The sequence below is a fragment of the Streptomyces aureocirculatus genome, assembly GCF_000720475.1.
In the GTDB taxonomy this organism is placed as follows: domain Bacteria; phylum Actinomycetota; class Actinomycetes; order Streptomycetales; family Streptomycetaceae; genus Streptomyces; species Streptomyces aureocirculatus.
In genome coordinates, this window is sequence record NZ_JOAP01000013.1 from 1 (window position 1) to 56,050 (window position 56,050).

Consider the following 56,050-nt stretch of genomic DNA (forward strand, 5'->3'; position numbering starts at 1 on the left):
GTCGCCGGTGGAGGAGGTCCTTGCGGGGATCTTCGCGAGGGTGCTTGATGTGCCGCGGGTGGGGGTGGACGACTCCTTCTTCGATCTGGGCGGTAACTCGCTGTCGGCGATGCGCGTGGTCGCAGCCGTACGGGAGTCCTTCGTCGACTCGGAGATCGGCGTACGCGCACTCCTCGAAACACCCACCGTCCGCGGTCTCAGCCGACAGCTCTACAACTGGACCGAAGCGGACGAACTGCCCGAGGTCGTACGTCTGCGACAGGGCACCGGCGACCCGCTCTTCTGTGTCCACCCCGGCGGCGGCGTCAGTTGGGCGTACCGCGCACTGGGGAGCGTACTGAAACGCCCGATCATCGGCATCCAGCAGACCGTCGACGACGGCGAACGGCCCCGCACCGTACGCGAGATGGCCGAGCACTACGCCGACCTCGTACAGGAGGAGCAGCCCGAGGGGCCCTACGACCTGCTCGGGTGGTCCTTCGGCGGCGTCGTCGCGCAGCAGCTTGCGATCACCTTGGAGCGCAGGGGAGCCCGGGTGCGACGACTGGTGCTCCTCGACGCCGCCCACGTCCTTGAGTCCGGCGCCGCCCGCCCCGCGGACGAGGAGTTCGACGAGGTCGATGTGCTGCGGTACTTCGTCTCCAAGAACGTCGAGCTGCCCGCCCCGCCCGAACTGACCTCCCGCGAGCAGATGGTGGAGTGGATCGAGAGCCGGACCACCCTCGCAGCCGCGCTCCCGCCCGCCTGGATGATCAGCCACGTCGTGCACAACCTCGGCTACAACTCGGAACTCTGGCACGGCCACACACCGGACGTCTTCAACGGCGCGGCCATCGTGTTCAAGGCAGCCGATGAGCAGACCGACCCGGGCTACTCGCGCGACTGGTCACCCCTCGTCGCCGGTGAGATCGCGGAGTACACCGTCGACTGCGCACACAACGACATCTTGAGCCCCGACGTACTGGACGTCTATGGCGACCAGCTCACAGCAGAACTGGAAGGACCCGTCGATGAGTAAAGCCGGTGAGTTTCCCTACGAGGGCGGGATCCACCCCAAGGGGTACACGTCCCGACCGTGGACGATCAGGCAACTGGCGGGCCTCGGCGACGGCCTCGACACCAACAAACGGTTCCACTACCTCCTCGACCGCGGTGAGACCGGCCTCTCCCTGGCGTTCGACCTGCCGACGCAGCTCGGCCTCGACCCCGACGACCCGACCGCCGTGGGCGAGGTCGGCCGCGCCGGCGTGTCGGTGGCCACGGTCGACGACCTGGCGGCGGTGTTCGACGGAATTCCGCTGGATCAGGTGTCGGTCTCCTTCACCATCAACGCGACCGCGCCGATGATCCTCGCCCTGTGGATCGTGGTGGCGGAGGAGTCGGGCGTCGATCCCGCGCTGCTGCGCGGCACCCTGCAGAACGAGATGCTGAAGGAGCACGCGGCCCGCAAGGCGTTCGTCTTCGACCTGGACGACAGCTTCCGCTTCTCCCTGGACGTCATCGAGTACTGCGTACGCCATCTGCCCAAGGTCAACCCCGTCTCCATCTCCGGCGGGCACGCCCGCGAAGCCGGTGCGACCCGGTCCCTCGAAGTGGCACTCGGCATCGCCGACGCCGAGCAGTACCTCCACGGCATGCTGGCACGCGGCTTCACCGTCGACGCGGTCGCACCACGGCTGAGCTTCATCTTCGGCACCCACATGGAACTGCTCGCCGAGGCCGCGAAGTTCCGGGTGCTGCGGCGCATGTACGCGACCCGCATGGTGGACCTCTTCGGCGCCACCGACGTGAAGTCGACCCGCATGCGCATCCAGGTCAACACCTTCGGCTCGGCACTGGCCGCCGACGAACCGCTCAACAACATCGCGCGCACCACCGTCCAGGCCATGGCCGCCGTTCTGGGCGGAGTGCAGTCGCTGCACGTCTGCGGTTTCGACGAGGCGGCCCAGACCCCCGGACAACTGTCCGCGCGCATTGCCCTGCGGGTCCAGCAGATCCTCCTGAAGGAAACCGATCTGGCCCGCCACATCGACCCCCTCGGCGGATCCGACGCGATATCCCGCATCGCCGACGAGATCGAGGCGGAAGCGGCGGGCTGGCTCGACGACATCGCTGCCCGTGGCGGGCTGCTGAGCTGTCTGCGCAGCGGCTGGCTCGAGTCGCGCATCGACGAGATGGCCTACACCGGCGTCGGACCCTCCGTCGGCGTCGACGACGCCGAGGAGTCCGAGGAAGAGGCCTGGCTCACCGAACGGCAACTGCGCTCCGGTGTCGTACCGGGGCGGCGCAGGCCCTTCCAGCGGGGGACCTGTGATGCCGAACTGCGCGCCCTGACCGACGACGTCATCTCCGGGCGCAACGTCATGGAATCCATGATCGCGGCCGCCCGGGCCCGCGCCAGCATCGGCCAGATGCAGCGCGCGGTCGCCGACGGCCTGGCCGCCGCGGCCCCCCAGCGCACGCCGTGACCCCGAAACCCCGAATCCCTGAATTCCCGAAACCCCGAAACCCGAGTGAAGAGCGAGCAGAGATGAATCAGAAGCTGTCCGACACCATCACCGCCATCTGGGAGCGCGCCACCGGCGTGGACGGCCTCACTCCCGAGGACAACTTCTTCGACCTCGGCGGAGACTCCCTGGTGGCGGCGAAGATCCTCGCACTGGTCGATCGGGAGTACGGCCTCGAAGCCGAGATGAACCTGCTGTTCGACAATCCCACGATCGAAGAGTTCGTCGAAGCCGTCGACGAGGAGCTGGCCGCCGTGCCGCAACGGGGGGCCGGTGCATGACCGCACAGGAATATCTCTCGCTGTGGGGCGGCCCGGCGGAGCCGGACTGTTTCCTCACCAGCTTCCTGCGGCACGTCGACGACGATCCGGAGCGCGTCGCGGTCGTCGACGCGGGCCGCGACTACACCTACCGGGACCTCGCGGCCTGGGCGGGGGCCTTGTCCGCCGACCTGCGCGCCGCCGGTGTGACCTCCGGGGACCGCGTCGCGGTGACCCTGCCCCGCGGCGCGGGCGCGGTGGCCGCGCTGCTCGGCGTGATGCTCGGCGGCGCCACGTACGTACCGCTCGACCCCGAATACCCCACCGAGCGACTTCAGTTCATGATCGACGACTGTGTGCCGCAGGCCCTCATCGCCGCTGAGCACACCGGTGTGCGGTACGACGGCCCGATGGTGCGCGTCGGCGAGGCACCCCAGGCGATCGAGTCCGCGACCGCGACCGCGACCGAGTCCGCGACCGAGTCCGCGTCCGTGGGCGTCCGCCCGGTCCCGTGCGACCCCGACCTGCCCGTCTACGTCATCTACACCTCCGGATCGACCGGCTGGCCCAAGGGTGTGGCCCTGTCCCACCGCTGCGTGGACGCGATGGTCGACTGGCAGGTGTCCCACTCGCCGCGGCCGGACCTGCGCACCGCCCAGTTCGCCCCGTTGAACTTCGACGTGTCGTTCCAGGAGATCCTCGGCACGCTGTGCGGGGGCGGCACGCTGTCGATCATGCCGGAGGAGTTGCGCCGCGAGCCGGGGCGGCTGTTGCGCTGGCTGGCCGAGAACCGGATCGAGCGGCTGTTCGTCCCGTTCGTCGCCCTGCAGATGCTGGCTGTGACGGCACGGCCGGAAGTCCTGGAGAGGCTGCGTCTGGTCGAGGTGAACACGGCGGGGGAGCAGATCGTCTGCTCGGAGGACATCCGGTCGATGTTCGCCGGGCTGCCCGGCTGCCGACTGGTCAACCACTACGGTCAGAGCGAGTCCGCCATGGTCAGCTCGCACGTCCTGCCCGCCGACCCGCAGTCCTGGCCGCACCTCCCGCCGATCGGTGTCCCCCTGCCCGGATGCGAGGTGCTCGTCGACCCGGAGGACCCGGACACCCCGCACATCGGTGAACTCCTCGTCGCGGGACACCCGTTGTCGGACGGCTACCTGGGGCGGCCCGAACTCACCTCCCAGCGGTACGTCACCGTCGCGCCCACACCGGCCGGGCACACCCGCGCCTTCCGCACCGGCGACCTGGTCGAACTCACCCCGGACGGCGTGCGCTTCCTGTCCCGCCTCGACGACCAGATCAAGATCCGCGGAATCCGTGTGGACCTCCTCGAAGTCGACGCGCAACTCCTCGCGGACCCGGGGGTCGCCGCCGCCGCGACGGCCATGGTGACGAGCAGGTCAGGGCACGCCAGCCTGCGCGCGGCGGTCGTACGCCGCGCGGGCCGCACCGAACCGGCCGAGGCCGCCACGCTCGGCCGACTGCGCGAGGTGCTGCCCACGGTGTCGGTCCCGCTCTCGGTGACCGAGCTGACCGAGCTGCCGAGAACACCCAGCGGGAAGATCGACCGTGAGGCCGTCGTGGAGCTGATATCCGACGACCTGGTCCGGCGCCGACGCCGCCGCAAGGACGGCCGCGCATGACGACGATCCTGCACGAGCGGCTCGCGGACGCGGGCCAGTACGCACTGTGGGCGGAAGCGCAGATCGATCCGGCCATCAGCGGCGGCGGATACTTCGTGGTCACCCTCCACGGGGCCGTCGAGGAGCGGCAGGTGGAAGCGGCGGCACGGGCCGTCCTGCACCGCCATGAGCCGCTGCGGTCGGTGCTCCGTCTCGTCGACGGCCAACTGCGCCAGTGCGTCCTCACGGCCCAGGACGCCTGTTCCTTCGACAGTGCCGAACTCCCCTGCGAGCAGGGCACCGAGAGGGAGGCCGTCCGCGCCTGGCGGGCACAGCCCGAGCAACGCCGCCACTGGGACCTGTCCACCGAGGCACCGATCCGCTTCCACCTCCTCACCCATGGCGCCGACCGCTGCTCGGTCGTGTTCGCCGCGCACCACGCGGGCTTCGACGGGCGCAGCAAGTTCGTGGTGGCCCGGGACTTCTCGCAGTACCTACGGGACATCCGGCAGGGCCGGTCGGTGGACCCGACGCCGCTGGCCGCGCCCGAAACCCCCACCGCTCCCGCCGAGGTGACCGAGGAGGCGATCGCCTTCTGGCGTGCCGCCGTCGACAGGGCCGAGCCGGTGGCCCTGCCCGAGGGAGGGCGCCTCGGGCAGCGTACGGTCACCTCCTCGCCGACCGTCGACCTGGACCCGGCCGCGGTCGCCACCCTGCGGGAGACGGCACGGTCGATGAAGGTGAGTACCTTCACCATGCTCCTGGCGGCACTGACCCGTCAGCTCGCCGTCTACGACAACAGCACCGCGCTCCTCGCCCTGGCATCCGACGTGAGCGACGAGCACACGGGTCAGGTCGCGGGCCTCCAGATCAACGTGGTCCCCGTGGCCTTCGCCATCACCCCGCAGGCGTCGGCCGAGCAGTCGGTGGCCACCGCACGCGGAGCCCTTGCCCACCTGGCGCGCTACCGCAGGGTGCCGTTCGTCGACCTGGTCGCAGGCGTGCGGGGCAAACCGCTGGCCCGGCTCAGCACGGAACTCGGCCTCTCCTTCCCCCGGGCCCCGGCAGGTCTCGACCTCCAGATCCCAGGCCTGCGCGCCGACTGGGACTTCTTCACACCCAACACGTCCGCGACCCTGGCAAGGACGCTCCAGATCCGGGCGGACTGGCCACACTGCCGGGTACGCCTCGACTATCGCAAGGACCTCATGGGGGCGCCGGAGGCGGAGCAGCTCCTGACCGACTTCCGTACCGCCGTCTCGGACTTCGCGGCGAACCGTACGACGTCCTCGGTCACCACGGCGGTGGCGGACCGGCCCGCCGCCACCGCCCCGGGCGGCGACCCCTACCTGTGTGCGGGAGTCGCCGCCGGGACGGTGCGGGACGAGGACCCGCCGAACCCGCCCCGCCTGCTCCCCGCGGACGGCTGCGCGTTCACGGCGCACGGCCCCTCGGGGCGCCCCCTGCCGCATGCCGTCGCGGGGGAGCTGCGGGTACGTCTCCCCGACGGGCGCGTCGTACGGACCGGGGACCGCGGCCATGTCTCCGCGGACGGCACCGTGCGGCTCCTGGGGCCGAACGACGGCCGGTGGCTGCGCACCCGCGGCCTCATCGACGCCGCGACCGTCACCCGCGTCGCCCGGACCCACCCATGGGTCGACGAAGCGGAGGTGCGCCTGGAGCAGGCCCGCACGCGGAGCGCGGTCCTCGTCGTGACCGGCGCAGACCCCGGCGCCCCGAGCGTGCGTGAGCTCCGCGCCCACCTGCGGCAGTGGCTGCACGGCGGTGACCTCCCCGGACGCATCAGGGTCACCCGCCGGGACCCCGGCACGGACGGCACCGAAGCAGCAAACACCACAGCGATCAGCACCACAGCGTTCAACACCCAAGAAGTCAGCACCAAGGAGGACGACCATGGATGAGCTTTCGGCAGCCGTGACGGCGGGGGCCTCCGCCGATGTACTCGAACGCACTCCGGTGCCCCGCGAGTACACCGCGGCCTACCTGCGCGCCGAAGACATCGGCATCTTCGCGGGCATGGACGACAAGGACGTACGGAAGTCCATCCACATCGGAAGTGTCCCGATGCCAGAGCTCGCGCCGGACGAGGTCCTGGTGGCCGTCATGGCCGCGGCGATGAACTACAACACGATCTGGTCGGCCACTTTCGAGCCGCTGCCCACCTTCAGCTTCCTGCGTCACTACGGCAAGCAGGGCGGCTGGGCGGCACGGCACGACCAGCCGTACCACGTGCTCGGCTCGGACGCCGCGGGTGTGATCGTGCGGATCGGTGACGGCGTACGGAACTGGAAGGTCGGCGACCATGTGACCGTGGCGACGGCGCACGTCGACGACCAGGACCCGCTCACCCACCACGACGGCATGATGGGCGCCGAGCAGCGCGCGTGGGGGTTCGAGACCAACTTCGGCGGCCTCGCCGACTACGCGGTCGTCCGGGCGAGCCAACTGCTCCCCAAGGCCGCCCACCTCAGTTGGGAGGAAGCGGCCAGCAACCCCCTGTGCGCGGGGACGGCCTACCGGATGCTCGTCAGCGAGCGCGGCGCCAACATGCGCCAGGGCGACGTGGTGCTCGTCTGGGGCGCCGCGGGCGGACTCGGCGGCTACGCCGTGCAGCTCGTGCGCAACGGCGGTGGCATCCCGATCGGCATCGTCAGCTCGGACAAGAAGGCCGAGATCGCCCGCAGCCTCGGCTGCGAACTGGTGATCGACCGGCGTGAGATCGGTGAGATCTCGGCCGACCCGGACGTCACCGTGGCGACGGGCAAGCGCCTCGGCAAGATCATTCGGCGTGAGGTCGGCGAGGACCCGAACATCGTGTTCGAGCACGTCGGCCGCGACACCTTCGGCATCTCGGTGTTCGTGGCCAGGCGCGGCGGCACCGTGGTGACCTGCGGATCGAGCACGGGATACGAGCACTCCTTCGACAACCGCTATCTGTGGATGCGCCTGAAGAAGATCATCGGCAGTCACGGGGCGAACCTGTACGAGCAGTGGCAGGTGAACCGCCTCATCCAGCGCGGACGCGTGCTGCCGATGCTGTCCGAGGTGTATCCGTTCCTGGAGACGCCCGAGGCCGCACGCATGATCCAGTTGAACGAACACCTCGGCAAGGTCGGGGTGCTCTGCCTCGCGCCGGAAGCGGGTCTCGGCGTGACCGATCCCGCGCTGCGCGCGCAGATCGGCGAGGACCGGATCACACCGCTGATGACGGCATGACGACGCAGGACCCGATGCTGACGCGGACACAGGACAGGCCGGGGGACCGATGAACCGTATCCGAGTGGTGGTCGCCAAACCGGGCCTCGACGGCCACGACCGCGGTGCGAAAGTGGTGGCGCGGGCGCTGCGCGACGCCGGTATGGAGGTCATCTACACCGGACTGCGGCAGACGCCCGAGCAGATCGTCAGCACCACGCTCCAGGAAGGCGCCGACGCCGTCGGCCTTTCCCTGCTGTCGGGCGCCCACATGGAACTGGTGCCCCGCGTACTGAAACTGCTCGCCGACAACGACGAGGCGGACGTGCCGGTCTTCTGCGGCGGCATCATCCCGCCGGGGGACGCACGACAGCTCGTCGAGATGGGTGTGCGCAGGGTCTTCACGTCCCGCGACTCGCTCCAGGAGATCGTCGACTGGGCGCGCGCCCACCTGCGCTCACTCGACGCGATGGACTGACCCGTCCCCGTCCCCGTCCCCGTCCCCGCCGCCGTCCCTGTCCCTGTCCCCGTCCGCGCCCGCACCCTCGTCGGCCGCGTCCCCCGCAGTCCTCGCGGGGGCCGCGGCCGCACGCGTGTTGACGTACGTGGTCAACTGCCGCACCTGCCGTTCCAGGTTCTTGATGCGGTCCAGGATGTCCTCGGGAAGATTCGGCATCAGGGGCCCTCCATGCCTTCGAGGAAGAGTTCCGCCGTTTCGGCGCGGCCCCGCTCGGGGGCGGTGACCTTGACTCCGATGACGCGGTACGACGCGTCGAGGCCCTCGCTGAACCACACGTCGTGGATGCGCAGCCGCACGGTCGTCCCGAGGAGCGAGGGCGTGGTGTCCGCGTCGAGGCGGACACGGACGGCTGGGATCACGACCGGGCCGCCGAGCGCGGCCAATTCGGTACGGGCCAGCGCGTCGAGTGTGGCCTTGTCGGTGACGTTGCTGTGGTCGGACGTGGTGTCCAGACGCGGGAAACCGGCTCCGATGAGGGCCTGCGCCACGTGCTCGTCCGAGATGACGGGGCGCTGAGCGCCTTCGGGCGTGCCCCCGCGGGCGCGCGCGGTGGTGCCGCCGCGGGTGGCGTCCCGGGGGAAGGAGTACGTGAGGATGTCCCCCGGCAGGTCCAGGACCGTGGTGCCCTCGCCGACGTCGATGCGCGGGACGCCGAACAGCAGCCGCTGCGCGCGCCGACCGGTCGCCGGGTCGCGGTACACGCTCACCAGGTACTCGAATCCCGGCTCCATCGCCGCCAGTTGTGCGATCGCCTCCTCCACCGGCGTCTCGTCGCCGTCCAGGTACGTCACCGTGCGCCGGGTGCCCGGGGGTGCGGGCGCGAAGCCGACACCGATGTCGCCGCCGGGCATCTCCTGGATGTGCTCCCACAGGCCGCGCACGATGGTGAGGTCGTCGGTGTCGGTGTACGTGAGGTTCCGCCGGATGTGGCGGCGGCCCGCGTACGAGTCGAAGGTGGCGGCCTGGAGCGCGACGGTGACCATGCCCTGCTCGTCCATGGCCGGGGTGAGCGTCCACACGATGCCGCCCCAGCACACCTGGTCGCCGCGTTCGAGGTAGACGGCGGTACGGCCCTCCACCAAATCCCTGACCCGCCGCGCCATCCGCCGGTTGGGCACCGGCAGGGTGGCGCTGAGGGAGCCCGGCTTGCCGATGTAGTCGTCGAACTCCAGGCCTTGCAGGGGCAGGACGTCGATGGGGGTGCCCGTGCACAGGTCGGCGAAGTACGCGAGGTAGGGGCTGTCCACGACTCAGGCGACCGGGTCGATACGGATGAAGCGGCTGTCGAACCAGGTCTTGGGCGACCCGGCCTTGTGGGCGGCGGTGGCGATGTACACGACGCCCGGGGTGAGGGGGCCCACGGGGAAGTTGTTGAACACCGAGGCCGAACCCGCGCCGGTGTAGACGGCGGCGACATCGTCGGAAGCGGTGACGACGAGTGCGCCGCCCGCCTTCGGCCGGACGTTCACGGAGAAGAAACCGCCCCCGCCCTCGCCCGCGATGCGCGCCCCGACCGCGATGTGCACCCATGTCGACGACGGTGCGGTGAACTCGGCGGTGAGCGGTCCGGCGTCGGTGAGGGTCTCGGTGTACGCCGTGGACGCGGTGTGCCCAAGGGCCGAGCTGCGTTTGAGCATGGCGTCGGGGATGTACTGCTGCCACCGGTTGCCGTCCCAGCGCTGTAGGCGACCGCCCGCGTCCCGGTACTGCCCGACGTACGTGCCCTGGGCGCCGTGCCCGCCCCCCGCGGGCAGGATGCCGCCGAGCGCGGCGGTGTAGCGGCGCCGGTCGGCGACGGCCGTCGCCCAGGTGATGCCCCGCGTGGCGGAGGCGCCCGCCGGTACCGACACCTCGTACAGGAGCTCGGCGCTCTTCGGCAGCGGGGGCGGCACCGGCGCGCTCGCGGGGGTGCCCTGGACGATCTCCAGGACGGCCTCGTAGCGCCCCGATGCGTCGTAGTCGGCGTCGTACACCCGCACCACGAGCGCGTCGATGCGCGGCAGCGTCGCGTGGCCGTCGGCGAAGGGGAGCTGGGTGTCGGCGTCCACGGTGACCGGGTAGCCGCCCTGCGCCGCCGCGGAGCCGCCGGGCACCCACAGCCGGCCGGGGGAGAGGCGGGCCTGCATGCTGGTGGCCGCGCTGCCGGTGAGCTGGAGCCCGCCCACGGCACAGCCGCCGCGGGCGGTCAGCGGGCCCGAGGAGGCCATCCCCAGGCTCATGGCGAGCCGGGTGTCCTCCCGGGTCTGTCCGGTGGGCTGATGCCATGCGGAACGTGTCGTCATGGAACTCTCCAGGATTGCCGGTCGGCGAGGTCGCCGGTCGATGGATGGGGCGCCGCCCCGCGCGCCCGATGCGAGCCGTGCTCCGTACGGCGGCCGTGCTCCGTACGGGGACTGTGCTCCGTACGCGGGCCGCGCCCGCGGCGTGGCTTCACCACTCGGCCGAGCGCCAGGCGACGGTGGCCGACGCGAGCTCCACGTCGCCGGACGCGGCCCGGAAGGACAGCCGGGACGCGCCCGGGGCCAGGGTGAACAGTTCCTCGGGGACGCTGCCGACGACCGCGGTGTGACGGCGTGAGGACGTTTCGTTGAACAGCACGGAGCCTTCGGCCGTGTCGACCTCCAGCACATCCCCGAGCGACAGGGACAGGTCGTACTCCAGCCAGGTGCCGCTGTCGTGGTTCGCCAGGCGCGGGCCCACACACGGCCCGGTGAAGGTGATCAGCGGGTGGGCGGGCGCGCTGCCCGAGTTGTCCACCGTCACCTCGCCGACGGACCCAGGGGCGCCCCAGCTCAACGGCCACGTCAACGGCCAGGTCAGGCCGGGCTCCCGGCGCGGAAGACCCATCGTGACCCGGCGCGCCACGCTCTCGTAGCGCCGCGGGTCCATGGCCTTCCACTGGATCGTCACCTTGGCCAGTCGCCCTGCGAGGAACTGCCGGTCCGTGGGCACCACGCGCTGGGTGACCCGCGCCCGCACAGCGAGCGTCTCACCGTGCAGGCGCACCGCGAGCCACTCCTCCTCGTCCCGTATCCCGGTGGCGGCTCGCAGCGTGCGCAGGGCGTCGAGGGCCGCCTCGGAGCCGCCGTCCGGGTCGGGGGCGAGCCACAGTTGCGCGGTGACGGTGCGGGGCTGTGCCCACTGGGTGCCCGGCCAGCCGCCGTGCCCCGCGGGGCGGTTGGCGTCGGACGACTCCAGGCCCGGCAGCTCCTCCCAGCCGGTGAGGCCCTCGGCCGCGACCCAGTAGGCGGTGCCGGGCCCGGTCAGGAGCTCCGCCCACTGCACCTGCCCGTCCCTGTCGATCAGCGCGCCGGGCCCGGCGGCGGCGATCTCCGCCGCGCCGGGCGCGCCGGATCCGTAGCGCGTCCTTGCGTTCATCCGCTCACCACCCCACCCCTGGCCTTCATCGGGGCCTCAGCCCCTGGCCTTCATCAGGAACATCAGGTCCTCCGCGGTCTGCCGGGCGCTGCCGCCGCGCGCCTCGTAGTAGTTCTCGATCACCACACCGCCGCGCTGCCGCGGCCCCGGCGCACGCACCGGCCCCACACCCGGCCGTGGCCCCCGCGCGAGCAGCGCCTCCAGCCTGTTCAGCGGCAACACGGCCTCGGCCTGCCCCGCCTCGCCGAGCAGGGCGAGCGTGCCACCGGCGCGCGGCAGCACGATGCCGCCACGGGCCAGGGTGGGGATCGTCGGGAGATTGACGCCGAAGGACTTGCCGCCGAAGGGCGGCGGCACCCATCCCGGGATGGACACCTTCACCTTGTTGAGCGCCCGGATCGCCGAGTTGACCAGGCCGATCACCGCGTTGATGGGCCCCTTGACGGCACCGAGGACGCTGTTGAAGACGCCTTTGGTGAAGTTCGCCAGACCGTTCCAGGCCCGGTGCAGGCCGTCGCGTACGGCACGGAACGCGGCCGGGACGCGCTCACGGAGGAAGTTCAGCGCCGGTCTGATCACCGCGAGGACCGCGCGGATCACGGTCGTGATGATGGTCTTGTAGATCGTGAAGTACGTCTTCACGACGGTCCAGATCACCCGCAGGACGACCTGGAAGGCGACCTTGATGCCGTTCCAGGTCGCCTGCACGACCTGCCGGGCCGCCCGCATCGTCGTGCCGATCACCTGCCCGATGATCCGGAACGCCGTCCGCACGATGCGCTGCACGGTCTTGGACTGCATCGCCATGTCGACGAGCTTGGTGATCAGCGGGAGCAGCAGCGCCATGATCGCGCCGAAGACGTTCGCCTTCATGGCGGTGTTCAGGCCGCGCTGCGCGGTGGTGACGCCCTGGAGGCCCGTCTTCATCCGCCCCATGAGACCGCCGCCGCGCGTGGCCGACTTCCCGGCGCCGTCCATGGCCCTGTCGGCCTGCCGCGCACTGCGGGCGGCGGCGTCCGCCTGCGTCTTGACCCCGCGGAAGGAACTCGCCGTGCGGTCGAGACCCCCCTTGATCCGGCTGACGGCCCGATCCGCCTGCTGCACGGTCGCACGCAGCTTGCCGACGCCGGACTCGGCCTGCCCCGCACCCGTCCGCAGACCACGGAATCCGGAGGCGGAGCGATTGAGGGCTTGTACGAGTGACATGGGTTGCCTCCTGCGGAGCTGAGGGGCCCGTCAGCCGAGGGAGCGGACAAGGCTGTTGATGCGCGCCTCGAGCCGGTTGATGTGGGCGGCCGTTTCGGTGAAGGTCCCCGTATTGGCCAGGGTGGCCCGCTGGGGCGGTGGGGTACCGGCGGCTCTGGCCCTCAGGGCATCCAGGCGGCGGTGCGCTCTTCCGGCTTCGCCACGTGCCGCGTTGGCGGCATCGAAGGCACGCCCGAGGGCCCTTCGGGTGTCCGCGATGGACGCCTTGAGATCTTCGGGCCGCAAGCCGGCCGCTTGGTCCCGCTGCTCCTGCAGCCCCTTCTGCAGGTGTTCGAGCAGGTTGAAGTCGAAGCTGGCAAGCTTGACGCTGCCGGTCACCGCCGCGAACTCCGCCTTCATCGCGGTGACTTCGGTCACCGACGCGACCGCGTCGACCTTCGCCAGGCCGCGCTCCAGCTTCCAGGTGAACGCCTGGTGCTCCGACTCCAATTTCTTCAGTCGGTCGTCCACACCTGCCATATGGTTCTCCGTTGTTCGGTTGGAGGGACTGTCAGCCGTACCGCGGGTGGTCAGCCGAAGAAGCGAGCCAGCTCGGCGGGCCCGGGAGCGTCGGCCGCGTCCGGATCGTCAGGCATGGCGTCGTCCACGCCAGGCCGGGGCACCGGCTGCGGCGCCTCCGACGCCGCCTCGTCCTCGTCGCGGTTGACGGACGTGAACATCCAGTTGGCGACGGCCAGATGGTCGACCACGGCGGCGAGCAGGTGATCGGTCAGCGACCACTGCGCCGCCTCCCCTTCGTGCGCGAACCGGAACGCGCTGTCCCGCGGCAAGTGCCGGACGAGCACGGCAAGCCGTCGCGACGACAGCTCGCCGCGGTACCAGTCGAGCAGATCCACGCCGTAGTGGCGCAGCAGATCCGCCTCCAGCGCCTCGGCGTGCTCCTCCACGAGCGCGCCGAGGCTCAGCCTTCCCCCACGCTCAGGCCGGTCTCCTCCCCGTACGCGTTGAGGATGGCGGCCACGTCCTGCACGCTCAGGTCGTGGTCGCCGAGCCGCTTGTACTGCTCGTCGCCCAGCAGCAGTGCGAGCAGGCCGTCCAGGTCGTCGTCGGCCAGGGACGAGAGGGCCTGGGCGGCGCGACGCGGGATCTCCGTGGGCAGCGAGAACGTCTCGCCGTCCACCTCGAACTCCCATTTCTGGCCCAGCGTTTCGAGCCGCTGGGCGCGGGCGGCGTTGACGTTGAAGGCGGGCATACGGCTCCTCGGTCCGGGGTGGCGGTGGCGGGCGGACCGCCGCGGCTACTTCGCGAATGCGGGGTCGTTCATGATCCAGGTGGCGAGGGGAGCGGCGTTGTCGACCGCGAGGGCCGTGAAGGTGATCCCGAGCTTGACCGAGGCGGCGCGGGTGAGCTGGAGCTCCTCGGTCTCGGTGACCTGGCCGCGGGCGATGGTGAAGCGGTACTTGATGACGTTGCCGTCGGAGAACTCCACGCCGAGCATCCGCTCGTCCTGCTTGGGCTCGGCGGCCACCTTGTACGTGTAGAGCTTGGCGCCCTCGGCGGTCTCGGTGACACCGTCACCGCCGAAGAAGAACGGCAGGGTGTCCTCGTTGAGCTGGAGCAGCGCGAACTTCACGGTGAGGTCGCGGTCGGAGTACACGAAGCGGGCCGGGCTCACGGACTGCCAGGTGTCCACCGGGTCGATCTTGTCCTTCTTGTTGAAGCGGATGCCGTCGGTGGTGGTGTAGCCCAGGTCCCGCCAGCCGGCCGCCCAGTTGGCGGTCACATCGGCGGGGGGCGTGGTGCCGAGCGGGGCGGTGAGGATGCGTCCCGTACCGGCGACACGGATCTCGTTCGGGTTCATTCCGGGCATGCTGACTCCTTCGGGCGGGTGCGCGGGAACGTCAGGCCGGTCGGATCGAGAGCCGGGTGGTGGACAGATAGCGGCTGGCGGCCTGCCGGTTGTAGTCGGGCAGCCAGCGCGGCCCGTCGGCCTCGACGGCGTCGGTGACGTAGGCGCTGCCGTACGTGGTGCCGCGCACGGTGAGCAGCGCCGTACGGGTCGCGGTGGCCACCGCGTGGGCCGTGGGCTTGTCGGGGCCGTAGACCTCCAGGTCGATCAGGGGCTGGTCCAGGTGCTGGTCGTCGACCCACGCCCCGCCCGCCCGGGACACCAGGACGGCCTTCTGGGTGCCGTCGAAACCCGGGGGCGTGCGGTTGTCGACGATGACTCCGGCCAGCTCGGGACGGCTCTTGAGATGGTCGACGACGAGGCGTTCGACGTCCGGGAACACGATGGGCGGATCACTCACGCGCGACTCCTTGCGTGGTCCGGGACACTCATTGTGACCCTCGGGTGAAGTGGGTGCAATGTGCCTGCAAGGCAACGCGGGGACTGTGTACGGGAACGTGATGCTCCGTCAATTGGTGCGTTATGCGCGGCAATTGGGGAGCCGAGGCCTCCGGGTGCGTGGGTCGCCTCCAGGCATCGGGTCGCCGCAGATGGCCCGGCGGTCGGTCGCCGCCCTGGCCTGTCTGCTGGTCATCGCGCTGACGGTCGCGGGTCTCAGGGCTGCGGCGACGGCCTCGTACGCGGCCTCGTGCACGGCCTCGTGCGCGAGTCCGCGCAACACAGGCTCGCGCAACACAGGCTCGCGCCGGTAGCGGGACGGCTCGGGCGGCGGCGTTGCCCCTGGCCGTTGCCGCTGGTCTCTCGCTCACGGCGTGCAACGACGGTGACGACAAGGCGGGGACGTCTCCGCGGCCGAATCCAGCGCGTCTTCCACAGGGGGCGGTTCGGGCTCGGGCGGTTCGGGTCAGGGCAGCGGGAAGGACTCTGCCGAGAAGGACTCCGCGGGGAAGGACTCTGCCGACGAAGGCTCCGGCGGGCAGGGCACGGTCGCAGGGACCGGCTCCAACGAGGACGGCAAGAGCAAGTGCCGCACCGACGAACTGGACGTCACCGCGTCGGACAGCACCATCGACGGCGACCGCGAAGGCACCGTCGCGGTCACGTTCAAGAACGGCGGCGGCTGGGACAGCGCCCTGTCCGGGTTCGCGGGCGTCGACCTGAAGACCAGCGAGGGGGATCTGTCCGCCCAGCGCAGTGGTCAGGGGGCCGACCCGATGACCGCCTGCCCGTCACGGACGGCGTTGGGTCCCCCGTGAAGGTGGGCCCGATCGGGAGCGCCGGCCAGGGCGGCAGTTGCCGTCCGCATTCAGGTGGAGCTTGCAGGTAAGCCCCCCGCGCGAGCGGCCGAGGGCTTCGCCTGGAGCACAGCCCCCGCCGGGAACGGGCGAGGGCGCATTCTTTCGGCGCGCCCCGGCGGCGTGCTGATGGGCACGGAGCGAGGCGGAGTCGATGTTGGGTTTCCAGTCGATGTCACCTGTGGCGGCGGTGACGGCCTGGACGTGTCGGAGCAGCTTCTTCCAGATGCCGTCGGCCGACCACAGCATGGCGGAAAGGAGTTGCACCGGCAGAGGAGGGGCTATTAGCCTCACGCTGGCGCGACAGACGCGTGATCTCGGGATGAGGAGGTTGATGAATATGGCTGCTGTTGGCCGTCATCAGCATGCCCTCATCCGGCCCGTGCGATAACAGAGCGCGGCCGGTCGTTGCAACGACCAGGAGAGACACATGTCTTCTTCCTCTTCTTCACCCGTCCACGCCGATGTCGTCACCAAGCGCCTCGTCCTGCGGCCCTGGACCAAAACCGAGGCCACCGCGGTCCTCGACGACACCCGGCCCCCGCACTGGGCGGACGACTTTCCCGCCGAAGGCGATCGTGTGATCGCGGGCCTCTTCGAGCAGTACCCCGACTGGCTCGGCCCCTACGGCCACCGTCTGGTCATCGAGCGCGACAGCGGCCTGGTGGTGGGCTCCATCGGCCTGTTCTGGCCGCCCAGCGAGGGCGTCCTTGAGATCGGCTACGGCATCGTGGCCTCCCGACGTGGCCGAGGATACGCCCCCGAGGCCACCCAGGCCCTCGCCGCCTTCGCCCTCGCCTTGCCAGATGTCCACACCGTGTCCGCCGACGTGGAACTGTCGAACCCGGCCTCAGTCCGAGTACTGGAGAAGGCAGGCTTCCAGCGTTGGGCGACCGGGGAGAACGTAGCCAAGTTCAGGATCTCGAACCCGGACCACGATCGGCGCTGATCCTCGGGGTCCTGGAAGCGACACCCTCCAGGACCCCACCCCGGTCGCTGAATGTACGTCGCCGTCAGCCCTTGCTCCGCGACGAAGCTGTGAAGGCAGAGGTCGCGAAGGACGCCGAGTTCGGCACCGTGGCGATCGTAGTGAACGGCGCCGGGCGGACATCGTCTGTGGGCCGCGAGTCGGCACGGAACACGCCCTTCGCATCGGCCCGCAGTGTCATGTACGAGGCGATGGGCTCCCGGACTTGTCGCTCAAGGCTCGCACTGCGGCAGGGCAGTCGGTTCTGCGGCGCCGCTTGTGGTACGCGACGGTCAGGACGGCCAGAAGCGGTCCCCAAAGGAGCAGTGGTGCGTAGCAGATGTAGAACCAGGCGGATTCCCAGCCACCTGCCTCGCCGGGGAAGTCGTCGGACAGGTCGTCGCCGCGGATCGTGGTGCCCTGGATTTCGTTGACGATGGCTAGGACGGTGAACATGAGGGTGAGGATCGTGGCTCCGAGGGCGGCTGGGACGACGGCAACTTTTGTCGGGACCCGCCGCCCGCGCAGGCGCGGGATCCAGCGCGGGAAGACCTCGCCCCAGCGGGCGATCAGGCCGATCGTGGCGAAGGCGAGAAGTTCGGAGACCGCTGAAAGCGAGGGGATGTACATCCGCTCGCCGAGGCTGATCCTGTCGTCGAAAGCCGCCGGGAGCCGCCACACGCTCGACGGCAGGACTGCAAGGGGCACCGCATATGCGGTGAGTTGAAGGCGTCGGGACACGCCTGGGGCCGGCTCGTGAGCGGCACCCCAGGCGGCGCGGAGCCGACCGGTGGGGGTGGTGATGCGATCGTTGGCACGTATCAGCGAGGGCACGTGGGATCCTCGGTTCCGGCAGACTGGAGGCTGGTCCGTTCAGTTCTTGACGATCGCAGTCCTGGGAGCGCGCGGGATCGCTCTGCGGACGGAACTCCGCTACACCGCGCGGCTGATGGCGGGTCCGGCCATGGAGTGACGGCGGGTTGATCGATGCTGATGGCCGTCTCTCTGCGGCGAGTTGACGTTCGCCAGGGCATGGGTTCGTCGTCGTGGAACGTGTCGGACGGACTCCGGGAGCGGATCGCGCCGCTGCTGCCTAGCAAGGAGCGGCGGTTTCCGCCCCCGGTCGCCGGGCGCTGTCGGTTCGGCAGGGACCGTACGTCGAGCGGCGCGAGCTCCTCCTCAATGTCCTGATGCCGCTCGGCCTGCCCCTCCCGCCCCCAGCGGGGGTGAAGCAGCGCGCTGGCCAGGCCGCGCTCGAACAGTCAGCGTCTGAGCAGGCAGAAGGGCGGAGCGGAGCGCCGAGGTGCTGTCCGCGTTCTACCTCGGCGGGGGTGAGAGGCGAACCCGGCCATGTCCCCATTCTAATACCGGTATAGTTAGACCGGTATAGTTATTGGACGCATGTGAGAGGTCCCCATGATTGAGATCCTGAACTCCGCGCGGCTCGAGCGGGCGAGGGGCACCGGTGCCCTGGTCGGAGACATCCTGCACACGCTGAAGCAGCGCAGCACGGTCGGGACGAACCTGCTGGACATCGACCAGTGGGCCAAGGAGATGATCACCGCGGCGGGAGCGCAGTCCTGCTATGTCGACTACGCGCCTTCCTTCGGGCGCGGCCCGTTCGGTCACTACATCTGCACGGCCGTCAACGACGGCGTGCTCCACGGGCGGCCCCACAACTACACCTTGGCCGACGGGGACCTGCTGACCCTCGACCTGGCCGTCGCCAGGGGCGGGGTGGCCGCGGACGCCGCGATCAGCTTCCTGGTGGGCAAGGCCAGGCCCGCGGAGAGCGTCGCGATGATCGAGACGACCGAACGGGCGCTCGCCGCCGGCATCGCCGCCGCAAGGCCGGGGGCGCGGATCGGCGACCTCTCCCACGCCATCGGGACGGTCCTCAGCGAGGCGGGCTACCCGATCAACACCGAGTTCGGAGGCCATGGCATCGGCTCGACCATGCACCAGGACCCCCACGTCGCGAACACCGGACGGCCCGGCCGCGGATACAAACTGCGCCCGGGACTGCTGCTCGCCCTGGAGCCCTGGGTCATGGCCGACACCGCCACGCTCGTCACCGACGCCGACGGGTGGACGCTGCGCAGCGCGACGGGCTGCCGGACCGCACACAGCGAGCACACCATCGCCATCACCGACGACGGAGCCGAAATCCTCACCCTGCCCCCGCAGGCACGGCCGTAGCGCGTAACCGCGAGAAGCTGCGGCCTCGCGGTACGACTAGCTCTCCGTCCGCGCGGCCTCGCGGTACGACAAGCTCTCCGTGGCGTGGCCGCCCGGCGGAGGCTCAGGCACGTAGCCCAGGGCCTCGGCCCAGAAAGTCACCATTCTCTGCGGATCGGGGCAGTCGATCGTCAGTTGCAGTGTCGTCCCCATGCTTGGAGCATCCCAGGCAGGTCTGACAGCCGCTCCACTTCCGCAACAGGCTGCAACCGGCGTACACGTACGTGCGCGGTGGAACACCCCCTCGGCATGGCCGTCACGCGCACCCCAGCCGTGCGCCCCGCGCTGCCCCCGGCCGAGGCGGCCCGTAGTGCGTATGCACCAGGACGCGCGAGCGGCTGGTCCCGGCGCACCAGGGGAAGACGGCGGCGGGGAACGATGCCCGGCGGGGCGCCGGAAGGAAGGGTTGGAGACGCGCGGATCTCGCGTGTTCCCCTTGCCCTGACGGTGTCTGGAGTGATCTACAGGTGGCGACATTTCTTTACCGGATCGGACGGTGGGCCTTCCGGCGGCGTCGGCTCGTGGGCGGTCTGTGGCTGGGAGGGTTTGTCCTTGCCATCGCCGCAGCGGCCATCGCGCCGGCCGGGGAGGAAGAGGACATCTCCATGCCCGGCACCGAATCGCAGAAGGCGTTCGACCTGCTGGACGAGCGCTTCCCCGAGAGTAACTCCCAGGGGGCCGAGGCCCGTTTGGTGTTCCGGGCCCCGGACGGGCAGCGGGTGACGGCCAGGGAGAACAAGGCGGCCGTCGAGGACACGCTCGGTTCGCTGGACGGAGGCGATCAGGTCTCCTCGACGACCGACCCCTATGAGACCGGCGCCGTCAGCAAGGACGGCACCATCGCCTACTCCACGATCACCTACACCGCGGACGCCGTCGACCTGGACGAGTCGACGAAGAGCGCACTGGAGCGCGCCGCGAGCCAGGCCCGGGACGCGGGGCTGACCGTGGAGATCGGCGGCTCGGCCCTGGACGCGGAGGAGTCTCCGGGCGGCACCACGGAGATCATCGGCGTGGCGGTCGCGGCGGTGGTCCTTGTCGTCGCCCTCGGATCACTGGTCGCGGCCGGATTGTCACTGCTGACCGCCTTCGTGGGCGTGGCCATCGCCTTCGGCCTGGTCTCCGCGCTCGCCGTGCCGCTGGGCCTGACGTCCACCGTCGCCATCCTGGCGCTGATGCTGGGCCTCGCGGTAGGCATCGACTACGCACTCTTCATCACCTCCCGCTACCGCGACGAGCGCGCCCGGGGCAGCGACCCGGAAGAGGCCGCGGGCCGGGCGGTGGGCACGGCCGGATCCGCCGTCGTCTTCGCCGGCGCGACCGTCTTCATCGCCCTGGTCGGCCTGGGAGTCGTCGGAATCCCCGAACTCACCAAGATGGGCATGGGCGGCGCGGGCGCCGTGGCCCTGGCCGTACTCGTCGCACTGACCCTGACCCCGGCACTGTTCGGCTTCTTCGGCCAGAAGGTACTGTCCCGCGCCGTCCGCAAGAGCGCCCCTCCTGGCGGCGAACGCCCGCGCCCGGCGCCCACCGAGGCCGGCCGCGGTGGGCTCGGCACCCGCTGGGCACGGTTCGTGCTGCGCCGCCCGGTGGCCGTGCTGCTGACCGCCGGACTCGGTCTCGGCGCCGTCGCCCTACCGGCACTGAGCCTCGAACTCGGGCTGCCGGGAGACGAGTCCAAGTCGGTGGAGACCACCCAGCGCCGCGCCTACGACCTGCTGTCGGAAGGCTTCGGTCCCGGCTTCAACGGCCCGCTCACCGTGGTCGTGGACACATCGAAGTCCGCCGACGCCACCCGGGCCACCACGGATCTCGTAGTCAAGACCGTACGAGGAGTGGACGGGGTCGCGTCGGTCGGTGATCCGGTGCTCAGCAGGACCAAGGACACGGCCGTCCTCACCGCCGTACCGAAGACCGCGCCGAACAGCGGCGAGACCAAGGACTTGGTGCAGGCGATCCGGGGCGCGGTCTCCGACGTCGAGGCCGACACGGGCGCCGGGGTCTTCGTGACCGGCACCACCGCGATGAACATCGACATCTCCGAAGCCATGTCCGACGCCCTCATCCCCTATCTGACCGTGGTCATCGGCCTCGCGGTGCTCCTGCTGACGGTGGTGTTCCGCTCGATCCTGGTCCCGGTCAAGGCCGCGCTCGGCTTCCTGCTGTCGGTGGGTGCCGCCTTCGGTGTCCTCGTCGCCGTCTTCCAGTGGGGCTGGGCGGCAGACCTGATCGGCATCGAACAGACCGGCCCCGTCATGTCCCTGATGCCGATTCTCGTCATCGGCATCGTGTTCGGGCTCGCCATGGATTACGAGGTCTTCCTCCTCACCCGGATGCGGGAGGCCTACGTCCATGGCGCGTCCCCCGGCGAGGCGATCGTGAGCGGTTTCCGGCACAGCGGGCGCGTGGTGGCCGCGGCGGCGATCATCATGATCAGCGTGTTCGCCGGATTCATCGGCATGAGCAACCCGACCATCCAGATGATGGGCGTCGGTCTGGCCGCCGCCGTCGCCTTCGACGCCTTCGTGGTGCGGATGGCGATCGTGCCCGCCGTCCTGGCACTGCTCGGCCACCGGGCCTGGTGGCTGCCCCGTATCCTGACCCGTGTGCTGCCGAACGTGGACATCGAGGGCGAGAAGCTGAGCCGGTACGTCCCGGCCCCCGCGACAGCGGCGGACGCGGCGGCGCCCCGGCATCCCGTCGGCCGCCACGGGCATCGGTACTGAGCCGGCCGTGACGAACAGGAGCGGCGGTGGCGGCCCGCGACCACGCGGCAGGTGGTGGCGGGAGGGTGTGATCACGGCGACGGCGTTCGCGCTCTGTCTGCTCGGCGGTGTGCTCCAGGACGACAACAGACCGCTGTCACCACCGTCCGCCGCCGCCTACTTCATCGCCGTGGTGTCCTGTGCCGTGCTGCCGCTGCGGCACCGGGCGCCGCTGGTCGCCATGGCCGTCACCGCCACGAGCGGCGTACTCGTGCTGCCCCTGGGCCTCCTGCTGAGCCCGATCATCGTGGCCCCCGCCGTGATCACCGCCTACTCTTACTCGCTCACCGCGCGCACCGAACGGCGCGCGGTGATCGCGGTGTCGCTCACCTCCGCGGCGCTGCTCGTCGCCTCCACCCCTTTGTTCGGGGACCTGTCGTGGAAGGACGCGAGCAGGGTGGGAGCGGTGGCGGTGTTCCCGCTGGTGGCCGGCGTACTCGGGCACTCGGTGCACAACCGGCGGGCCTACCTGGCGGCCGTGGAGGAGCGCGCCCAGCGGGCCGAGAAGAGCCGGGACAGCGAGGCGCGCCGGAGAGTGGCCGAGGAACGGGTGCGCATCGCCCGGGAACTGCACGATCTCGTGGCCCATCAGATCACCCTCGCCAACGCGCAGGCCACAGTCGCGGCCCACCTCTTCGACACCCGCCCCGAACAGACCCGCAAGAGCCTGCGGGAGCTCGTGGAGACCACCGGCAACGCGCTGGACGAACTGCGGGCCACGGTCGGCCTGTTGCGTCAGACCGGGGACGCCCCCGCGCCCGCCGAACCGGCGCCCGGCCTCTCCCGGCTTCCCACGCTCCTCGAATCCTTCCGCCGCGCGGGTCTGGAAGTGTCGGTGCACCAGGAAGGCGCGGCCAGGCCGCTGCCACCGGGACTGGACCTCACCGCCTACCGCATCATCCAGGAGGCCCTGACCAACGTGACCAAGCACGCAGGAACCGGTAGCGCCCGGGTGCGCCTCGCCTGGAACCGCGACCGGGTGACCATCACCGTCGCCGACGACGGGAGGAGTACCCGTACGGCGTCGGCCACAGCCACGGGAACGGGCGCGGTCACGGGAGCGCATGTGTCCACGGGACCACGCGCGTCCACGGAACCTCATGCGTCCACCCTGCCCGACCGTCCGCCCGGTTACGGACTGATCGGGATGCGGGAGCGTGCCAGCGCGGTCGGTGGACACCTCTCCGCGGGCAGGCGCCCGGAGGGCGGCTTCCTCGTCTCCACCGAGCTGCCTCTCCCGCCCGCCAAGGACACGACGCGGGGGACTGACGGAGCGACAGGTGACGGAGTGACAGGTGCCGGACGAGCGGCCGACGAAGAGGCAGGGGATACGCCGTGACGCTCCGAGTGCTGCTCGCCGACGACCAGGCCCTGCTGCGCGGCGCCTTCCGGATGCTGCTCGATTCCGCCGACGACATCACCGTGGTCGGCGAGGCCGCCGACGGCAGGGAGGCGGTGCGACTCACCCGGCAACTGCGCCCGGACGTGGTGATCATGGACATTCGCATGCCCGAGGTGGACGGTCTCACCGCCACGTCGGAGATCTGCGCGGACCCGGATCTGCGGGGTACCCGCATCCTGATCCTCACCACGTACGAGACCGACGAGTACGTGGCTCAGGCGCTGCGCGCGGGAGCCGGTGGCTTCATCGGCAAGGGCATCGGGGCCGAGGACCTGCTGGCCGCCGTGCGGACGATCGCCGACGGCGACACGCTTCTGTCCCCCGCCGCGACCCGCTCCTTGGTCGCCCGCTTCCTTTCCACGCCGGACGACCCCCCGCCGCACCGCGCCGAACAACTCGCCGTGCTCACCCCGCGCGAACGCGAGATGGTGGCTCTCGTGGCGACCGGCCTGTCCAACCAGGAGATCGCCGAGCGGATGTTCCTCAGTCCCTTCACCGTACGCGCCCACGTGCAGCGCGCCATGACGAAGCTGGAGGCCCGCGACCGGGCGCAACTCGTCGTCATCGCCTACCGGACGGGCCTGGCCCACGCGGGCCCCGACGGCGGCGGCGCCGACCGCCTTTCGTAGTCCCCGGCCGCCCCGGGTGTTCACAGGGCCGGGGCGAACGCGGGCAGTACAAGGGCCGAGTGAGCCGGTCGGGCCGGCGCGGAGGGCATGGTGACGAGGCCGCGCAGCCTGGTGTTGCGCTGGTCCAGGGCCCGCACCGTGGTGGGGAAGAGCGTGGCCGCACCGTTGTCGACCAGAGCCTGGTTCATGGCGACGAACTCGCGAAGGCCGCGTTCGTAGGCGGCGAACGCCGCGGTGTGATCCCGGTGCGTGGACAGGGAGTTGGCGAGCATGTAGGCACCGGCCAGGGCAAGGCTCGAACCCTGTCCGGTGAGGAACGAGGGTGCGTACGCGGCGTCACCGACGAGCGCGACGCGCCCCCTCGACCAGCGGGGCATGCGGATCTGACCGGCCGTGTCGAAGAACAGGTCGTCCGCGCCGCGCATGGCGTCGACCATGCCGGGGACCTCCCAGCCCGCGCCCGCGAAGGCCGCGGTGACCAGGTCCCGCTGGGCGCCGGGGTTCCGGAGGGCGTCCAACGGCGGTTCCGGGCGGTGGAAGTTCAGGAAGGCGTGCAACTCGTCGTCGTCCCCGACGGCGTAGAGGGCCGCGGCTCTCCCCGGGGTGTTCCACAGCATGAGCTCGTGGGAGAGCCCGAAGGTGTTCGGCATGGTGAAGATGGCGAAGCAGTAGCCGAGGTAGCGGTGGAACTGTCCTTCGGGGCCGAACAGGGACTCCCGGGTGTATGAGTGCATTCCGTCGGCGCCGACCACCAGGTCGAACGTACGCTGCCGCCCACTGCGGAAAGTGACGTCGACCCCACGCGCGCGCTGATCGAGGGTGTCGATGGAGTCGCCGAACAGGAATTCCACGTCGTCGCGGATCTTGGCGTGGAGGACCGCGGCCAGATCCCCACGACGCACCTCCAGGTCCTGCCCCGCGACACCGCCGTCGACAACGCGCGGGTCGAGCGAGGCGACCGTGCTGCCGTCGGCGTCGAGGAACGTGCAGCGACGCGAGTCGATGTGCGCGTCCCGCAGTTGCGGCAGTATGCCCATCCGCCGGACCACTTCCGTCGCGGTGCCGCGGATGTCGATCGGGTAACCACCGGCGCGCAGTGCGCCCGCCTTCTCGACCACGGTGACCGCGAAGCCGGACCGGCGCAGCCAGTACGCCAGCGCGGGGCCGGAGATGCTCGCCCCGGAGATCAGCACTGTGCGCTTCGCGCCAGTACGCACGTTCGTCGTCGGACCGTTGGGTGTGGTCATGCCTGGGCTCCTTTGTTCTTCGTGATACGGACAATGAGCAGGGACAGCGCGGCGACGGTGCCGGCGACGGCGAAAGCGGTGGCGAAGGCCGATTCGGTCGGCAGGCCCGTCGTCGAGTCGGCCCCGGCGTCGAGGATCGCGCCGCCGATCTGGACGCCCAGGGCGACTCCGATCACCCGTGTCACCACCAGCAGGCTGGTGGCGATACCGATGTCCCTGGAGTCGACGGCGGTCGCGGTGCGGGTGAGCAACGCCGTGGAGGCGACACCCGCGGCGATCGCCGTCAGCACCTTGGCGACCGTGAGCTGCCACGCCGCGGCGTGCAGGGACGCCAGGGCGATCATCGTGACCGCCGTGACGACGGCGCCCACGGTGAGCACGGCACGCAGACCGGCACGCCGCGCCACGACCCCGCCCACCGAATCGCTCACCGCCCCCGCGATGGCGCCGGGCAGCAGGAACAGGCCGATGTCGGTGGTGCTGAGCCCGAAGCCGTACCCGTCGGCAGACAGCGCGAACAACTGCGGGAGCAGAAAGGACACCATCCCGAAGCTGGTGGTGATGACCAAGGTGAGTACGCACGCGTGCCACATCGCAGGCTTTGCCAGCATGCGCAGATCGACCATGGGCGCGGCCGCCCTGCGCTCGACGGCGACCCATCCGGTCGCGAGGGCGGCCACGACCAGCGCGACGGCACCGGCCCCGAGAGGCGAAAGTCCCGCGCCCGTCACCCGTACGAGCCCGAGCATGAACACGAGCAACGTGGCGCTCAGCAGAACCACGCCGGGCCAGTCGATCCCGTGGTCCGAATGAACCGGCGGATCGTGCGGCATCAGCCGCGCCACGACCAACGTCGTCGCGATGATCACGAGCGTCGGCAGAACGAACATCCAGTGCCAGGACAGCCCCTCCGCGAGCGGTCCGGCAATCAGCGTCCCCACCATGCCGCCGCCCGTGAACAGCGCCATGACCAAGCCGATCGCCACCCGTGATGCCCGTGCGGGCAGGTGTTTGCGTACCAGGATGAAGGAGAGGGGCAGCGCGCCCACCATGACGCCCTGCAATACCTGACCCAGCAACAGCACCGGCAGGTTCGGCGCCACACCGGCCAGCAGACCACCGGCCGCGACCACCGCCATCAGCAGGACGAGGACCCGCTTTCCGCCGTAGCGGTCGCCGAGTTTGCCCGCGACGGGTGCGACGACCGCGCCGGTGACGAGTAACGTGTTGCCTATCAACGCTCCTTCGGCGGGACTGACACCCAACTCACGTTGCAGTTGGGGGAGCGCGGGCTCCACCACTGACTGCAGGGTGCCGAGGGCGAGTGCCAGGATGCCGAGGGCACCGATCGACAGCCTCCCGATGCGGGCAGGGGAAACCACAGCCATGGACATGGACGTCCTTTTCCTCGTCGGGGATTCGCGCGCCCCCCACACTTCCCTCCGGCGCGCCGCCGGGCATCGTTCCCCGCCGCCGTCCTGCTCTGGTGCGCCCGGACCAGCCACTCATCCGTCCTGGTGCCCGCGCACTACCCCTGATGCGGGGTTGCCCGGTGACCAAGGTGAGCGCCGGACATACTTGACGCGTGTCCGGGCCTGCGTCCTGTCCGCCGCCCGGACCGCGAACCGAGAACCCACTGCCGACGCCGAGGATGAGGACCACGCCATGAGTGAGAAGGCCCGGAAGCTGTTCAAGGCACTGGACCTCGACGAGAACGGGACGCTGAGCCGCGTGGAGGTGATCGTCGCGCTGCGGACGAAGGGGCCGTCCCTCGCCGCGTCCGGGGACCTGCCGTTCTGGGGCCTCGGGGACGCCGACGCCTCCTCTGCGCTGTTCGACGCCGCCGACCAGAACGGGGACGCGGTCCTGACGGTCGAGGAGTTCGAGGCGGTCGTGGACCGCCGCTTCGGCTGGCGCTGACCATGAGACGGCTACGGGTGTGCTGACCCGGGCCGGCTCTCAGGCGGTCTCGGCCCCGGTCAGGCGAGCAGTGTGGCGGCCGCCGCCAGGAGGTCCTGGTTCCGCCCTGTGACATCCCGCCGGGTCAAGTGGTGCAGCTCGTCCGCCTGTACGCCGAGGTCCTCCAGGGGAACGTCGACGTTGCCGCGTGCCCGGGTGGCCCGCCGCAGCGCGACGCGGAACCCGGCGCCGCGCGGCAGTTCGTCGAGCAGCTCCGGCAGCCACACGCGCAGCAGCTCGTGCGTCCACACGTTGGCGCCGCCGGCGCCGGTGCGCCGGGCGGTGCCGAGGACGGGCCCGAGGCCGTTGTCCTGGAAACCGGCGGCGAAGATGTCGGCGGCCGAGTAGGACAGGGCGTCGGTGATGAGGACCTTCGGCCCCGGGTATCGCGGCAGCCCGGCGGTGACGGCCTCGGGGTCGGTGAGGGGAAAGGCCTGCGAGTACACCTCGCCGGTCTCCACGGCGGCTCGGATCGAGTTCGTCCACACGCGGAAGGCGGGGTTCGAGCGCGCGAGGGCGAGCGCGGCGCGCGTCGTGGGCAGGGAGAAGCTCACCGGGGCGACGGGGTGCGCGCTCAGGACTTGCAGGGCGGACTCGGCGGCCGGGACGTGGCCCCCGGGGTTGCCGCGGATGTCCACGATGAGACCGCCCGCCGGTCCGCTTCCGACGATCCGCGCCACCTCCTCGGCGAACGACCGGGCGCCCGCGACGTTGAACGAGAAGATGCGCAGATACCCGTACGAGCGGCCACGGATCCGCAGCGTCCGGTGGCTGACGACGCCGCGCAGCGCCCGCGCGGCCGAACGCCGCGCCTGTGGCGGCGCGAAGAGTGTCCGCTTCACCTGTCGGCGGACCTCGCTCCCCACGTCGATGCCGAGACTCGTCGCCAGCGTGGGTACGGGGTCCTGCACGCGCCCCGCGCGCTGTTCGGCGGCACGCACGCGCCACGGGACACGTGTCTCGCGGCGGCGGCCGCCGGGGGAGCGGTAGGACAGGAGCACCTGGTACTCGTCCGGTGGCGGACCCGTACGCAGCGGGCGCAGCGTCAGGGATTCGAGGCCGCGGGCCAGGCGCGCGTCGAGGTTGGAGCCCGCCTGGGCGGCGGCGTTGCGCTCGATGGCCCGCTCGATGGGAACGCCGTTCCAGGCGGTGAGTTCGGCGCCGACGTCAAAGCCCGCGTGCACGAGCGAGCTGTCGATCTTGGAGACGATGTGGTGCGGCGTCCCGTCGGGGTCCGCGTAACGCTCGATGAGGAACCCCAGCGTCGCCACCTGCCCGCGGTACGGATCGGGCAACTGATAGCCGGTGTGCAGGTCGCGCAGGCCCCGGAAGACATCCGTCAGCTCGGTGTGGAACTGCAACTCGCTGAAGGGCTGGAGACGGCGCTCCAGGAGGCGCAGGCGCTGCACGGGATCGGTGGCGTGCATGGCCCGCTTGAGCGGGAGGTGGACGTACAGCTCCTCGAGCAGCACACGGGCGGCGGCCACCAGTTGGTAACGGGCGGCGAGGGGCAGCGGGTCGGCTTCGACCCGCTCCATGAACTCCTGGAGTCCGGTCGAATCCGGCAGGGCACGGGCGGGCTCCGCGATCGCGACGGTCGGGCTCATGGGCGGTCGTCCGGGCGCATCGGTGATCGCCCACGGCGCATCGGCGGTCGTCCACGGCGCATCGGCGGTCGTCCACGGCTCATCGGTAGTAGCCCGCGAGGTGCTGGAGCTGGGGCACGCCCGCGCGTGCTACCGCGGCGAGGAAGGCGGCGTCGTGGGTGAGCGGGTCCATGCGCGGGACGACCAGGTCCAGGGGGACCTCGCCCGCCGCGGCGAACGCTCCCGTGTCGCCTTCGGGCATGTCGCCGAACAGCGCGAGCGGCGCCTCGGGGTCGTCGAGCGGGCCGCCCCAGTCCGCGAGCGCGTCCTGCGAGGTACGCCAGGCGGCCACCGGGTCGTCGCGGACCTTCTCCAACGCCCGCTTGACGCCGGGCCAGTCGAGCTGGGCGTCGGTCCTGCCCGGTTCGCGCACCGCCACGCGGCGCCTGCTCCCGGCCACCGTGATCGCGTCGGTGTCCGTCGCTCCGGCCGCCTTCATCAGGGACGGCGTGCCGTAGAACGGCTTGCCGCGCACCATCACCAGACGTATGTGGCGTTCGGTGGCGTCGATCAGGTTGCGATAGGCGTCCTGTGCCGGGTCGTGGTGTTCAAGTACCAGCAGGTCCGCGGCGCCGCCGCGCTGGAGGCGTCCCACGTGCGGACCCCAGGCGGTCGCCAGTGCGTCCCCGGGGTTCGCGGTGACCATGTCGCACAGCTCGCGGTCGCTGAAGCGCCCGCCGAGTTCGTGGCGGTTGACGGCGTCGGCGACCTTCAGCTCGCCGAGCACGTTCTTGGTGCCCGACGGCGACCAGTCGGAGCCGAGCGCGATGCGCAGCCCCTTCTTGTCCGCCTCGACCACGTTCGTCGTGTCGTGGTACAGCCAGTAGTTGGAGAACGGCGACCACACGACGGTCGCCTTCTCCTCGGAGTTGATCGCGGCCACCGCGCTCTGCCACTTCTTGAAGTCGGCCGCGGTCAGCGCGGTGGCGTGCACGCCGATCAGGCCCGGCTTCAGACACGGTTCGAGGTCCTCGAACTCGCGGTGGACGATCGTACCCAGCCTGCCCTCCGCGACGTGGTAGATCAGCAGCCGGGTGCCGTCGAGCTTGGGTGCCCGCTCCTCGCGCAGCACCTCGGCGTCGAGCTGGAGCGCCGCGGTCATCACCATGTCGGCACCGGCGGGCAGCTTCTCGTTGTCGATGATCCGCAGGAGCCAGCCGTCGACGGCACGCGTCGAGAGCGGGGCGCCCTGTATGGCTGTGGTCCCGCCGATCAAGGCCTTGACCTCGACGTACTTGAGGAGCGCCTCGGGCGCGGCCTGGCCGAGCACCTTGGCGGGCCAGGTCACGGACGTCGAGTAGTCCGGGGGGTGCTTCTCGCCGACCCAGCGGTCATGGTGCTGATAGGGGACGCCGACCGCTTCCCACAGCGGAAGTGTGTTGTAGAGCAGATGGCTGTGCAGGTCGATCAGGCCCGGGAGTATCAGCCCGCCCGTGTCCGCCAGCGGAGCCTGGGAGAACCCCGCGGGGGGAGCCTGCCCCGCCGGGCGCACCGCGGCCACCCGGCCGTCGTCACCTACGTACACGTCTCCGGGGTCCAGGATCCGGTGGTCGTCGTCGCAGGTGACCACCGTGCCCCGCAGGATGAGAGCCATCAGCCCGGCGCCTTCCACAGCAGTGTGTGCTTGTCGTCGGGCGACGGGCGGCTGACGGAGTTCTGCGGCCCGCCCGCCGTGGCCCGCACCCAGGCGTCGTCGCCCAGGAACTCCGGGGCGCCGAAGGGCAGATCGCGGCGGGGGACCGCGCTGTAGTCGGACTCGAGGAACTCGGTGCCGTAGTTGGGTCCTGTGTTGTCCCCGTCGTCGTCCGGGGTCACCACGTCCCGCAGCTCGGTGACGGCGTCACGCCAGGCATCGAGGAGGACCGCCGGGTCGTGGCTGGAGGGGTGGGGGACTTCGACGAGCGGCACCTGCGGGCGTTCGGCCCACAGCCGGACCGCCTCCCGTGCCATGAACCCCATGGCTACGACGGCCTGCAAAGTGGAGTCCGTGGCCCGGGCGAAGACGGCGTTGCGCCACCGCGTCTGCTCCGGGTCGTCCAGGCGCTCCTTCATGGCGAAGGCCTGGCTCGGGTGGACGGCGTAGGCCCACGCGTTGAGGCATACGTAGGAGCGGGTCAGGCCGAGCTTGGTGAGGAACCCCTGGACGCGCTGGCCGGCGTTGCCGACGAGGCTGCGCCCGGCGATCCGCTCGGTGGGACCGGGGTCCGAGGCCACGACGAGCACACGGGCCGAGCCGTCGAGGCGGCCGCGGTAGAAGATCGGCCCCCAGTCGAACCAGAAGGCGTCCTTGACGGGGGGATCGGGCACCTGCGTCAGCAAGTCGGCGAACTGGGCCGTCGGCCCGCGGTCGAACTCCGGCATGGGTCAGCGCCTCCTCGACGCCGGGCGGCTCGCGCCTGCGAGCACGGACATGGGCTCGGCGGCCGCAACCCCAACCCGGCGTACACCATCAGTGGATCACTCGCCACCATTCGGCGCAAATGGTGCATACTGGGTTATATTCTGTACGGGCTTTCCTTGGACGCGCCGCCCGTGGGCGAGTTCCGGTCGCGCACGCCATGCGTCCTGAACCCCGGGAGCACGCCGAGAAAGGCCGCGTCCAGTTGACCGGCACGCACCTGCTCGACGAGCCGTTCGCTGGATCCTGCCCGCAGGCTGATCCGCACCTGGGGGTAGCTCAGGCGGTGGTCCCGCAGCACGGCGGGGAGGTCGACGGCCGTCACGGTGGGGATCGATCCGACGGTCAGCCGCACCCGGCGGCTGGTCCGCTCGAAGAGCCAAGCACCCAGTTCCTTCTCCAGGTGGGCCACTTGGTGGCTGAGCGCGGACTGCGCGACGTGGCACCGTTCGGCGGCGCGGGTGAAGCTCGCGGACTCCGCCACGGCGAGGACGTAACGCATCTGCAACATGTGTTGGACCGATGGATGCCCGCTGGGCGATGCTGAAGCCGACGGAAAGCCGCGGCAGTCGAGAACCGGCTGCACCGCCGTACCGCCGTACCGTCACATCGCCCCTCGCCACCCCAGGAGAACTCCCATGCGCGTGATCGCTTTCGACCACCTCGTCCTCAACACCGCCGATGTCGAGCGCTCGCTCGCCTTCTACACCGGCCCGTTGGGCCTCGCACCGGTGCGCGTGGAGGAATGGCGGGCGGGCAAGGTCCCCTTCCCGTCCGTGCGGGTGAGCCCCACCACGATCATCGACCTCGTCGAGGCGCCCTCCGGCTGGCCGGAGGGCACCAACGTCGACCACATCTGCCTGGTCGTCGAGCCGCTCGACTGGCAGGAGGCCATCGACTCCGGTGTGTTCACGGTCCTCGACGGCCCCGGTGAGCGCTTCGGCGCGCGGGGCACCGCGATCTCCCTCTACGTGCGGGACCCGGACGGCAACACCGTGGAACTGCGCTGGTACCCGGAGGCGTCCTGACCCGGCGCTGACGAGCGCCCCGACGAGAATTCCGGGCCCTGCTCAACCAAGCTGCGTCTGTCAGCGGTCCTGATAGGCGGTACCGCTCTGTGCAGACAGTGAGGAGTAGGGAATGACGTTACGGACGATATCCAGAGCCGCCGTTGTGGGTGTGGCGGCGGCAGCGGTGGCGGCGGCCGCCCTTGCGGTCCCCGCTCAGGCGAAGCCGGACACCACCTCCGCGGCGGCCGGGCACCGGGCGACGCAACGGGCCATGGACGCGGCCGTCAAGTCGGGCACGCCGGGTGTCACGGCCGCGGCCAGGGACGCCAAGGGCGTCTGGAAGTCGGCGTCGGGGGTGGGCAACCTCAAGACGGGTGAGCCGCGCGGCAAGGACGACAGGTTCCGTGTCGGCAGCATCACCAAGACGTTCGTGTCGACCGTTCTGCTCCAGATGGAGGACGAGGGCAGACTCAGCCTCGACGACACCGTGGAGCGCCATCTGCCGGGCCTGGTACGGGGCAACGGCAACGACGGCCGCAAGATCACCGTACGGCGGCTGCTCAACCACACCAGCGGCCTGTTCGACTACCTGGCCGACAAGAAGTACTCGGCCACGTACATGGAAGGCGACGGCTACCTCAAGCACCGCTACGACACCCTGCCGCCGCGCAAGCACATCAAGGTGGCGCTCTCCCACAAGCCGCTGTTCGAGCCCGGCGACAACCACTCGTACTCCAACACCAATTACGTTCTCGCCGGACTGATCGTCGAGAAGATCGGGGGCAGGACGTACGAGGCGGAGGTGCGCGACCGCATCATCAAGCCGCTGGGCCTGAAGGCCACTTCCCAGCCCGGCAACAGCATCCGTCTGCCGCAGCCGAGCAGCCGCGGCTACGCCAAGCTGTTCCGCACGCAGCCGGACAGGATCGATGACATCACCGAGATGAACGGCTCGCAGGGCTGGGCCGACGGTGACATCATCTCCAGCGCCCATGACCTGAACCGGTTCTACAGCGCGCTGCTGCGCGGGAAGCTGCTTTCGCCCAAGCAGCTCAAGGCGATGAAGACCACCGTCACCAGCCCTGAATCGCCGAACAGGTTCTACGGGCTCGGCCTGCAGCGGTTCAGGACGAGCTGCGGTACGACGGTGTGGGGGCACGGCGGCGGGATGGTGGGGTGGCTCTCCCTGGCCACCAGCACCGCGGACGGCCGCCACCAGTTCTCCTTCAACTACAACGGGGACTGGGACGGCGGTTCGATGATGACCGTCATGAACGCCGAGTACTGCGGCTCGTCTTCATAGGCTTCCCAGGCGCGGGCCCCGTTCACCCGGTCCGCCACCGGTGGTCGGGCAGGAAGCGCACGTCGTACCGGTCGGGGACGGTCGCGAATTTGGCGGGGTCGGGGACGACCGGCTCGGTGGGCAGGCCGAGCGGCTCGGCAGGGGCGCCCAGGGTTTCGAAGAAGCGCTCGAAGGTCCCGCCGGGTCCCGCCGCCACACCGACGACCTGGCTGTGGTGGCGCTCCATGCGGTAGGCGTGCGGACAGTTCTTGGGTACGAAGCCGAAGTCGCCGGGGGTGAGCAGCTTCTCCTGCTGGTCGCCCCCGGTGTCCTCGACGAACAGGCGGACCGCGCCGTGCGTGACGTAGAAGACCTCGTGGGTGTCGGGGTGCAGATGGGCCGGTATGACGTCGCCCTTGGGGCCTTCGACGGTGAAGAAGTTGAAGGTGTTCTCGGTCTGCTCGCCGCCCGCGTAGATGGTGATCAGGTCGCCGAAGAGGTGGGCGCGGTCGCCCTCGCCCTTCTCGATGAAGTACGGCTTGCCCGGGTCGGCGGGGATGCGTGAGGCCCGCCGGTAGCGGGTGGCGTATTCGATGGTCATGGCGTGTTCCTCCCTGGACCGGCCTATTTAATGTCAGGGAGCCTGACATGAGAGGGTGGTGACAGGCAAGCCGATCGTGAGGAATACATGCAGTCCACCCGCCGCAACCTCCCCCAGTTGCTCGGCGCCGCCCGGAACTGGTTCGACGAAGGACTCCTCGCGGCCCTGGCGGAAGCCGGAGCCGCACCCGTGTCCCCCACGCAGGTCCAGCTCTTCGCCGTCCTGGACGACCGGGGCACCACGGTGTCCGAGCTGGCGCGGCGCATGGGCGTCACCCGGCAGACCGCGCACCAAGCCGTGCACGGCCTCATCACCGCCGGTTTACTGGAACAGGTCCCGGACCCCGCCTCCGCACGCCGGCGGCTGATCCGGCGTACCCGGGAGGGGCGGCGCGCCCACCGCCAGGCCGTCCTCGTACTGGAGCGGCTGGAGGAACAGCTCGCCGAGCGGATCGGTCAGGAGGCCGCGGACGCCCTGCGGACGGCCCTTGAGGCGCCCTGGGGTGCGCCGCCCTCCCCGGATCGGGGGTGAGGGGGTGGCCGCAGCCGTACGCGCACCACGGCCCGGCGTGAGTCCGGTCAGAGGTCGATGACCAGTTCCGGCGTGAGCGCGCGCGACACACACGCGTACATACGGCCCTTGGGGGCGCCGATGTCGTCCCGGTGTTCCGGGCCGCCGGAGAGCACGGTGAGTTCACAACTGCCGCAGACACCCTCGCGGCAGCCCCCGGGTACCGGGAGTCCGGCGCGGTTCAGGGCGTCCAGGAGGGACTGGTCGGCGGGGACCGGGACGGTTCGTCCCGAGCGTGCGCACACCGCGTCGAACGGCGTGTTCTCGGGGAAGACCCGGGCGGCCGGGCGGAAGCGCTCCGTGTGCAGTTGCCCGGCGGGAAAGGCGGCCTGCGCGGCGGCGATCATCGGGGCGGGGCCGCAGCAGTAGACCAGGGTGCCCGGCGCCAGGTCGGAGGCCAGTGCGGTCAGGTCCGGTCTGCCGTCCTCGCGGGTGGCGACGAGCCGCACCCGGCCGCCGTGGCGCGAGCGCAGCTCCTCGGCGAACGGCATGGCCGAGGCCGACCGGCCCACGTAGACCAGGCCGGCGGGGATGTCCGCCGCGACGGCCGCGGACAGCATGGGCAGCAGCGGAGTGATGCCGATCCCGCCCGCCAGAAAGAGGTACCGCGGTGCGGGCAGCAGCGGAAAGTGGTTGCGGGGCAGCGACACCTGGAGGGCGCGGCCGGGGCGGAGGTAGTGGTGGATGTACTCCGAGCCGCCCCGGCTGAGCGGGTCGTGGCGCACCGCGACACGGTAGTGCTCCTCGTCGGCGGGGTCGCCGCACAGCGAGTACGAGCGGGTGAGCCAGTTCGGCAGGGACAGGTCGACGTGGGCGCCCGGTTCCCAGGGGGCCAGGGGGCCGGTGGTGCCGCGCAGGAGGAGCGAGACGACGCCTTCGGCGGCGTGTTCGGTGCGGTCGATCACGGTGTGCTGCATGGCTGAGTCACCCGGCCCGCTCAGTAGAGGGTGTGGTAGGCCTCTTCGAGGCCTGCGTCGATGACCTCGGGGTCGATGGTCAGGTTGTGCTGGGCGATGGTCATCTCACCGACCGAGGGCATCTCGTCGGCCAGTGCCTGGCTCGCGGGGTCCCATAGACGAGAGCGGACCAGCGCGCGACCGCAGTGGAAGTAGGCCTCCGCCACCTCGATGACCAGCGCCAGTTCGGGCTCTCGGCCCTCGGTGTGCATGCGCGCGAGGACGTCGGGTTCGTCGGTGGCGTACGCGCTGCCGTTGACGCGCAGCGTCTCGCGCAGGCCGGGGATGAGGAAGCACATCCCGACGCCGTCGTTCTCCGCCAGGTTGCGGAAGGAGTCCGCGAGTTTGTTGCCGGGCCGGTCGGGCATGGCGAGCGTGTGCTCGTCGAGCACCTTCACGAAGCCCGGGTAGTCGCCGCGGGGCGAGCAGTCGGCGCGGCCCGCGGCGTCCGCCGTCGCCAGCGTGAGGAAGGGAGAGTGGGCGATGAAGCGGCGGAAGTGCTCGTCGATACGGTCGAGGATCTTGGCCTCGACCAAGGCGTCGGGCGTGCCGAGCCGCTCACGGACTTCGGCCGGTGAAACCCGCCGGGGGCGGACACGAGCATGCGTCACAGGGGCTCCTCGGTTCCGTAAGGGGTAGCGGTCCGACCGCGTGACGGCGCCTGTCGGCACTGCTTTCCCGCAGGTCGTGGCACTATTGTGAGCAATTACTCGCATCTTGCGCTACTCGCTTTCGCAGCGCTTCCAGGAGGTGTCATGGCAGCGGACCCGCAGTCCCTCCGAGCACGTAAACAGCCGCGACAGGCGCGGGCCGAACTCACCCGGCAGCGCATCCTCACCGCGGCTGCTCACGTTTTCGCCGAACACGGGTACGCCGCGGGGACCACGAACCGCATCGCGGAGCGGGCGCGGATCTCGATCGGATCGCTGTACCAGTACTACCCGAACAAGGACGCGATCCTTCTTGAGCTGGTGACGCGGCACCTCGACGCTGGAGCGGTCTTGCTCAAGGAGCGTCAGGACGGCGACCAGCCCGAAGCCCTCGAAGCGATAGTGCGCGCCTTCGTGCGCGTTGTGATCGACAACCACCTCGATGACCCGAAGCTCCTCCAGGTCATGGCGGAGCAGGCACCACGCGCCCCCGAACTGCTGGAGAGGATGGCCAGGACCGAGCGCGAACAGGTCGATTTCACAAGGGACTTGCTCGCACGGCATCCGGAGGTCCACGTCACCGACATCGACACCGCCGCCCGTCTCGTCGTGTCCACGGAGCAACTCGTCCACCAGCTCCTCGCCGCGCCGCGCTCCGTCGACGCCCGCCGCCTCGAGGACGAACTCGTCGCCATGCTCACGCGCTATCTGACGGCCGCGCCCGTACCGGACTGACAACTGAAGGGTCGGTCCGGCAGGGGCCGAGGCGGTCCGGGGCAGCAGGCAGGGGACGCGGAGGCCAGCGGGCGCGGAGGTCAGGGGCGCGGGGTGATCTCCTTCGGGCCGTAGAGGGCCGTGGCATGTCCGCCGGACAGGGCCCAGTAGCGGTCGCCGAAGGACCAGTGCCACCACTCCGTCGGATAGTTCACCAGACCCGCGGCCGTCAGTACGGAGCCGAGCAGCTTCCGGTGCGCGCGGGCCTCCTCGCTGATGCCGGGGGCGTCGGTGTAGCAGGCGCCCGCGCTCTCCTCCGGGTCCGCGTTCATCGGTGTGCCGAGGTCCAGCTCGCGCCCGTCGGCGTCGGCCAGGGTGAGGTCGACGGCTGCGCCGGTGCTGTGCGGGGCGATGTCGGCGATACGCGAAGGCATCCGCCGGGTCCTGCTGACGTGTGTCGACCAGCAACGAGCCGCCGCTGCGGACGTCCACGAGGGCTTCGCCGCACTCCACGACGGGTATCGCGGCGACTTCGGGGTCCGACATCAAGACGATCTGATTCATGACGCGATCATCCCGCACACCTCCACGCGGGTGCGGCGCGCGGCGTGCGTTCACCGGCTTTCCCGCCGTTCCCGCCGGTCCTGCCGCAGACTCATGACGAGATCGCGCGGCAGGCCATGGGTGTCGTGGAGGTAGTGGAAGTCCTCGTCGTACAGCGGCCCTTGGAAGCGGGGCCGGGCGAGCACCTGCCGACCACGCTCCAGTAGCCGACTGAAACGCCGCTCCTCCTCGACCAGCAGCCGACGCACATCACCGGGACCCATGTCCTGCCGGAAGTGGTCCAGAGTGTGCAGGACCAACTCCTCGGGCAGGTCGCCGAGTTCACGCGACGGGTCGTCACGCCACAGTACGGTGAGGACGCGTCGTACCAGGCGGCGCAGTACGTATCCCCGTCCGGTGTTGGCCGGGCGCACCCCGTCGCCGAGAATCACGACGGCCGAACGCAGGTGGTCCTGCACCAGGCGCAGCGACTGCTCGTCCAGTGGCCACAGGGCCGGTACGAGGCGGCGCCAGGGCTCGAAGACGTCGCACTCGTACACGGACGACTTGCCCTGGAGCAGGGAGGTGAGGCGCTCCAGGCCGAGCCCGGTGTCGATGTTGCGCTGCGGCAGCGGCACGAGGGAGCCGTCGTCGAGTCGGCGGTGGCGCATCATCACGTGGTTCCACACCTCCACCCAGCGGTCGTCGCGGGTGGGCGTCGACCGAGGCGGTGTGTCCCCGCTCCACAGGAAGATCTCCGAGTCGGGGCCGCACGGGCCGACCGGCCCGTTGTCCCACCAGTTGTCGCCCTCGGTGAGCTCGACGGGCACCCCGAGGTCCTGCCACACCCGCAGGGAGGCGTCATCGGGACACGTCCGGTCGTCACCGCCGTGAACGGTGGCGTGCAACAGCCCCGGATCCACTCCGAGCCCTTCGGTGAGCAGCCGGTACCCCCAGTCGAGACTCTGCGGGCCCTCGTAGTCCCCCAGCGACCAGGTGCCGAGCATCTCGAACACCGTCAGGTGGGTGTCGTCACCGACCTCGTCCAGGTCGGTGGTGCGCAGACAGCGCTGCACATTGACGAGGCGCCTGCCCAGGGGATGCGGGCGCCCCTCCAGATACGGCGTGAGCGGATGCATGCCGGAGGTGGTGAACAGGACCGGGTCGCCCGGCGGCGGCAGCAGGGTCGAGCCGGTGATCCGGCGATGTCCCCGCTCCTCGAAATACTCGACGAACGTGCGGACGATCTGTTCCGTGTGCATGAGGGTGGCTCCTTTGCGTCACAGCGAGGGAGGCACCGGACAACGGAACCGCGCCGGCCATCACACCGGGCGCAAGGACAGGAACGCCACGGAACCACCGACGGGCCGTTTCCGGTCGCCGGTGGGAAGGGGAAGGTCAGACGGCGGCAACCGGCGAGCTGGTCGCTCGCGCGGTCGCGATGAGGCTTGGGCCGGTGACGTTCATGGGGTGACTGTAACGGGCCCTGCCGTACGAGGCACGTGAATTATCCGTCGGGGAGGCCAGGACCCGAGCGGTCTTGTCCTGTCTCGTACGGAGCGCTCTTGTGTCGTACGGAGCGCACGGGGGATCACCAGCGGAGGGCCGTGAAGTCGATGGGCTGGGGGCGTAACAGGCGGGTGCGCTCCGACAGGGCGCGTAGGCGGTGGGACATCTCGTCGGCGGGGAGGTGGCGGCGGTCGCCGTGGCCCGGCAGGACCCATTCGAAGCGCAGCCGGTCGGCCGTCCTGGCCAGGGAGGTGGCCAGTTCCTCGATGGAGTACCAGGTCACGGTCTCGGCGACTTCGAGGTCGGCGGTGGTGCGGGACCAGTAGAAGCTGTCGCCGCTGAAGCAGTACCGGTCGTCCGCGAGGTAGAGCACACTGCCCTGGGTGTGGCCGGGCAGCGGGTGGGCGGTGACTCCCTCGCCGATCTCCAGGGGGTCGAGACCCCGGATGACCTGGTCGGCGTCCGGTGCCGCGTCCAGGTCGCCCTCGTGGATCCACAGTCGGGCGCCGAAGTGGTCCGCGTAGCGGCGGCCGTGTGCGGCGTGGTCGCGGTGGGTGAGCAGCACATCGGTGACGCGCCCCGATGCCTCGTACCGTGCGGCGAGGGCACGGCTCCAGCGCGGTGTGTCGATCATCATGACCGTGCCGGAGGGCCGCAGCAGCAGATAGGCGTTGGCTCCCGCGGTGTGCTGTGAGTTGTGCCCGCACATCAGCACGCCGTCGTCCAAGGGCATCGGGAAGGGGTCGTGTCCCGGGTCCGGCCGCCCGGTCGTCGGCCTGATCGAGCGTGTGGGGCAGGCGAAGACTGCCGCGTGTAAGCGCTGTGTCTCCTCCTCGTCGCGCGGCGGGCGCAGGATCCGGGACTTTCCCCGGGACTCGACGATCAGCTCGGGGGCGAACTGCCGGGCGACATCGCAGTTGGTGCAGCGGTCGTCCACGTACCAGCCGTCCATGGCGGGGCTCCTTCCAGGAGGGGCGACCCCCGTCCGGGGCCGCCCCTCCAGGGAATCCCATCCGCTGCCGGAAGCGGTAGGCCCACCCGTTCTTGTACTTCCGGCTCCATGCCGCTCTCGTCATCCGCGGGACGTGGACCCTTTTGTGGTGCTATGGGTGGCGGGGCCCTCTCCTGGCGACGGTTCCCTCCCGACGCCCGTACGGCGACCCTCCCGACGCCCGTACGGCGACCCTCACGACGTGGCGGCGAACTCACGACTCGGCGAACTCATGACTCGGCGAACTCACGACGTGGAGAGCCCAAGACTTCGCGAGCTCACGACTTCGCGAGCTGCTGCGGGTCGACGGTGTCGTTCGCCGACGGCTTCTCCGGCCGTACGTCCTTGCCGTAGTCGCCGAAGGTGGCGGTGCTGGGGCGCTTCCCGCCCTCTGTCGTGGTGCGCAGGATGTACGGCTCGCCCTCGGTGGCCACGTACAGCGTCTGTGTCTCGCCGGACGACGCCTTCTTCGTCAGCTTGATGGCCTCCTGGCCGCTCACCGTCGTCGTGCCGCCCTTCTTCATGCCCTTGCGCGCGGACTTGTCCTCGTCCATCGACGCCACCAGGCCCTGTTTGTCGCACAGCCCCTTGGTGACGGCGTCGTCGGCGGGCATCTTCGCCCACTTGTCCCGCAACTTCGGAATCGCCTTCGCGGCGCCCGGCTGCCCCTTGAGCGAGGACTTCCAGTACTGCTCGTCGCCGCGCAGATAGAACGTGTCACCGATGTGCCGTACGTCGGCCCGTGAGCCCTGGATCTGAATGGTGCCGTCGCAGTTCTTCTGCTTGTCGACGGAGAGATCGAGGGTGAGGGACTTGCCGTCGGGCTGCCGCGTATCACCCTTGATGTGCATGGACTTGGCCTTCTTCGTGGCCGCCACGGCCTTGCCGGCGATCTGGTCGGCGCTCTCCCCGGAGAAGGGCTTCTTCGAGCCGTCCGAGTCGTTCCCGTCGTCTCCGCAACCTGCCAGGAGCGCACCCGAGACACCGACAACGGTCATCGCGGCCAGCAGTTTGTTTCCACGCAAGGCGAACATCTCCCTCCCCTGGAACGCACCCTCGCGTTCCGAACGGTGACGACCTCGAAGTGGGCCGCTGTTTGTGCCGGTTACCCGCGAATCGGCGTTCTGCACAAAGCATGTGACGTGCGATCAGGTCAGGGATGGGTGACGCCGACCGCCGCTCCGCTCGACGCCGCGTCGATGAACTCCCTCTACGGCGACGGCGGCGGCGACGGCGGGGGAGCCCGTATCGGTGGAATGACCGATGTGCGCGGAGTGGGGCCGCGGCCATAGTCCTCTGGAGATCGTTCGCGGGCCTCCTAGGGCCTGGCAGACGGGAAATGTCAGACAGGCCCTAAGGGCGCCCGGCTTGTGAGAGGACCTTGTGTGAACACGTATGCGGATCTGGTGTTTGTCGGTGGGCGAGTGGTCACGGTCGACGCGCAGTTCTCCGTCGCCTCGGCCCTGGCGGTGACCGGCGGGGTCGTCGGAGCCGTCGGCGGGCGGCAGGACGTCGCACCGTTCATCGGCCCCGACACCCGCGTCGTCGACCTGCGAGGGGCGACGCTGCTTCCCGGTATCAACGACTCCCATCTGCACGGGTGTGCCTTCGGCATGTCGACGCCGCCCCTCTCCCTCGACCTGGGCCATCCCGCCGTCTCCTCCCTCGCGGACGTGGCCGACGCCGTACGGGAGGCCGTCGGGCGGGTGCCCGGCGGGCAGTGGATCACGGGGCACGGCTGGGACACCGGATACCTCGACGAGTGCGTCGCCGACCCCGCGCGGCTGCCCTCCCGGCACGACCTCGACGCCGTGAGCCCGGACCACCCCGTCGTCCTGTACTCCTTCTCCGGGCACGCCACCTGGGTCAACTCCAAGGCACTGGAGCTCATCGGAATCGACCGGCACACGGTCGCGCCGCCCGGCGGGGCCATCGTCGCGGACGGAGCAGGGGAGCCGACCGGACTGCTCCATGAAGGGGCCCAGGCCCTGATCCAGAACGCGCTGCCGCCGCTCAGCCGGCAGGAGCGGACCGACGCGATCCGCGCGAACCTCGCCACGCTCGCCCGGCTCGGCGTGACCAGCTACACCGAGCCCGGTCTCGGCCCCGGCGGTGACGGCATTATGCGGGGCGCGCTCGGCGCGGAGACCCTCGACGTCTACCGTCAGCTCCTTGCCGACGGCGAACTGACCGCCCGCCTCGGCGTCCTGCTCCTGCCCACCGGCATGGCGAGCACCGCCGAGGAGTTCGCCCGCACTCTCGCCGCGCTCAGTGTTCCCAGCGAGTCCAGCGAGTCCAGCGAGTCCAGCGAGTCCAGCGGGTCCAGTGAGTCCAGCGAGTTCGGTGAGGCTGGTGCATCCGGTGCATCCGGTGCATCCGGTGCATCCGGTGCATCCGGTGCATCCGGTGCATCCGGTGCATCCGGTGCATCCGGTGCATCCGGTGGATCTAGTGGATCCGGTGGATCTGTAGGACCCGGCGGCGCCGACCCGCGCCGCCTCGCGATCCTCGGGGTCAAGATCTTCGCCGACGGCATCGTCCCCAACAAGACGTCCTGGATGCACGAGCCGTACTCCGGCGGCGGCTGCGGCTCCCTGTGCGTCGGCGGCGAGACCGACGCCGAGCGGGTCGCCGAGATCGACGCCATGGTCCGGCACGCCCACGCCACCGGGTACCAGTTGGGCGTCCACGTCACCGGCGACCGGGCCTGCGACACCGTCGCGGACGCCTTCGCCGCGGCCCTGGCGGAGCAGCCGCGGCCCGACGCCCGCCACTACATCATCCACGGCGACTTCCTCACCGCGCACAGCATGAAGGTGCTGGCCGCGCACGGCCTCGGCGTCAACATGAACCCCACCATCAAGTGGACCGTCGCCGACATGGAGGAGGAGTTCGTGGGCGCCGAGCGGGCCGCGTACGCGTGGCCCTACCGGGACGCCGTCGACGCCGGTGTGCGCGTCGCCAGCGGGTCCGACGCGCCCGTCACGTACCCGGACTGGCGCCAGGGCGTCGCCACCATGGTGCTGCGCGAGTCGAAGGCCGCAGGCCGGGTCAGCGGCCCCGAGCAGCGCATCGGCCTCGCCGAGGCGATCCGTACGTACACCATCGACGCGGCCTGGCAGGACTTCGCCGACGACTGGAAGGGCTCCTTGGAGCCGGGCAAGGTCGCCGACCTCTGTGTGCTCGACGGTGACCTGCTCGCCGCCGACCCCCACGACATCCCGGAGATGCCCGTCGTCCTCACCGTCGTGGACGGGCAGATCGTGCACGACACCCTGCGCGATTGACGTACTCCGATCGCATGATCATCCTTGGGGGATGGCGGCGGAGCGGAGCACGGCGGACATCCTGGACGCGGCTGTCCACGTCCGTGAGGCCGCCAGAAGCGCCACGACCGGAGCGACCGGCCTCGATCCGGTCCTGACGGCCCTGGCGGACGTGATGGAGTACGACCACGCCTCCCTGGCCCGGTGGGATCCGCGGCGCCGGCGCCACACCACCCTGGCCGGGAGCTATCCCGACGAGGCCACGGCCTACATCGAGACCCGCCTCCACCACGACCCGGTGTTCCCCGTGCTCCGCAGCCCGGCCAGGGGCGGACTCTGGCTCGGGGACGTCCCCCCGCACCTCCTGGCGGCATCCCCTGGCTTCCAGGACGTGTTGTCGCCCCTCGGCATCGAGGACGGCGTGGCGCAGTGCCTGTTCGCCGCCGACGGCCGGTACGTCGGCATGCTGAACGTCAGCACGCGCACGCCGCGGCGCGCGCCCGACCCGGCACGCGCCGTGGTCGCCCTGCTCACCGAGGCCCTCACCGTGGCCCTGGCCGCGGCCGTCGGTCTCCGAGCAAGCCCGCCGTCCGCGGCGACCGCCGCGGACGACGCCGCCGAGGACCCGCGGCGGCCCGGCGGGCTCTCGCCACGGGAGCTCCAAGTTCTTGCCGAACTGACCGCGGGGCGGACCAACCGGGAGATCGCCGAGCGGCTGTACATCACACCGCGCACCGTGGGCACCCACATCGAGCACATCCTCGCCAAGCTCGACCTCCCCAACCGCGCGGCCGCCGCCGCCCGGGCCGCCGCCTGGGGGATCGGGCCCCGCTGACGCGAGCGGCAGGCAATGGCGCGCAGGCTGCCCGCGCCGAGTGGCCCGGTCGGCTGAATGACGTGGTCGGCTACGCCCAGGGTGCGGCGATGTCGGCGTTCTTCGCCCGCATGTCCTTGCTGTCGAGCAGTTTCCTGCACACGGCCTTGCCGAGGCCGGGCGCGCGCATCAGGCGCCTCAGTCCCGCGCGCACGATCAGCTCCTTGCGGTCCTGCGGGGTGAACATCCGCCGCCCGGTGGCCAGGGCGCTGTCCTGCTGGGTACGGATGAACGGTCTCATCCGCGCCTCCCAGGCCCGCAGCGCACCGGGCACATCGCCGGGGTGGCGCTGAAGCGTGGTGCCGAGGAGTTCCCCGCCGGCGAGCCCGCTGGAGACCCCCATGCCCGAGTACAGGGTCATGCACCAGGCGGCGTCGCCGATCAGGACGACGCGGCCGCGGCTCCAGTTGGGCATCCGCACCTGTTGCACCGAGTCGAACAGGGCGTCGGGGGCCTCCTGGTAGCGGGTCAGCAGGCCTTCGAGCAGCGGCCCTGTCGGCTCGGGGCCGAACGCGGCGCGGAGGGACTCGATGGGCGGGCGGCCGAACTCGGCCTCGATGTCCCGGGTGCGGTAGGAGAACAGCAGGCTCGGCGCCCGGTCGGCGAAGGGAAAGGCCCACACCGAACGCCCCGGCTCGGCCAGTATCAGGCCGTCGGACAGTCCGAATCCGTCGACCGGCCGGTCCAGGAGCGTGACGGCGATCATGTAGTCCATCGGATACAGATATCGCCGGGAGTCGAAGGCCAGCTCACGGACTGTGGAGCGCATGCCGTCTGCGCCCACGACCAGGTCGAAGCGCTCGTCCACGGTGGTGCCGGTCGCCGTGTCGCGCAGCGACACCAGCGCCCCGGAATCGTCCTGGACGATACGGGTGGGCACGGTGGAGTAGCGGATCTCCACGTCGTCGGGCAGCGCAGCGAACAGTCCCTGTTCCACATCGCCGCGCAACATCGGGCGGGGGCCGTTGTCGAAGGACCCCAAATTCACCCTCGGGCGACGACTGCCGCCCCGGTCGACGTCGTACAGAGCGATCTGCGGACCGCCACGGTCGCCGATCCGCTCCAGCACACCGAGGCGCCGCGCCGAGGCGACACCCGAACCGAACAGCACGATGTAGTAGCCGCCCGAGCGCCTGGCGGGCGCCCGCTCGACCACGACCGGCTCCCATCCGACCTGCCGCAGCCGCACCGCCGCGGCCATGCCCGAGATGCCGAGGCCGACGACCAGTGCCCGGCCTCCCTTGCGTACATGAGACATGGCAGTGCCCCTTCTCCGGTCTGCGGGTAGGTCTCTCTTGGCTGTGGACGGTTCTTCTCCGGACTGCGGGCCGGTCACTTCGGCCCGGACAGCCAGGCGATGGTGGCGGTGCGGGAGCCGTACCTCGCTCCCGAGGTCGCGCCTTCCTTGACGACGACAGCGGGACGACCGGCGAGATACTGCCGCCGCGCGCTGTCGTCACGCCGGGAGAGCTGGATCACGCCGTCCTGACGGCCGAGGGTGAGCCCGGTCCCGAAGTACCCCATGGAGTACGGCTTGAGCTTGCGGCCCCGGATCGTCCGGGCCAGCGTGTCAGCCGCGTGCGCCCCCTGCGGACCCGCCGTCTGGCAGGCCGCGCGGGAGCCAGGGACGGCGGCGCAGTCGCCGACGGCGAAGATCCGGGGATCGCTCACGCTGCGCAGATACGGGTCGACGACGGCGCGGCCGCGGTCGTCGACCTCAAGGCCGCTTCGCGCGGCCAGATCGGGAACGGTGCCGAGGACGGCCCACAGGGTCAGATCGGAACTCAACTCACCGTTCGGGTGGTCCGTCGAGTCATCCGCCAAGCCGTCCGTCGGGTCATCGTTCGTGACGCCGTGGGCGGCGCCGTCCGGGTGTGCCCGTAGTCGCACCTTGTCGGCGCCGTTCTCGCCCTGGCCGCACAGCACTTCGGTGACGACGGCGCCCTCAAGGACCGACACCTTCAACCGGTCCAGGCCGGCCCGTACGCGACGACGCGCGCCGTCGGAGAAGGTGGCCGCGAGCCGGTGCCCCACGAGCCGCACCCGCAGATCGGGACGCCCATCGGCCACCTCGGCGGCGGTCTCGATGCCGGTCGCACCGCTACCGATGACCGTCACCGCGGCGCCCGGAGGAAGACTCGCCAGCGTGGCCCTGGCGCTCTCCGCACCCTCCCACGTGCCCACCGGGACCGTGCCGGGCAGGGGCGAGACCGTGCTGCCCACGGCCAGCACCAGATAGTCGAAGTCCACTGACTCGCCGGTCTCCAGGGCCACGCCGCCGTCGCCGATCTTCCCCACGGCGGCGAGCCGTGCCCGGACGCCGCCACGCAGCATCTCCGTGAGCGGGGTCGCGACCTTTCCGGTGCCGACGACGTGCTGATGGAGCCGCACCCGTTCGACGAAGTCCGGGCGCGGATTGACCACGGTGATCTCCGCCTCCGGCACCTTCTTCGCCAGCCGGTTCGCCGCCAGGGTCCCGGCGTACCCGGCACCTGCCACGACAATCTTCATGGTGACCTCCTGAATCGCGTGGGGCGGTCCCCGCCGCGGGGAGCCGCGCCCGGTAGTGGGTGGTGTGGAGGTGTTCATGAAGTACGACGACGTGGCCCCTGGATATGTGAGGCGCGTCTGGATGCGTGAGGCGCCTCTGGACATGTGAGGCGCGTGCGGGTTTCAGAAGGCCCGCCCTGATCCCTCCCGGCCCGCGACCGGCGCGCTGTCGAGGCGGCGCGTGCGGTAGCTGTCGGCGTCGAGGGTGATGACCTCCGCGTGGTGGGCCAGCCGGTCCACCGTCGCGGAGGCGGTCGCGCTGTCGCCGAACACCTCGTCCCAGCGTCCCAGCGGCCGGTTGCTGGTGACGATCAGCGAGCCCCGCTCGTAACGGTGCGAGACGAGTTGGAAGAGGAGGTGGGCGACCTCGGCGTCGAAGGGCACGTAGCCGACCTCGTCCACGACGAGCACCGGGTACGCGTCGAGGCGGGCCAGCTCCTTGCGCAGCTTCCCCGCGGCCTTGGCGTCCGCCAGCCTGGCGCCCCACTCGACGGCAGTCGCGAACAGCACCTGGTGACCGGCCTGACAGGCCCGTACGCCCAGGGCGACCGCCAGATGCGTCTTGCCGGTGCCGGGTCCGCCGAGCAGCACCACGTTCGCCTTGCGGGTCGCGAAGTCGGCCTTCCCGAGGCGGGCGATCACATGCGGCTCGGGCCCGCGCAGCCGCCCCTCGTCGAACATCTCGAGGACCTTCCTTGCCGGGAACCCGGCGGCCTCGATGCGCTCCTCGGCACCGCCCCCCGGCTCCGCCGTCTCCCCGCCCTCCTCGGCCGCCGCCCCGCCGTCCCGCTGGGCGGGAACGACCACGTCCCGTGGGTCCTCCTGTACGGGGCGCGCCTTGGCCTCGTGCGCCGCCATGGGCCCGGACATGTAGGCGAGGATGGCCGCGGAGGCGATGAACGCCATGTGGATGACCGTCCCCCACTGCAGGTCGTGCCGGGGCGTGTGGTGCACGTCGACGAACATCTGGAGCAGATGCACCGACGAGATCCCCACGATGGCGGTGGCCAGCTTGACCTTCAGCACGTTGGAATTGACGTGCGACAGCCACTCGGGCTGGTCCCGGTGACCCTGTAGGCCGATCCGCGAGACGAAGGTCTCGTACCCCCCGACGATCACCATGATCAGCAGATTGGCGATCATCACCACGTCGACGAGCTTGAGTACGGCGAGCATGACGTGTGTCTCGTCCGCGTGCCCGCTGATGACGTGGTGGATGAGGTGCCACAACTCGTTGAAGAACTTGTAGACGTACACGCCCTGCGCGGCCACGAGACCGAAATACAGGGGGGCCTGAAGCCAACGGGTTGCGAAGAGGGCACACCCCAGGGTGGTCATGTTCGACGGGGACGAGACGGAGCGGGACACAAGACCTCCAACGGCCGTAAGACTCATCATTCTTGTGGTCCGCCGCCGACAATCTGAATTCGAGCCACTCGTTGGGATTAATAGAAATCCAGTCGGACAGGTCCTCCCAACTGATCGACTTCCGGCTGTACGAGGATGTACATGACCGAACACGCCTGCTCGTGACGCTGGTTGCGCCCCTCGGGGGCCACGGGTGCCCGGCGGCTCACGCCGCGGGAGCCCCCGTCTCCTTGAGCACACCGTCGCCGAAGCGACAGCCCTGCCCAGCCGAAGCGGCGACTGTACGCAGCCGACGCGGCAGCGCACTCAGCCGCCGACGCGGCAGCGCACCGGGAGGGACAGGACCCCGCGAATGATCCCCGAACCGATCCAGTCCAACGACTCCGGCGGCGCGGCCGGCTCCAGTTCGTCGACGCGGGACAGCAGGGTGCGCAGGGCGATGGTCGTCTCCAGGCGGGCGAGCGGGGCGCCGAGGCAGTAGTGGATGCCGTGGCCGAAGGCCAGATGCCGTGCGCCGGGGCGGGAGACGTCGAGGGCGGGCGGGAGGGCGCCGCCTTCCTGGGGGGCGTCGTGGCCGGCCGAACCGAGGGCCACGACGATCATGCTTCCCCGGGGGATCGGCACCCCGCCCAGTTCGAGGTCCTGCGACGCGTACCGACTGGTCGAGCGTTCGACGGAAGTGTCGTGGCGCAGGAACTCCTCGACCGCGCCGGGCATCAGCTCGGGATGTGCGCGCAACAGCCGCAACTGGTCCGGGTGTCGCAACAGGGACAGCACGGAGTTGCCCAGCAGGTTCACCGTGCTCTCGTGGCCTGCGACGACCAGCATCATGGCCGTGCCGACCAGCTCCTCCTCGGAAAGCCGACCGTCCTCGTGGTCGCGTACGGCGACCAGAGCGGACAGCAGATCGTCCTGGGGGTGGCGGCGTTTGTCCGCGAGCAGGTCGGCGAGCAGCCCGTGCAGAGAGGCCAGCGCCTGGCGGTGCTCGGGCGATGCCACCTGAAGCGCCTGCCCCGACCAGCGCCGGAAGTCCCGGTGGTGCTGCTCCGGGATGCCGAGGAGCTCGGCGATGACCGTGGCGGGCAGCGGGGCGTTGAACGCCTCGACGAGGTCGAGTTCCCCCGACGGCGGCATCGCGTCGATCAGTTCGTGGGCGATCTGCTCGATGCGCGGCGCCATGGCGGCCGTACGGCGCGGAGTGAAGGCAGCCGATGCGAGGCGGCGCAGACGGGTGTGCTCGGGCGGGTCCGCCTCCATCATCTGCGCGCCGAGCCCGACCGAGGGTTTGTTCAGTACGTAGCCCGCGGCGGCCAGGGCCTCAGCGGCGGGCGTGGAGTCCTTGAGCAGGGCGGGATGGGTCAGCGCCTCCCTCGCGAGGTCGTAGCCGACGACCACCCAGCCCTTCAGGCCGAGGTGGAACTCGGCGGGATGGATGGGGCCGAGTTCCCGGAGGCGGGCGTACCGTGCGGGCGCGTCCGCCTTGAACGCGGGGTCGAGGACCACTGTCTCGTTCCGGTACGGGCACTGCTCGTTCGGGCTCATGGAGCGCCTCCTGGGTCGGCCGTGCGGTGGTGGTCTGCCGTGCCCGGGCACTCTCGCACGGTGATCGCGCTCTCGTCAGGGTCGGCGGCCACCAGGTCCCAAGGGTTGGGCCCGGTGCCGTCGCACCAGGCCCGCAGGTCCGCACCGTCCACGCAGACTATTCCGCAGTGCCGCGCGTATTCGAGGGCGGGAGCGGTGAATTCGCTCGTGGTCACGAGGACCGCGACGTCGGCTTCGTGGACGGTGAAACATGTGCCCCCGAAGCGCTGCAGATCCTGTGAGCCGACCTTGTTGTCCTCGCCGTAACGCTTGCACTGGATGACGATGCGCCGTCCGTCGGGAGCGAACGCCAGGACATCCGCGCCCAAGTCGCAGGCGCCACCGACGACTTCCACCTCCTGGCACGCGTCGCGGACGCAGAGGTCGGCTATGGCCTGTTCGAAGGCGTCGGCGTCGAGTTCGGCGTAGTCGACCGGTGTGTCGAGGACGACGGTCGTCGCCTCCTCGGCCACGGGTGCACCGGCCACGGAGGGGTCGGGTACGAGGGTGCCGGGCACGGTGGTGCCAGGCACCGCGGCGCCGGGGGTAGGCGCGACGGGCGCAAGAGTGCCGGGCGCGGTCTGTTGCGTGTCCGCGACGGCGCTCCCGTCCCACGCGATGGTGGGCGCCGCCTGCGCCTCGCCCGCGACCGCCGTGGTGTCGAGGCTCTCGGAGGCCCGCTCGGCCGCCTCCTCCAGTACCTCGGCCGCACGACGCGCACACCTCGCCGCGGAGAAGCGGCGCCACCTGGACCGGCCCAAGCAGGTGGCCGCGACGCCCACGGTGACGAGGGAGCCGATCCACAGCGGGTTGCTCTCGGCCATGTGAGCGGCGGCGCGGACCAGGAACACCGTGCCGCACAGGGCGATCGCCACCAGAACGAAGAACAGGGCAGTCGTGCGCAGGTCGAAGCGCCGATTACGGTCCATGCGGCGAACCGGGCGCGCGGATACGGCCATGCCACTCCCCAACGGTGGACGACGAAGATCACTTGTCTCCACGTGCCCAAGATCGGCGTCACCAAAAGGGGGTTCGGCCGGAGCCGGTCGCGGATGAGGACATGGAGGGGAACGGCCGGCGTGATGCACGATGCGTGATGCGGCTCCGCGGACCAGGCCGACGTCGGCCGCCCGCCTGGCCGGTGGCCGCCTGCCTGGCCGGTGGCCGTCTGCCTGGCCGGTGGCCGTCTGCCTGGCCGGTGGCCGTCTGCCTGGCCGGTGGCCGTCTGCCCGGCCGATAACTGCCTGCCCGGCCGATGGCCGCCTGCCCGGCAGACGGCCGCCCGGCCGGCCGATGGCCGCCCGCCCGGCAGACCGCCATCGCCGAGCCACTGCCGGGACGAAGCCTCAGACGACCATGACCCGGCGCCCGCGCGTATGACCGGCCTGGCTGTCGACGTGTGCCTCCGCGGCCTCGGCCAGCGGGTACGACTTCTCGACCGGGATGTGGAGCTCACCCCGTGAGATGAGGTCCGCGGCCTCGGCCAGCGCATCCGGCACGCTCCCGGCCACGCCGGAGAACCGCACACCGAGATCCGGTGCGCCGAGATCGGCGATGGAGAGCACCTTCCGAGGGTCTCCGGTCAGCTCGACGAGCTCGCGGATCACGCCCGATCCCGCGAGGTCGAGAGCCGCGTCGACGCCGCCGAGGCGCCGCACCCGCTCGACCCAACCCTCGCCGTACGTTGTGGCGAGGGCGCCGAGGCTGCGCAGATAGTCCTGGTTCGCGGCCCCGGCCGTACCGATGACCCTGATGCCGCCTACCCGAGCGATCTGCAGCACCGCGGAGCCGACTCCGCCGGACGCACCGCTGACCAGCAGTGTCTGCCCCGGCTGTACGCCGACCTCGCGGATGACGCGCAACGCGGTCTCCACCACCGACGGATACCCGGCGGCCTCTTCGAACGTCAGGCCCTCGGGCATACGGGCCCAGGCGGACAGGACGGCGAACTCGGCGTAGGTGCTCGCGCCTTCGCCGAACACGTGGTCGCCGACCTTGACATCGTCGACGCCCTCGCCGACCTCGTCCACCACTCCGGAGGCGTCGAGTCCGACTCCGGCGGGCAATTCGGTCGGATGAGCGGACAGGACCTGACCTTCACGGACCCGCCAGTCGACGGGGTTCACCCCCGCCGCCCGCACGGCGATACGTATCTGACCTGGGCCCGCGTGGGGCTCCTCGGTGTCGATGAGTTGCAGGACGTCCGGGCCGCCGAACTCGGCGAAGCTCACTTTCTTCATGCGGCGGACCGTAGCACTAACGGTTAGCGTTTAACAACGGTTGTGACTTCGTGTTTGGTAGCGTCACGGCATGACCAACCCGCCGGGGCGCCGTGAGCGCAAGAAGGCCGCGACTCGTCAGAAGATCGCTGACACCGCTCTGCGTCTCTTCCTGGAACGCGGGTACGACGCGGTGGGCATCCGTGACGTGGCCAATGAGGCCGACGTGGCTGTGACCACGGTCTTCTCCCACTTCGCCTCGAAAGAGGCCCTGGTGTTCGAGCAGGACGAGGACTTCGAGCAACGCCTCACGGAGGCGGTCTCCAGCCGTACGCCGGACGAGCCGCTCCTGCCTGCGCTGCGCCGCGAGATCCATGTCCTGGTGCGACATTGCACGGGGGATGCCGCCGCCCCGATCTGGCGCATGATCGAGGGGACACCCGCCCTGCGGGAGTACGACGACTCGATGCGGCTGCGCCACGCGGAGTCGCTGGCGACGGCCATCGCCGCCGACCCCGGCCTTTCGCCGACTGCGACTGCTTCCCGGGCAATCGCGAGATTCGTGCTCGATGCCTACTCGGTCGCTCGTGAGGCGGCCGATCCGGAGGCCGCGGTGGACGAGGTCTTCCGGATGATCGAGGCCGCCTGGGGGGCCGCCTGCACTCCTCAAGGCGAGCGAAAAGCAGACGGCTGCGTTTCGGCCTAAAAGCGCCTCCACTTTTCAGCCGTGAAGCACGGTGGGGAGCGCGGAATTACTCAAGCTTGCTCGATAAATCCGCGCGATGCGTCACGCTTGGCCTGATTTGCACCCGTGATGAGTGGTGCGTAACCTGAAGCGAGCCCTCCACATCTTCACCGGTCCACCATCCGGCTGTCCGGGTCTCGGGGGCCGAGGGCTATACCTTCGGGGCTGGTGCTCGCATCTGTCCTGTATAGTCCTTATGTCATGCTGGACATGTGAACACTTTGTGGATTTGAATGGTCGCGTTCACGTACTGGAAGCGCAGCAGAAGTGGGGGCTCGCTGCTGCCCTGTGGTGCGTGCTCGGACGGAATCGCCCAGCGAAATCTCTTTACTCGCGTATCGCCTTGCAGCTAATAAATTCACGGTGAACCGAGTCGGGTAGATTATTGCGCCGCAAAGGCTTGTTCCTGTGCACCGACAGAGACCTTTCCTCGCGTGGCGCCGACCTCCCACGCAAGGCGAACAGTGCGCCCCCTCGACCAGGGCGGCGGCGTGGGGGAGTGAGCAGTGAGAATCGCGTTCCTGATCAACAACGCCTACGGCATAGGCGGGACGATCCGCGCCACCGTCAACCTCTCCCGCGCGCTGGCGGCCCGGCACGACGTCGAGGTCGTGAGCGTCCACCAGGTGAACGACGAGCCCGAGCTAGCCTTCGACGAGCGGGTACGCCTGACCGCGCTGATCGACATGCGCCGGGACAGCCCCACGTACGAAGGTGACCACCCGCTCACCAGTCAGCCGTGCACGATGTTCCCGGACACCGGCGCCGCAGCGAACTCCGCACGCCTGCCCTACTCGGCGCTCCAGGACGAGCGCATCGGCGCCTGGCTGCGCGCCACGGACGCCGACGTGGTGATCGCCACCCGGCCCGACCTCAACGGCTATCTCGCCCGCGACGGGCAGAGCCGGTATCTGCGCATCGGCCAGGAACACCTGAGCCTGGACGCCCACAACGCGACCCTGCGCGGGCATCAGAACAAGGCGATCGCGGGCCTCGACGCCTTCGTGACCGTGTCCGAGGCCGACGCCGCACAGTACCGCCGGGCCCTGCCGGACGTGCCGGGCCGCATCCTGTGTATCCCCAACAGTGTTCCCGAGCCCGCCGTCGAACCCTCCGACCAGCTCACGGACGTCATCATCGCCGCGGGCAGGCTCACCCGCGTCAAGCGCTACGACCGGCTGATCAGCGCCTTCGCGAAGGTCGCCGACAACCACCCCACGTGGACACTGCGCCTCTACGGGCGCGGACCCGAACGGCCGAAACTGCGGCGGCAGATCGACGAACTCGGCCTGTACAACCGAATATCCCTCATGGGACCGGTCTCCCCGATCGAGACCGAGTGGGCCAAGGGCTCCCTCGCCGCAGTCTCCTCCGACATGGAGTCCTTCGGCATGACCATCGTGGAGGCCATGCACTGCGGCGTCCCCGTGATCTCCACCGACTGCCCGCACGGTCCGGCGGAAATCATCGACGAGACCAACGGCGTCCTGGTCCCCCTGGACACCGGTGTGGACGGATACGCCGCTGCCCTCGACCGCCTCATGGCCGACGCACCCCTGCGTGCCCGCCTCGGCGCCGGGGCCCTGAAGCGAGCCGGCGCCTATGCGCCCCCCGCCATCGCCCGGCGTTACGAGACCCTGTTCCAGGAACTCTCCGCTCCGGCCCACCGGCGCTCGTCGAAGGCCGGACACCTCGGCTCGTTGTGGACCCGGCTGAAGTCCACCCTGCCGAGCAAGTCCGCCACCCCCAGCGAACCGTCGCCCGCTCCGGAGTCCCACCCCGAGCCCAAGCCCACCGTGCGCCCCGTCGCCTTCGCCAGGGCCACCCCCGACGGCGGCATCACCCTCCGTCTCGACGCGGCGTCGCTGCCGCCCGGCCCCCTCGACTTCCTGGCCCGCCTGCGCCGCGACCCCAAGGGGCGGCACATCCGTGTCCCCATACCTCCCACGGCCACGGCATCCGGCACGCACGACGTCCGCCTCACGCTCGACCCGGCCGAGCACGCGCTGTCGGAGGGCCGCTGGGACTGCTACGTCGTCGCCGAGGGCGCGACGGAGAAGCGGGCGCGGCTCGTCTGCGCCATGGCGGAACGGGCCCGCAGCATCGGCCGGGACCCGGTCCTCGTCGACGGCGAGGTGTCGGCCTGGCTCCCCTACACCACGGCCGACGGGTTCCTCGCCCTGCGCGTCTGGCAGCGCACCGCACACGCCGAGGTCACTGACATCGCCATCGGTGACGACCACGCCACCGTCACCGCCCGGCTCTTCGCCGCCGACATTCCTGACTCCATGGACGCCGCCACCGTGATCGCCGTCTCGCGAGAGGGGGAGCCCTACGACTTCACGTTCCCCGTCACGCAGGCCGCGGCGCAGCCCACCCGAGCGGCCTCCCAACCCACCGCCGGGGCCTGGCACTTCTCCTTCACGCTGCCCTACTCCCGGGCACTCGCCCTGCGGAACAGCAGTCACGACCTGTGGGACCTGCGCCTCCATCTGGGGCACACGCGGCCGCCGGTGACCATCGGCCGCATCGGTGGCGACATCGTCGACCGCAAGAAGACCGACGTCGTACCGGCCGTCCTCCTGCCGCACGGCACACGTGGCGAAACGCGTGCCAAGCCGTTCTTCACCGTCACCAATGATCTGGCGCTGAGCCTGCGGGACGCGGACGAGACGGAGGCGGCGACACAGCCGCGGGAGACAGCGGGCTGACGGCCGCCGGCGGCGCGGCGCCCGGGGCGGCAGGTGCCGGGGCTCAGTCGGAGCGCGCGTGCTGCCAGGCGGGATTCACCTGGATCTCGATGTCGCCGGAGACCGCCTCAGGCGCGGGGTCGGCGGTGACGCGGACCCGTACGGGACGGCCGGTACCGGCCTCGGTGAACGCCAGCGGCGGGCGGCCGTCCTGCAGGTGCTCGTCGCCCCACTGCATCAGTGACAGGAACACCGGCAGCAGGTCCTCGCCCGCCTCCGTCAGCCGGTACTCGTCGCGGGCCCGGCTGCCCGGCTCCCGATAGAGAACGGGCGCGACGACCCGCGCGGCCTTGAGCTGTTTGAGTGCCCGTGACACCGCGGGCGCCGAAGCCCCGATCCGATCCACGAAGTCCTCGAACCTCGTGGTGCCGTAGAAGCACTCGCGGACCACCAGGAACACCGTCTTGGTGCTGAGCAGGTCAAGGACCCGGGCCGCCGAGCAGCCGTCACCGATCGACCACGTGTCCCGGTCGCGCAGCCGTTCCTCGAAGTTCATCGCCACCCCGCCATTGTAACTAACGATTGCGTTATCCAGCCGGGCGTGATTCCCTCTCACTAACGATGCCGTTACTCAGACGGGCATCCCGTCCCGCCATGCGAGGAGCAGCGAACCGCCATGCCACTGTGGACCGTTCATCACACGCCCGGCACCTTCACTGACGCGGAGAAGCGTCAACTCGCTTCGCACATCGCCGACCACTACGAAC

General features: G+C 70.4%; 52 protein-coding genes and 5 pseudogenes (1 of these 57 cut by a window edge). 24 read left to right on the forward strand and 33 right to left on the reverse strand.

Annotated elements, in window-relative coordinates; translation table 11 throughout:
- From IG78_RS0113820 to IG78_RS0113850, 7 genes are all read left to right on the forward strand, one after another.
- Positions 1-1,018: alpha/beta fold hydrolase (locus IG78_RS0113820; protein WP_030562758.1), on the forward strand; the 1,018-nt coding region annotated here is incomplete at its 5' end.
- Complete coding sequence (locus IG78_RS0113825) at positions 1,011-2,468, forward strand: methylmalonyl-CoA mutase family protein (RefSeq protein WP_051852612.1); 1,458 nt, start codon at positions 1,011-1,013, stop codon at positions 2,466-2,468. The genes IG78_RS0113820 and IG78_RS0113825, both read left to right, overlap by 8 nt.
- A gap of 62 nt (positions 2,469-2,530) precedes the next feature.
- Positions 2,531-2,788, forward strand: a complete 258-nt coding sequence (locus IG78_RS0113830) for an acyl carrier protein (protein ID WP_051852613.1) — start codon at positions 2,531-2,533, stop codon at positions 2,786-2,788.
- On the forward strand, positions 2,785-4,410 hold the full coding sequence (locus tag IG78_RS0113835; protein ID WP_051852614.1) for an amino acid adenylation domain-containing protein: 1,626 nt from the start codon (positions 2,785-2,787) through the stop codon (positions 4,408-4,410). The genes IG78_RS0113830 and IG78_RS0113835 overlap by 4 nt, the downstream gene beginning before the upstream one ends.
- Positions 4,407-6,311 (forward strand): condensation domain-containing protein, encoded by a 1,905-nt coding sequence (locus IG78_RS44025; protein ID WP_030562766.1) that lies wholly within the window; start codon positions 4,407-4,409, stop codon positions 6,309-6,311. The genes IG78_RS0113835 and IG78_RS44025 overlap by 4 nt, the downstream gene beginning before the upstream one ends.
- Positions 6,304-7,626, forward strand: a complete 1,323-nt coding sequence (gene ccrA, locus IG78_RS0113845) for a crotonyl-CoA carboxylase/reductase (protein ID WP_030562768.1) — start codon at positions 6,304-6,306, stop codon at positions 7,624-7,626. The genes IG78_RS44025 and ccrA overlap by 8 nt, the downstream gene beginning before the upstream one ends.
- A 49-nt stretch (positions 7,627-7,675) precedes the next feature.
- The gene (locus IG78_RS0113850; protein WP_030562770.1) at positions 7,676-8,083 is read left to right on the forward strand and encodes a cobalamin B12-binding domain-containing protein; all 408 of its coding nucleotides are present in this window, start codon (positions 7,676-7,678) and stop codon (positions 8,081-8,083) included.
- On the opposite strand, the gene IG78_RS49165 is transcribed toward IG78_RS0113850, so the two are convergent.
- The 10 genes from IG78_RS49165 to IG78_RS0113900 all read right to left on the reverse strand — a co-directional run bounded on the left by IG78_RS49165 (position 8,063) and on the right by IG78_RS0113900 (position 15,018).
- Positions 8,063-8,281 carry a hypothetical protein gene (locus IG78_RS49165; protein WP_037685580.1) on the reverse strand — a complete coding sequence of 73 codons (219 nt, stop codon included), beginning with the start codon at positions 8,279-8,281 and terminating at the stop codon, positions 8,063-8,065. The genes IG78_RS0113850 and IG78_RS49165 overlap by 21 nt on opposite strands.
- The gene (locus IG78_RS0113860; RefSeq protein WP_030562772.1) at positions 8,281-9,372 is read right to left on the reverse strand and encodes a hypothetical protein; all 1,092 of its coding nucleotides are present in this window, start codon (positions 9,370-9,372) and stop codon (positions 8,281-8,283) included. Before IG78_RS0113860 ends, IG78_RS49165 begins: the two co-directional genes overlap by 1 nt.
- Before the next feature lie 3 nt (positions 9,373-9,375).
- A complete protein-coding gene (locus IG78_RS0113865) occupies positions 9,376-10,407 on the reverse strand; it encodes a hypothetical protein (protein ID WP_030562774.1) in 1,032 nt (343 codons plus the stop codon).
- Between the two features lie 148 nt (positions 10,408-10,555).
- Positions 10,556-11,503, reverse strand: a complete 948-nt coding sequence (locus tag IG78_RS0113870) for a phage distal tail protein (protein ID WP_051852615.1) — start codon at positions 11,501-11,503, stop codon at positions 10,556-10,558.
- Between the two features lie 36 nt (positions 11,504-11,539).
- Entirely contained in the window at positions 11,540-12,709 is a 1,170-nt protein-coding gene (locus IG78_RS0113875; RefSeq protein WP_030562777.1) for a phage tail family protein, read from the reverse strand.
- Positions 12,710-12,739: 30 nt separating this feature from the next.
- The gene (locus IG78_RS0113880; protein WP_030562779.1) at positions 12,740-13,228 is read right to left on the reverse strand and encodes a hypothetical protein; all 489 of its coding nucleotides are present in this window, start codon (positions 13,226-13,228) and stop codon (positions 12,740-12,742) included.
- A gap of 50 nt (positions 13,229-13,278) precedes the next feature.
- Positions 13,279-13,605: a hypothetical protein gene (locus IG78_RS0113885; RefSeq protein WP_030562781.1), complete on the reverse strand. Its 327-nt coding sequence runs from the start codon at positions 13,603-13,605 to the stop codon at positions 13,279-13,281.
- Between the two features lie 65 nt (positions 13,606-13,670).
- Positions 13,671-13,961: a hypothetical protein gene (locus IG78_RS0113890; protein ID WP_030562783.1), complete on the reverse strand. Its 291-nt coding sequence runs from the start codon at positions 13,959-13,961 to the stop codon at positions 13,671-13,673.
- Positions 13,962-14,006: 45 nt separating this feature from the next.
- Positions 14,007-14,579, reverse strand: coding sequence for a phage tail tube protein (locus tag IG78_RS0113895; protein WP_030562784.1), 573 nt, complete (start codon positions 14,577-14,579; stop codon positions 14,007-14,009).
- 31 nt (positions 14,580-14,610) lie between these two features.
- Positions 14,611-15,018, reverse strand: coding sequence for a hypothetical protein (locus tag IG78_RS0113900; protein ID WP_030562786.1), 408 nt, complete (start codon positions 15,016-15,018; stop codon positions 14,611-14,613).
- Positions 15,019-15,392: 374 nt separating this feature from the next.
- Here IG78_RS0113900 and IG78_RS51295 point away from each other — a divergent pair.
- Positions 15,393-15,945, forward strand: a pseudogene (locus tag IG78_RS51295) (DUF4232 domain-containing protein).
- On the opposite strand, the pseudogene IG78_RS52630 reads toward IG78_RS51295, so the two are convergent.
- Positions 15,902-16,156 (reverse strand): annotated as a pseudogene (locus IG78_RS52630) (IS5/IS1182 family transposase); the annotation flags it as partial. The pseudogenes IG78_RS51295 and IG78_RS52630 overlap by 44 nt on opposite strands.
- A gap of 187 nt (positions 16,157-16,343) precedes the next feature.
- On the opposite strand from IG78_RS52630, the gene IG78_RS0113915 reads away from it, so the two are divergent.
- A complete protein-coding gene (locus IG78_RS0113915) occupies positions 16,344-16,862 on the forward strand; it encodes a GNAT family N-acetyltransferase (protein ID WP_030562790.1) in 519 nt (172 codons plus the stop codon).
- A 216-nt stretch (positions 16,863-17,078) separates the two neighbouring features.
- On the opposite strand, the gene IG78_RS0113920 is transcribed toward IG78_RS0113915, so the two are convergent.
- Positions 17,079-17,714: a hypothetical protein gene (locus tag IG78_RS0113920; protein WP_051852616.1), complete on the reverse strand. Its 636-nt coding sequence runs from the start codon at positions 17,712-17,714 to the stop codon at positions 17,079-17,081.
- A 582-nt stretch (positions 17,715-18,296) separates the two neighbouring features.
- Between IG78_RS0113920 and map the strand changes: the two genes are divergently transcribed.
- Positions 18,297-19,079 carry a type I methionyl aminopeptidase gene (gene map / locus IG78_RS0113925; RefSeq protein ID WP_030562794.1) on the forward strand — a complete coding sequence of 261 codons (783 nt, stop codon included), beginning with the start codon at positions 18,297-18,299 and terminating at the stop codon, positions 19,077-19,079.
- Between the two features lie 78 nt (positions 19,080-19,157).
- On the opposite strand, the pseudogene IG78_RS49170 reads toward map, so the two are convergent.
- Positions 19,158-19,271 (reverse strand): annotated as a pseudogene (locus tag IG78_RS49170) (VOC family protein); the annotation flags it as partial.
- 314 nt (positions 19,272-19,585) lie between these two features.
- Between IG78_RS49170 and IG78_RS0113935 the strand changes: the two are divergent.
- From IG78_RS0113935 to IG78_RS0113945, 3 genes are read left to right on the forward strand one after another with little or no spacing between them, the layout of a single operon-like run.
- Positions 19,586-21,844: an MMPL family transporter gene (locus IG78_RS0113935; protein ID WP_030562797.1), complete on the forward strand. Its 2,259-nt coding sequence runs from the start codon at positions 19,586-19,588 to the stop codon at positions 21,842-21,844.
- 7 nt (positions 21,845-21,851) lie between these two features.
- Entirely contained in the window at positions 21,852-23,222 is a 1,371-nt protein-coding gene (locus tag IG78_RS0113940) for a sensor histidine kinase (RefSeq protein WP_031128877.1), read from the forward strand.
- Entirely contained in the window at positions 23,219-23,914 is a 696-nt protein-coding gene (locus IG78_RS0113945) for a response regulator transcription factor (RefSeq protein WP_030562801.1), read from the forward strand. Before IG78_RS0113940 ends, IG78_RS0113945 begins: the two co-directional genes overlap by 4 nt.
- A gap of 20 nt (positions 23,915-23,934) precedes the next feature.
- Here the strand turns inward: IG78_RS0113945 and IG78_RS0113950 are convergent, their stop codons facing one another.
- Both IG78_RS0113950 and IG78_RS0113955 read right to left on the reverse strand, forming a co-directional pair.
- Positions 23,935-25,161, reverse strand: coding sequence for an FAD-dependent monooxygenase (locus tag IG78_RS0113950; RefSeq protein WP_030562803.1), 1,227 nt, complete (start codon positions 25,159-25,161; stop codon positions 23,935-23,937).
- Positions 25,158-26,555: an MFS transporter gene (locus IG78_RS0113955; RefSeq protein WP_030562805.1), complete on the reverse strand. Its 1,398-nt coding sequence runs from the start codon at positions 26,553-26,555 to the stop codon at positions 25,158-25,160. Before IG78_RS0113955 ends, IG78_RS0113950 begins: the two co-directional genes overlap by 4 nt.
- A 271-nt stretch (positions 26,556-26,826) precedes the next feature.
- Here IG78_RS0113955 and IG78_RS0113960 point away from each other — a divergent pair, with 271 nt between their 5' ends.
- Positions 26,827-27,081, forward strand: coding sequence for an EF-hand domain-containing protein (locus IG78_RS0113960; protein ID WP_030562807.1), 255 nt, complete (start codon positions 26,827-26,829; stop codon positions 27,079-27,081).
- Between the two features lie 59 nt (positions 27,082-27,140).
- On the opposite strand, the gene IG78_RS0113965 is transcribed toward IG78_RS0113960, so the two are convergent.
- From IG78_RS0113965 to IG78_RS0113980, 4 genes and pseudogenes are all read right to left on the reverse strand, one after another.
- Positions 27,141-28,727 (reverse strand): S41 family peptidase, encoded by a 1,587-nt coding sequence (locus IG78_RS0113965; RefSeq protein WP_030562809.1) that lies wholly within the window; start codon positions 28,725-28,727, stop codon positions 27,141-27,143.
- Positions 28,728-28,806: 79 nt separating this feature from the next.
- The gene (locus IG78_RS0113970; protein WP_063760752.1) at positions 28,807-30,360 is read right to left on the reverse strand and encodes an amidohydrolase family protein; all 1,554 of its coding nucleotides are present in this window, start codon (positions 30,358-30,360) and stop codon (positions 28,807-28,809) included.
- Positions 30,360-31,127, reverse strand: a complete 768-nt coding sequence (locus IG78_RS44030) for a uracil-DNA glycosylase family protein (RefSeq protein WP_051852618.1) — start codon at positions 31,125-31,127, stop codon at positions 30,360-30,362. The genes IG78_RS0113970 and IG78_RS44030 overlap by 1 nt, the downstream gene beginning before the upstream one ends.
- 191 nt (positions 31,128-31,318) lie before the next feature.
- Positions 31,319-31,675: pseudogene (locus IG78_RS0113980) on the reverse strand (LysR family transcriptional regulator); the annotation flags it as partial.
- Positions 31,676-31,802: 127 nt separating this feature from the next.
- On the opposite strand from IG78_RS0113980, the gene IG78_RS0113985 reads away from it, so the two are divergent.
- Entirely contained in the window at positions 31,803-32,192 is a 390-nt protein-coding gene (locus tag IG78_RS0113985) for a VOC family protein (protein ID WP_030562817.1), read from the forward strand.
- Positions 32,193-32,304: 112 nt separating this feature from the next.
- On the forward strand, positions 32,305-33,477 hold the full coding sequence (locus IG78_RS0113990; RefSeq protein ID WP_030562819.1) for a serine hydrolase domain-containing protein: 1,173 nt from the start codon (positions 32,305-32,307) through the stop codon (positions 33,475-33,477).
- A 22-nt stretch (positions 33,478-33,499) separates the two neighbouring features.
- Here IG78_RS0113990 and IG78_RS0113995 read toward each other — a convergent pair whose 3' ends face one another.
- The gene (locus IG78_RS0113995; protein WP_030562822.1) at positions 33,500-34,057 is read right to left on the reverse strand and encodes a quercetin 2,3-dioxygenase; all 558 of its coding nucleotides are present in this window, start codon (positions 34,055-34,057) and stop codon (positions 33,500-33,502) included.
- Between the two features lie 87 nt (positions 34,058-34,144).
- Here IG78_RS0113995 and IG78_RS0114000 point away from each other — a divergent pair, with 87 nt between their 5' ends.
- Positions 34,145-34,588 carry a MarR family winged helix-turn-helix transcriptional regulator gene (locus tag IG78_RS0114000; RefSeq protein WP_030562824.1) on the forward strand — a complete coding sequence of 148 codons (444 nt, stop codon included), beginning with the start codon at positions 34,145-34,147 and terminating at the stop codon, positions 34,586-34,588.
- Positions 34,589-34,635: 47 nt separating this feature from the next.
- Here the strand turns inward: IG78_RS0114000 and IG78_RS0114005 are convergent, their stop codons facing one another.
- Complete coding sequence (locus tag IG78_RS0114005) at positions 34,636-35,544, reverse strand: PDR/VanB family oxidoreductase (RefSeq protein ID WP_030562826.1); 909 nt, start codon at positions 35,542-35,544, stop codon at positions 34,636-34,638.
- Between the two features lie 20 nt (positions 35,545-35,564).
- Complete coding sequence (locus tag IG78_RS0114010) at positions 35,565-36,194, reverse strand: MSMEG_1061 family FMN-dependent PPOX-type flavoprotein (protein ID WP_030562828.1); 630 nt, start codon at positions 36,192-36,194, stop codon at positions 35,565-35,567.
- Between the two features lie 144 nt (positions 36,195-36,338).
- Between IG78_RS0114010 and IG78_RS0114015 the strand changes: the two genes are divergently transcribed.
- Positions 36,339-36,968: a TetR/AcrR family transcriptional regulator gene (locus tag IG78_RS0114015; RefSeq protein ID WP_030562830.1), complete on the forward strand. Its 630-nt coding sequence runs from the start codon at positions 36,339-36,341 to the stop codon at positions 36,966-36,968.
- Between the two features lie 80 nt (positions 36,969-37,048).
- Here the strand turns inward: IG78_RS0114015 and IG78_RS42085 are convergent.
- From IG78_RS42085 to IG78_RS0114035, 4 genes and pseudogenes are all read right to left on the reverse strand, one after another.
- Positions 37,049-37,511: pseudogene (locus IG78_RS42085) on the reverse strand (M15 family metallopeptidase).
- 50 nt (positions 37,512-37,561) lie between these two features.
- Positions 37,562-38,752, reverse strand: coding sequence for an alanine--tRNA ligase-related protein (locus IG78_RS0114025; RefSeq protein ID WP_030562832.1), 1,191 nt, complete (start codon positions 38,750-38,752; stop codon positions 37,562-37,564).
- 329 nt (positions 38,753-39,081) lie between these two features.
- Positions 39,082-39,951 carry an MBL fold metallo-hydrolase gene (locus tag IG78_RS0114030; protein ID WP_030562835.1) on the reverse strand — a complete coding sequence of 290 codons (870 nt, stop codon included), beginning with the start codon at positions 39,949-39,951 and terminating at the stop codon, positions 39,082-39,084.
- Between the two features lie 317 nt (positions 39,952-40,268).
- Entirely contained in the window at positions 40,269-41,015 is a 747-nt protein-coding gene (locus IG78_RS0114035; RefSeq protein WP_051852634.1) for a hypothetical protein, read from the reverse strand.
- Positions 41,016-41,153: 138 nt separating this feature from the next.
- Between IG78_RS0114035 and IG78_RS52155 the strand changes: the two genes are divergently transcribed.
- The 3 genes from IG78_RS52155 (at position 41,154) to IG78_RS0114045 (ending at position 44,091) form a co-directional block, all read left to right on the forward strand.
- Complete coding sequence (locus IG78_RS52155) at positions 41,154-41,282, forward strand: hypothetical protein (protein WP_263972719.1); 129 nt, start codon at positions 41,154-41,156, stop codon at positions 41,280-41,282.
- Between the two features lie 93 nt (positions 41,283-41,375).
- A complete protein-coding gene (locus tag IG78_RS45705) occupies positions 41,376-43,277 on the forward strand; it encodes an amidohydrolase (protein ID WP_030562839.1) in 1,902 nt (633 codons plus the stop codon).
- A 31-nt stretch (positions 43,278-43,308) separates the two neighbouring features.
- Entirely contained in the window at positions 43,309-44,091 is a 783-nt protein-coding gene (locus IG78_RS0114045) for a helix-turn-helix transcriptional regulator (protein WP_030562841.1), read from the forward strand.
- A gap of 70 nt (positions 44,092-44,161) precedes the next feature.
- Here the strand turns inward: IG78_RS0114045 and IG78_RS0114050 are convergent, their stop codons facing one another.
- From IG78_RS0114050 to IG78_RS0114080, 6 genes are all read right to left on the reverse strand, one after another.
- Positions 44,162-45,388, reverse strand: coding sequence for an FAD-dependent monooxygenase (locus tag IG78_RS0114050; protein WP_030562843.1), 1,227 nt, complete (start codon positions 45,386-45,388; stop codon positions 44,162-44,164).
- A gap of 74 nt (positions 45,389-45,462) precedes the next feature.
- Positions 45,463-46,641 (reverse strand): NAD(P)/FAD-dependent oxidoreductase, encoded by a 1,179-nt coding sequence (locus tag IG78_RS0114055; protein ID WP_030562844.1) that lies wholly within the window; start codon positions 46,639-46,641, stop codon positions 45,463-45,465.
- A gap of 162 nt (positions 46,642-46,803) precedes the next feature.
- A complete protein-coding gene (istB, locus tag IG78_RS0114065; RefSeq protein ID WP_107054902.1) occupies positions 46,804-48,018 on the reverse strand; it encodes an IS21-like element helper ATPase IstB in 1,215 nt (404 codons plus the stop codon).
- A 336-nt stretch (positions 48,019-48,354) separates the two neighbouring features.
- Positions 48,355-49,590, reverse strand: a complete 1,236-nt coding sequence (locus IG78_RS0114070; RefSeq protein ID WP_030562848.1) for a cytochrome P450 family protein — start codon at positions 49,588-49,590, stop codon at positions 48,355-48,357.
- Positions 49,587-50,558 (reverse strand): restriction endonuclease, encoded by a 972-nt coding sequence (locus tag IG78_RS45710; RefSeq protein ID WP_078965167.1) that lies wholly within the window; start codon positions 50,556-50,558, stop codon positions 49,587-49,589. The genes IG78_RS0114070 and IG78_RS45710 overlap by 4 nt, the downstream gene beginning before the upstream one ends.
- Before the next feature lie 417 nt (positions 50,559-50,975).
- Positions 50,976-51,869 carry an NADP-dependent oxidoreductase gene (locus tag IG78_RS0114080; RefSeq protein WP_030562852.1) on the reverse strand — a complete coding sequence of 298 codons (894 nt, stop codon included), beginning with the start codon at positions 51,867-51,869 and terminating at the stop codon, positions 50,976-50,978.
- 70 nt (positions 51,870-51,939) lie between these two features.
- Here IG78_RS0114080 and IG78_RS0114085 point away from each other — a divergent pair, with 70 nt between their 5' ends.
- On the forward strand, positions 51,940-52,554 hold the full coding sequence (locus IG78_RS0114085; protein ID WP_051852620.1) for a TetR/AcrR family transcriptional regulator: 615 nt from the start codon (positions 51,940-51,942) through the stop codon (positions 52,552-52,554).
- A gap of 545 nt (positions 52,555-53,099) precedes the next feature.
- Positions 53,100-55,304, forward strand: a complete 2,205-nt coding sequence (locus IG78_RS0114090; protein WP_030562856.1) for a glycosyltransferase family 4 protein — start codon at positions 53,100-53,102, stop codon at positions 55,302-55,304.
- Positions 55,305-55,347: 43 nt separating this feature from the next.
- Here the strand turns inward: IG78_RS0114090 and IG78_RS0114095 are convergent, their stop codons facing one another.
- Positions 55,348-55,839 carry a winged helix-turn-helix transcriptional regulator gene (locus tag IG78_RS0114095; protein ID WP_037685578.1) on the reverse strand — a complete coding sequence of 164 codons (492 nt, stop codon included), beginning with the start codon at positions 55,837-55,839 and terminating at the stop codon, positions 55,348-55,350.
- A 120-nt stretch (positions 55,840-55,959) separates the two neighbouring features.
- Between IG78_RS0114095 and IG78_RS0114100 the strand changes: the two genes are divergently transcribed.
- Positions 55,960-56,050: the beginning of a tautomerase family protein gene (locus IG78_RS0114100; protein ID WP_030562859.1), read on the forward strand. 335 nt of this gene lie beyond the right edge of the window; only the first 91 of its 426 coding nucleotides appear in the window; the start codon lies at positions 55,960-55,962; its stop codon lies beyond the right edge, outside the window.

Excerpts from the sequence above, each read along its gene's own strand:
- IG78_RS0113825 (WP_051852612.1), top strand. The coding sequence starts at position 1,011 with ATGAGTAAAGCCGGTGAGTTTCCCTACGAGGGCGGGATCCACCCCAAG.
- IG78_RS0113830 (WP_051852613.1), top strand. The coding sequence starts at position 2,531 with ATGAATCAGAAGCTGTCCGACACCATCACCGCCATCTGGGAGCGCGCC.
- IG78_RS0113835 (WP_051852614.1), top strand. The coding sequence starts at position 2,785 with ATGACCGCACAGGAATATCTCTCGCTGTGGGGCGGCCCGGCGGAGCCG.
- IG78_RS44025 (WP_030562766.1), top strand. The coding sequence starts at position 4,407 with ATGACGACGATCCTGCACGAGCGGCTCGCGGACGCGGGCCAGTACGCA.
- ccrA (WP_030562768.1), top strand. The coding sequence starts at position 6,304 with ATGGATGAGCTTTCGGCAGCCGTGACGGCGGGGGCCTCCGCCGATGTA.
- IG78_RS0113850 (WP_030562770.1), top strand. The coding sequence starts at position 7,676 with ATGAACCGTATCCGAGTGGTGGTCGCCAAACCGGGCCTCGACGGCCAC.
- IG78_RS49165 (WP_037685580.1), bottom strand. The coding sequence starts at position 8,281 with ATGCCGAATCTTCCCGAGGACATCCTGGACCGCATCAAGAACCTGGAA.
- IG78_RS0113865 (WP_030562774.1), bottom strand. The coding sequence starts at position 10,407 with ATGACGACACGTTCCGCATGGCATCAGCCCACCGGACAGACCCGGGAG.
- IG78_RS0113870 (WP_051852615.1), bottom strand. The coding sequence starts at position 11,503 with ATGAACGCAAGGACGCGCTACGGATCCGGCGCGCCCGGCGCGGCGGAG.
- IG78_RS0113875 (WP_030562777.1), bottom strand. The coding sequence starts at position 12,709 with ATGTCACTCGTACAAGCCCTCAATCGCTCCGCCTCCGGATTCCGTGGT.
- IG78_RS0113880 (WP_030562779.1), bottom strand. The coding sequence starts at position 13,228 with ATGGCAGGTGTGGACGACCGACTGAAGAAATTGGAGTCGGAGCACCAG.
- IG78_RS0113890 (WP_030562783.1), bottom strand. The coding sequence starts at position 13,961 with ATGCCCGCCTTCAACGTCAACGCCGCCCGCGCCCAGCGGCTCGAAACG.
- IG78_RS0113895 (WP_030562784.1), bottom strand. The coding sequence starts at position 14,579 with ATGCCCGGAATGAACCCGAACGAGATCCGTGTCGCCGGTACGGGACGC.
- IG78_RS0113915 (WP_030562790.1), top strand. The coding sequence starts at position 16,344 with ATGTCTTCTTCCTCTTCTTCACCCGTCCACGCCGATGTCGTCACCAAG.
- map (WP_030562794.1), top strand. The coding sequence starts at position 18,297 with ATGATTGAGATCCTGAACTCCGCGCGGCTCGAGCGGGCGAGGGGCACC.
- IG78_RS0113950 (WP_030562803.1), bottom strand. The coding sequence starts at position 25,161 with ATGACCACACCCAACGGTCCGACGACGAACGTGCGTACTGGCGCGAAG.
- IG78_RS0113955 (WP_030562805.1), bottom strand. The coding sequence starts at position 26,555 with ATGTCCATGGCTGTGGTTTCCCCTGCCCGCATCGGGAGGCTGTCGATC.
- IG78_RS0113960 (WP_030562807.1), top strand. The coding sequence starts at position 26,827 with ATGAGTGAGAAGGCCCGGAAGCTGTTCAAGGCACTGGACCTCGACGAG.
- IG78_RS0113965 (WP_030562809.1), bottom strand. The coding sequence starts at position 28,727 with ATGAGCCCGACCGTCGCGATCGCGGAGCCCGCCCGTGCCCTGCCGGAT.
- IG78_RS0113970 (WP_063760752.1), bottom strand. The coding sequence starts at position 30,360 with ATGGCTCTCATCCTGCGGGGCACGGTGGTCACCTGCGACGACGACCAC.
- IG78_RS44030 (WP_051852618.1), bottom strand. The coding sequence starts at position 31,127 with ATGCCGGAGTTCGACCGCGGGCCGACGGCCCAGTTCGCCGACTTGCTG.
- IG78_RS0113985 (WP_030562817.1), top strand. The coding sequence starts at position 31,803 with ATGCGCGTGATCGCTTTCGACCACCTCGTCCTCAACACCGCCGATGTC.
- IG78_RS0113990 (WP_030562819.1), top strand. The coding sequence starts at position 32,305 with ATGACGTTACGGACGATATCCAGAGCCGCCGTTGTGGGTGTGGCGGCG.
- IG78_RS0113995 (WP_030562822.1), bottom strand. The coding sequence starts at position 34,057 with ATGACCATCGAATACGCCACCCGCTACCGGCGGGCCTCACGCATCCCC.
- IG78_RS0114000 (WP_030562824.1), top strand. The coding sequence starts at position 34,145 with ATGCAGTCCACCCGCCGCAACCTCCCCCAGTTGCTCGGCGCCGCCCGG.
- IG78_RS0114005 (WP_030562826.1), bottom strand. The coding sequence starts at position 35,544 with ATGCAGCACACCGTGATCGACCGCACCGAACACGCCGCCGAAGGCGTC.
- IG78_RS0114015 (WP_030562830.1), top strand. The coding sequence starts at position 36,339 with ATGGCAGCGGACCCGCAGTCCCTCCGAGCACGTAAACAGCCGCGACAG.
- IG78_RS0114025 (WP_030562832.1), bottom strand. The coding sequence starts at position 38,752 with ATGCACACGGAACAGATCGTCCGCACGTTCGTCGAGTATTTCGAGGAG.
- IG78_RS0114030 (WP_030562835.1), bottom strand. The coding sequence starts at position 39,951 with ATGGACGGCTGGTACGTGGACGACCGCTGCACCAACTGCGATGTCGCC.
- IG78_RS0114045 (WP_030562841.1), top strand. The coding sequence starts at position 43,309 with ATGGCGGCGGAGCGGAGCACGGCGGACATCCTGGACGCGGCTGTCCAC.
- IG78_RS0114050 (WP_030562843.1), bottom strand. The coding sequence starts at position 45,388 with ATGTCTCATGTACGCAAGGGAGGCCGGGCACTGGTCGTCGGCCTCGGC.
- IG78_RS0114055 (WP_030562844.1), bottom strand. The coding sequence starts at position 46,641 with ATGAAGATTGTCGTGGCAGGTGCCGGGTACGCCGGGACCCTGGCGGCG.
- istB (WP_107054902.1), bottom strand. The coding sequence starts at position 48,018 with ATGACCACCCTGGGGTGTGCCCTCTTCGCAACCCGTTGGCTTCAGGCC.
- IG78_RS0114070 (WP_030562848.1), bottom strand. The coding sequence starts at position 49,590 with ATGAGCCCGAACGAGCAGTGCCCGTACCGGAACGAGACAGTGGTCCTC.
- IG78_RS45710 (WP_078965167.1), bottom strand. The coding sequence starts at position 50,558 with ATGGACCGTAATCGGCGCTTCGACCTGCGCACGACTGCCCTGTTCTTC.
- IG78_RS0114080 (WP_030562852.1), bottom strand. The coding sequence starts at position 51,869 with ATGAAGAAAGTGAGCTTCGCCGAGTTCGGCGGCCCGGACGTCCTGCAA.
- IG78_RS0114085 (WP_051852620.1), top strand. The coding sequence starts at position 51,940 with ATGACCAACCCGCCGGGGCGCCGTGAGCGCAAGAAGGCCGCGACTCGT.
- IG78_RS0114095 (WP_037685578.1), bottom strand. The coding sequence starts at position 55,839 with ATGAACTTCGAGGAACGGCTGCGCGACCGGGACACGTGGTCGATCGGT.